Source organism: Streptomyces sp. A1136 (assembly GCF_004795055.1).
In the GTDB taxonomy this organism is placed as follows: domain Bacteria; phylum Actinomycetota; class Actinomycetes; order Streptomycetales; family Streptomycetaceae; genus Streptomyces.
This window is the reverse complement of sequence record NZ_SSBJ01000005.1, coordinates 228,922-286,067: the sequence shown is the minus strand read 5'-3', so window position 1 is coordinate 286,067 and position 57,146 is coordinate 228,922. Positions and strand designations below refer to the sequence as shown.

General features: G+C 72.6%; 50 protein-coding genes and 1 pseudogene (2 of these 51 only partly in view). 30 read left to right on the top strand and 21 right to left on the bottom strand.

Features of this window, described 5'->3' with window-relative positions; all coding sequences use genetic code 11:
* The 7 genes from E6R62_RS07365 to E6R62_RS07330 form a co-directional block, all read left to right on the top strand.
* Positions 1-2,813, top strand: the 3' portion of a protein-coding gene (locus E6R62_RS07365) for a helicase-related protein (RefSeq protein ID WP_136212473.1). It extends 307 nt beyond the left edge of the window; the window shows 2,813 of its 3,120 coding nt (coding positions 308-3,120); its start codon lies off the left edge, out of view; it ends in the stop codon at positions 2,811-2,813.
* Positions 2,810-4,654, top strand: a complete 1,845-nt coding sequence (gene drmB / locus E6R62_RS07360; RefSeq protein ID WP_136212472.1) for a DrmB family protein — start codon at positions 2,810-2,812, stop codon at positions 4,652-4,654. Before E6R62_RS07365 ends, drmB begins: the two co-directional genes overlap by 4 nt.
* An 8-nt stretch (positions 4,655-4,662) precedes the next feature.
* Entirely contained in the window at positions 4,663-5,751 is a 1,089-nt protein-coding gene (locus E6R62_RS07355; RefSeq protein ID WP_136212471.1) for a DNA helicase, read from the top strand.
* Between the two features lie 639 nt (positions 5,752-6,390).
* Positions 6,391-6,810 carry an aspartate 1-decarboxylase gene (gene panD, locus E6R62_RS07350; protein WP_136212470.1) on the top strand — a complete coding sequence of 140 codons (420 nt, stop codon included), beginning with the start codon at positions 6,391-6,393 and terminating at the stop codon, positions 6,808-6,810.
* A gap of 15 nt (positions 6,811-6,825) precedes the next feature.
* Positions 6,826-7,179 (top strand): GNAT family N-acetyltransferase, encoded by a 354-nt coding sequence (locus tag E6R62_RS07345; RefSeq protein WP_136212469.1) that lies wholly within the window; start codon positions 6,826-6,828, stop codon positions 7,177-7,179.
* Complete coding sequence (locus E6R62_RS07340) at positions 7,176-7,403, top strand: hypothetical protein (protein ID WP_136212468.1); 228 nt, start codon at positions 7,176-7,178, stop codon at positions 7,401-7,403. Before E6R62_RS07345 ends, E6R62_RS07340 begins: the two co-directional genes overlap by 4 nt.
* A gap of 776 nt (positions 7,404-8,179) precedes the next feature.
* Positions 8,180-9,409, top strand: a complete 1,230-nt coding sequence (locus E6R62_RS07330; protein WP_136212467.1) for a transglycosylase family protein — start codon at positions 8,180-8,182, stop codon at positions 9,407-9,409.
* Between the two features lie 21 nt (positions 9,410-9,430).
* On the opposite strand, the pseudogene E6R62_RS40720 reads toward E6R62_RS07330, so the two are convergent.
* Positions 9,431-10,246, bottom strand: a pseudogene (locus tag E6R62_RS40720) (DMT family transporter); the annotation flags it as partial.
* Between the two features lie 235 nt (positions 10,247-10,481).
* Here E6R62_RS40720 and E6R62_RS07320 point away from each other — a divergent pair.
* Complete coding sequence (locus E6R62_RS07320) at positions 10,482-11,963, top strand: SDR family oxidoreductase (protein WP_136212465.1); 1,482 nt, start codon at positions 10,482-10,484, stop codon at positions 11,961-11,963.
* Positions 11,964-12,058: 95 nt separating this feature from the next.
* Here E6R62_RS07320 and E6R62_RS42030 read toward each other — a convergent pair whose 3' ends face one another.
* A complete protein-coding gene (locus E6R62_RS42030; protein ID WP_306432410.1) occupies positions 12,059-12,361 on the bottom strand; it encodes a hypothetical protein in 303 nt (100 codons plus the stop codon).
* Positions 12,362-12,838: 477 nt separating this feature from the next.
* Between E6R62_RS42030 and E6R62_RS39430 the strand changes: the two genes are divergently transcribed.
* Complete coding sequence (locus tag E6R62_RS39430; RefSeq protein ID WP_168713994.1) at positions 12,839-13,012, top strand: hypothetical protein; 174 nt, start codon at positions 12,839-12,841, stop codon at positions 13,010-13,012.
* A 246-nt stretch (positions 13,013-13,258) separates the two neighbouring features.
* Positions 13,259-14,242 (top strand): NAD-dependent epimerase/dehydratase family protein, encoded by a 984-nt coding sequence (locus E6R62_RS07310; protein WP_136212464.1) that lies wholly within the window; start codon positions 13,259-13,261, stop codon positions 14,240-14,242.
* Here E6R62_RS07310 and E6R62_RS07305 read toward each other — a convergent pair.
* From E6R62_RS07305 to E6R62_RS07295, 3 genes are read right to left on the bottom strand one after another with little or no spacing between them, the layout of a single operon-like run.
* Positions 14,228-15,667 (bottom strand): lipase maturation factor family protein, encoded by a 1,440-nt coding sequence (locus E6R62_RS07305; RefSeq protein ID WP_136212463.1) that lies wholly within the window; start codon positions 15,665-15,667, stop codon positions 14,228-14,230. The two genes, E6R62_RS07310 and E6R62_RS07305, sit on opposite strands and share 15 nt — an antisense overlap.
* Positions 15,668-15,678: 11 nt before the next feature.
* On the bottom strand, positions 15,679-16,221 hold the full coding sequence (locus E6R62_RS07300) for a DUF1990 family protein (protein WP_136212462.1): 543 nt from the start codon (positions 16,219-16,221) through the stop codon (positions 15,679-15,681).
* The gene (locus tag E6R62_RS07295) at positions 16,218-17,093 is read right to left on the bottom strand and encodes a YndJ family protein (protein WP_136212461.1); all 876 of its coding nucleotides are present in this window, start codon (positions 17,091-17,093) and stop codon (positions 16,218-16,220) included. The genes E6R62_RS07300 and E6R62_RS07295 overlap by 4 nt, the downstream gene beginning before the upstream one ends.
* A gap of 185 nt (positions 17,094-17,278) precedes the next feature.
* Here E6R62_RS07295 and E6R62_RS07290 point away from each other — a divergent pair, with 185 nt between their 5' ends.
* From E6R62_RS07290 to E6R62_RS07280, 3 genes are all read left to right on the top strand, one after another.
* A complete protein-coding gene (locus E6R62_RS07290; protein ID WP_206308673.1) occupies positions 17,279-18,556 on the top strand; it encodes a DUF6777 domain-containing protein in 1,278 nt (425 codons plus the stop codon).
* 7 nt (positions 18,557-18,563) lie between these two features.
* Entirely contained in the window at positions 18,564-20,627 is a 2,064-nt protein-coding gene (locus tag E6R62_RS07285) for a SpoIIE family protein phosphatase (protein ID WP_240801526.1), read from the top strand.
* 90 nt (positions 20,628-20,717) lie between these two features.
* Positions 20,718-21,578: an Fpg/Nei family DNA glycosylase gene (locus tag E6R62_RS07280; RefSeq protein WP_136212460.1), complete on the top strand. Its 861-nt coding sequence runs from the start codon at positions 20,718-20,720 to the stop codon at positions 21,576-21,578.
* Here the strand turns inward: E6R62_RS07280 and E6R62_RS07275 are convergent.
* A complete protein-coding gene (locus tag E6R62_RS07275; RefSeq protein WP_136212503.1) occupies positions 21,571-21,870 on the bottom strand; it encodes a hypothetical protein in 300 nt (99 codons plus the stop codon). The genes E6R62_RS07280 and E6R62_RS07275 overlap by 8 nt on opposite strands.
* Before the next feature lie 148 nt (positions 21,871-22,018).
* Here E6R62_RS07275 and E6R62_RS07270 point away from each other — a divergent pair, with 148 nt between their 5' ends.
* A complete protein-coding gene (locus E6R62_RS07270; RefSeq protein ID WP_136212459.1) occupies positions 22,019-22,420 on the top strand; it encodes a hypothetical protein in 402 nt (133 codons plus the stop codon).
* Positions 22,421-22,435: 15 nt separating this feature from the next.
* On the opposite strand, the gene E6R62_RS07265 is transcribed toward E6R62_RS07270, so the two are convergent.
* A complete protein-coding gene (locus E6R62_RS07265) occupies positions 22,436-22,900 on the bottom strand; it encodes a hypothetical protein (RefSeq protein ID WP_168713999.1) in 465 nt (154 codons plus the stop codon).
* 270 nt (positions 22,901-23,170) lie between these two features.
* The gene (locus E6R62_RS07260; protein WP_136212457.1) at positions 23,171-23,704 is read right to left on the bottom strand and encodes a sigma-70 family RNA polymerase sigma factor; all 534 of its coding nucleotides are present in this window, start codon (positions 23,702-23,704) and stop codon (positions 23,171-23,173) included.
* A gap of 348 nt (positions 23,705-24,052) precedes the next feature.
* Here E6R62_RS07260 and E6R62_RS07255 point away from each other — a divergent pair, with 348 nt between their 5' ends.
* Positions 24,053-25,258, top strand: a complete 1,206-nt coding sequence (locus tag E6R62_RS07255; RefSeq protein ID WP_136212456.1) for a CapA family protein — start codon at positions 24,053-24,055, stop codon at positions 25,256-25,258.
* Positions 25,259-25,325: 67 nt separating this feature from the next.
* Here E6R62_RS07255 and E6R62_RS07250 read toward each other — a convergent pair whose 3' ends face one another.
* On the bottom strand, positions 25,326-25,787 hold the full coding sequence (locus E6R62_RS07250; RefSeq protein ID WP_136212455.1) for a universal stress protein: 462 nt from the start codon (positions 25,785-25,787) through the stop codon (positions 25,326-25,328).
* Between the two features lie 59 nt (positions 25,788-25,846).
* Between E6R62_RS07250 and lysX the strand changes: the two genes are divergently transcribed.
* Both lysX and E6R62_RS07240 read left to right on the top strand, forming a co-directional pair.
* On the top strand, positions 25,847-29,152 hold the full coding sequence (gene lysX / locus E6R62_RS07245; RefSeq protein ID WP_136212454.1) for a bifunctional lysylphosphatidylglycerol synthetase/lysine--tRNA ligase LysX: 3,306 nt from the start codon (positions 25,847-25,849) through the stop codon (positions 29,150-29,152).
* 110 nt (positions 29,153-29,262) lie between these two features.
* Complete coding sequence (locus E6R62_RS07240) at positions 29,263-30,219, top strand: polysaccharide deacetylase family protein (protein WP_136212453.1); 957 nt, start codon at positions 29,263-29,265, stop codon at positions 30,217-30,219.
* 76 nt (positions 30,220-30,295) lie between these two features.
* Here E6R62_RS07240 and E6R62_RS07235 read toward each other — a convergent pair whose 3' ends face one another.
* Entirely contained in the window at positions 30,296-30,961 is a 666-nt protein-coding gene (locus E6R62_RS07235) for a class F sortase (protein ID WP_136212452.1), read from the bottom strand.
* 352 nt (positions 30,962-31,313) lie between these two features.
* Here E6R62_RS07235 and E6R62_RS07230 point away from each other — a divergent pair, with 352 nt between their 5' ends.
* Positions 31,314-31,826: a hypothetical protein gene (locus E6R62_RS07230; protein WP_136212451.1), complete on the top strand. Its 513-nt coding sequence runs from the start codon at positions 31,314-31,316 to the stop codon at positions 31,824-31,826.
* Positions 31,827-31,965: 139 nt separating this feature from the next.
* Here E6R62_RS07230 and E6R62_RS07225 read toward each other — a convergent pair whose 3' ends face one another.
* From E6R62_RS07225 to E6R62_RS41695, 3 genes are all read right to left on the bottom strand, one after another.
* Entirely contained in the window at positions 31,966-32,589 is a 624-nt protein-coding gene (locus tag E6R62_RS07225; protein ID WP_136212450.1) for a hypothetical protein, read from the bottom strand.
* Between the two features lie 188 nt (positions 32,590-32,777).
* Positions 32,778-33,548 carry a DUF4239 domain-containing protein gene (locus E6R62_RS07220; protein WP_136212449.1) on the bottom strand — a complete coding sequence of 257 codons (771 nt, stop codon included), beginning with the start codon at positions 33,546-33,548 and terminating at the stop codon, positions 32,778-32,780.
* Between the two features lie 31 nt (positions 33,549-33,579).
* Entirely contained in the window at positions 33,580-34,302 is a 723-nt protein-coding gene (locus E6R62_RS41695) for a hypothetical protein (protein WP_136212448.1), read from the bottom strand.
* Positions 34,303-34,629: 327 nt separating this feature from the next.
* Here E6R62_RS41695 and E6R62_RS07210 point away from each other — a divergent pair, with 327 nt between their 5' ends.
* Together E6R62_RS07210 and E6R62_RS07205 are read left to right on the top strand one after the other, a co-directional pair.
* The gene (locus tag E6R62_RS07210; RefSeq protein WP_136212447.1) at positions 34,630-35,460 is read left to right on the top strand and encodes an SAM-dependent methyltransferase; all 831 of its coding nucleotides are present in this window, start codon (positions 34,630-34,632) and stop codon (positions 35,458-35,460) included.
* A gap of 152 nt (positions 35,461-35,612) precedes the next feature.
* Complete coding sequence (locus E6R62_RS07205; protein WP_136212502.1) at positions 35,613-37,745, top strand: bifunctional diguanylate cyclase/phosphodiesterase; 2,133 nt, start codon at positions 35,613-35,615, stop codon at positions 37,743-37,745.
* A gap of 174 nt (positions 37,746-37,919) precedes the next feature.
* Here E6R62_RS07205 and E6R62_RS07200 read toward each other — a convergent pair whose 3' ends face one another.
* A complete protein-coding gene (locus E6R62_RS07200) occupies positions 37,920-38,999 on the bottom strand; it encodes an FAD-dependent monooxygenase (RefSeq protein ID WP_136212446.1) in 1,080 nt (359 codons plus the stop codon).
* Positions 39,000-39,106: 107 nt separating this feature from the next.
* Here E6R62_RS07200 and E6R62_RS07195 point away from each other — a divergent pair, with 107 nt between their 5' ends.
* Positions 39,107-39,766: a TetR/AcrR family transcriptional regulator gene (locus E6R62_RS07195; protein ID WP_136212445.1), complete on the top strand. Its 660-nt coding sequence runs from the start codon at positions 39,107-39,109 to the stop codon at positions 39,764-39,766.
* 49 nt (positions 39,767-39,815) lie between these two features.
* Here the strand turns inward: E6R62_RS07195 and E6R62_RS07190 are convergent, their stop codons facing one another.
* The gene (locus E6R62_RS07190) at positions 39,816-40,694 is read right to left on the bottom strand and encodes a LysR family transcriptional regulator (RefSeq protein ID WP_136212444.1); all 879 of its coding nucleotides are present in this window, start codon (positions 40,692-40,694) and stop codon (positions 39,816-39,818) included.
* A 94-nt stretch (positions 40,695-40,788) separates the two neighbouring features.
* Between E6R62_RS07190 and E6R62_RS07185 the strand changes: the two genes are divergently transcribed.
* The 5 genes from E6R62_RS07185 (at position 40,789) to E6R62_RS07165 (ending at position 47,106) form a co-directional block, all read left to right on the top strand.
* Positions 40,789-41,493 carry a succinate dehydrogenase cytochrome b subunit gene (locus tag E6R62_RS07185; RefSeq protein ID WP_136212443.1) on the top strand — a complete coding sequence of 235 codons (705 nt, stop codon included), beginning with the start codon at positions 40,789-40,791 and terminating at the stop codon, positions 41,491-41,493.
* 1 nt (position 41,494) lies between these two features.
* Positions 41,495-43,459 (top strand): fumarate reductase/succinate dehydrogenase flavoprotein subunit, encoded by a 1,965-nt coding sequence (locus E6R62_RS07180; RefSeq protein ID WP_136212442.1) that lies wholly within the window; start codon positions 41,495-41,497, stop codon positions 43,457-43,459.
* Positions 43,456-44,196: a succinate dehydrogenase/fumarate reductase iron-sulfur subunit gene (locus E6R62_RS07175; protein WP_136212441.1), complete on the top strand. Its 741-nt coding sequence runs from the start codon at positions 43,456-43,458 to the stop codon at positions 44,194-44,196. The genes E6R62_RS07180 and E6R62_RS07175 overlap by 4 nt, the downstream gene beginning before the upstream one ends.
* 217 nt (positions 44,197-44,413) lie before the next feature.
* Entirely contained in the window at positions 44,414-45,058 is a 645-nt protein-coding gene (locus E6R62_RS07170) for a hypothetical protein (protein ID WP_240801525.1), read from the top strand.
* 146 nt (positions 45,059-45,204) lie between these two features.
* Positions 45,205-47,106, top strand: coding sequence for a family 20 glycosylhydrolase (locus E6R62_RS07165; RefSeq protein WP_136212440.1), 1,902 nt, complete (start codon positions 45,205-45,207; stop codon positions 47,104-47,106).
* Positions 47,107-47,150: 44 nt separating this feature from the next.
* On the opposite strand, the gene E6R62_RS07160 is transcribed toward E6R62_RS07165, so the two are convergent.
* Both E6R62_RS07160 and E6R62_RS07155 read right to left on the bottom strand, forming a co-directional pair.
* Positions 47,151-49,553, bottom strand: coding sequence for an excinuclease ABC subunit UvrA (locus E6R62_RS07160; protein ID WP_136212439.1), 2,403 nt, complete (start codon positions 49,551-49,553; stop codon positions 47,151-47,153).
* A 10-nt stretch (positions 49,554-49,563) separates the two neighbouring features.
* A complete protein-coding gene (locus E6R62_RS07155) occupies positions 49,564-50,604 on the bottom strand; it encodes an MsnO8 family LLM class oxidoreductase (protein WP_136212438.1) in 1,041 nt (346 codons plus the stop codon).
* Positions 50,605-50,669: 65 nt separating this feature from the next.
* On the opposite strand from E6R62_RS07155, the gene E6R62_RS07150 reads away from it, so the two are divergent.
* Positions 50,670-51,167 carry an HAD family acid phosphatase gene (locus E6R62_RS07150; RefSeq protein ID WP_136212437.1) on the top strand — a complete coding sequence of 166 codons (498 nt, stop codon included), beginning with the start codon at positions 50,670-50,672 and terminating at the stop codon, positions 51,165-51,167.
* Between the two features lie 93 nt (positions 51,168-51,260).
* On the opposite strand, the gene E6R62_RS07145 is transcribed toward E6R62_RS07150, so the two are convergent.
* Positions 51,261-51,476 (bottom strand): dodecin, encoded by a 216-nt coding sequence (locus E6R62_RS07145; RefSeq protein WP_136212436.1) that lies wholly within the window; start codon positions 51,474-51,476, stop codon positions 51,261-51,263.
* A gap of 172 nt (positions 51,477-51,648) precedes the next feature.
* Here E6R62_RS07145 and E6R62_RS07140 point away from each other — a divergent pair, with 172 nt between their 5' ends.
* From E6R62_RS07140 to E6R62_RS07130, 3 genes are all read left to right on the top strand, one after another.
* Entirely contained in the window at positions 51,649-52,923 is a 1,275-nt protein-coding gene (locus E6R62_RS07140) for an extracellular solute-binding protein (RefSeq protein ID WP_136212500.1), read from the top strand.
* Positions 52,924-53,073: 150 nt separating this feature from the next.
* Complete coding sequence (locus E6R62_RS07135; RefSeq protein ID WP_136212435.1) at positions 53,074-53,850, top strand: GNAT family N-acetyltransferase; 777 nt, start codon at positions 53,074-53,076, stop codon at positions 53,848-53,850.
* Complete coding sequence (locus tag E6R62_RS07130) at positions 53,847-54,788, top strand: 1-acyl-sn-glycerol-3-phosphate acyltransferase (RefSeq protein ID WP_136212434.1); 942 nt, start codon at positions 53,847-53,849, stop codon at positions 54,786-54,788. Before E6R62_RS07135 ends, E6R62_RS07130 begins: the two co-directional genes overlap by 4 nt.
* Here E6R62_RS07130 and egtD read toward each other — a convergent pair.
* The 3 genes in view from egtD to egtB are tightly spaced (each overlapping or abutting the next) and all read right to left on the bottom strand, a layout consistent with a single transcriptional unit that may run on beyond the window.
* Entirely contained in the window at positions 54,671-55,645 is a 975-nt protein-coding gene (egtD, locus tag E6R62_RS07125; RefSeq protein WP_136212433.1) for an L-histidine N(alpha)-methyltransferase, read from the bottom strand. The two genes, E6R62_RS07130 and egtD, sit on opposite strands and share 118 nt — an antisense overlap.
* Positions 55,642-56,400, bottom strand: coding sequence for an ergothioneine biosynthesis protein EgtC (egtC, locus tag E6R62_RS07120; RefSeq protein WP_136212432.1), 759 nt, complete (start codon positions 56,398-56,400; stop codon positions 55,642-55,644). The genes egtD and egtC overlap by 4 nt, the downstream gene beginning before the upstream one ends.
* Positions 56,400-57,146: the 3' portion of an ergothioneine biosynthesis protein EgtB gene (egtB, locus tag E6R62_RS07115; RefSeq protein ID WP_136212431.1), read on the bottom strand. Its footprint extends 570 nt past the window's final position; 747 of the gene's 1,317 nt are visible here — the last part of the coding sequence; the start codon falls outside the window, past its right edge; its stop codon occupies positions 56,400-56,402. The genes egtC and egtB overlap by 1 nt, the downstream gene beginning before the upstream one ends.

The window sequence follows — 57,146 nt, the reverse complement described above, 5'->3', positions numbered from 1 at the left end:
GCGGCGCCCACTACCGCACTCTGCGCGCCCACGGTGACCAGGGGCGCCGCTGGCAGCGGGTCGCACTGCCGCAGGAGACCCACCGGGTCGGGCTGGACCGCGATGCCGTCAGCGTTCTTGACGGACGGGCCGAACTCAGGATCCGTCGCCGCCCGCTCGGAGAAGGCCTGCTGGTCACGGTGGCGCTGGTGAACACGGCTCGCACCGAGGCGGCGCTGGGCCGCCCGGCCCAATGGGACCGGATGCTGTTCCAAGTGGCGCTCGACGTCCGTCCCTGCGAGGGCCGGGTACTGGAGTACCCCAGCATCCGGCTGGCCAGCCGGGACCCGGAAGAGCAGGAGCTGCGGCTCCAGTACCGGCACGTGCGGACCCATGCCGTCGGCCACGGCTGCGCCGTCGAGGAGGACCGCGACGGCGAGGCCGTGACCGGACTGCGCGCGGTGGTCCTGCCGGAGGCCGAAGTACCCGCGACCCGTGCGTCCGGCCTCAGCGGCACCCCCGTACTCAACGTGCTGCACCTCGCCGACCCGGACCTGCCCGTCGTGCAGCTGCGGCAGGAACTGACGGAGTTCACCTCCGACTACCGTCGCTGGTACGAGGAACAGCGACACAGTGAGGTACCCGCCTGGGGCCGGGATGCAGCCGACCGGATCCTGGAGCGCATCGGCGCTGCCGTCGCCCGGATGGAGTCCGGCGTCCGCACCTTGTGCGATCCCGGCTGCCCCGAAGTACTCGAGGCCTTCCGCGCCGCCAACCTCGCCATGGCTCTGCAGATGCGTCACTCCGCACGTGACCAGGCGGGCGAGCGGCGGTCCCGGCGCGACGCCGTGTCCGTCGACCCGGCACCTGACCCCGAGTCCGCCTGGCGCCCGTTCCAGCTGGCGTTCTTCCTGCTGGCCCTGGACGGCGTCGCCGACCCCCGCCACCCCGACCGGGGCATGACCGACCTGATCTGGTTCCCCACCGGCGGTGGCAAGACGGAGGCCTACCTGCTGCTCGCCGCCTTCGTTATGGTGCTGCGCCGCCGCGACCCCAAGGGGGGTGGCACCGCGGTCCTCAGCCGCTACACCCTCAGCCTGCTGACCACCCAGCAGTTCCAGCGGGCCGCGACCACCGTGTGCGCCCTGGAGACGATGCGCCGCGGCGATCCCGCCCGCTACGGTGACGAGCCGTTCTCGATCGGTCTGTGGGTCGGCGAGGCGACCTCGCCCAACACGTACGAGGCAGCGGTAGCGGCGGCTCAGGACGTGCGGTCCGCCGCCCGACCCGAGGACGTCTTCATCCTCGACCGCTGCCCCTGGTGCGGCACCCGCATCGTGCCCGCCCACCGCTCGGCCGACCACGCCGATTACGGCATCCGGGCGGGCGCCGACTCCTTCGCGTTCTTCTGCCCGCGCGACGCGTGCACCTTCCATGACGAGCTCCCAGTGGCCGTGGTCGACCAGCAGCTGTACGACCGGCCGCCCACCTTCGTTCTCGGTACCGTCGACAAGTTCGCGCGGCTCGCCTGGGAGCCACGAGCGGGAAGCCTGTTCGGGGCAGGGGGCAGCAGCCTCCCGCCTTCCCTGGTCATCCAGGACGAACTGCACCTGCTGACCGGTCCGCTCGGTACGACCGTCGGACTGTACGAGGCAGCGATCCTCGGCCTGTGCGCGACAGCCGACGGAACGGGCCCCAAGGTGGTCGCCTCCACCGCGACGATCCGCCGCTCCGGCGAACAGGTCCGCTCCCTCTACGGAACCGATGTACAGCTCTTCCCGCCCGCCGGGCTCGACGCTCGGCACTCCTACTTCGCCGAGCCCGACACCTCACGCCCCGGACGGCGCTACCTGGGCGTCATGGCCCAAGGACATACCGCCGGCCGTGCAGCGGTCGCCACCGCCGCGGCCATGCTCCAGGGAGCATGGGAACTACCTGAGGAGCACCGGGACTCCTACTGGACCCTCGTCGCCTACCATCACAGCCTTCGCGAACTCGGCCGAACCGTCACTGCAGCGGCGGACGACATCCCCGCCCAGCTCACCGGCCTGGACGCCGGATCCGGTGCCCGGCGACTCGCCGACCACCAGGTACAAGAGCTGACCAGCAACCTGGCAAAGGCCGAACAGCCCGTGCTGCTGGACCGGCTGGAGAAGCCCTGGACGGAACCGGAAGCCGTATCTTTCCTGCCCTGCACCAACATGCTGTCGGTCGGGGTGGACGTAAAGCGGCTCGCGCTGATGCTGATGCAGGGGCAGCCCAAGACCACGGCCGAGTACATCCAGGCCACGAGCCGGGTCGGCCGCCACGGAGTACCCGGACTTGTCCTGACCTTCTTCAATGCCACCCGCCCCAGGGACCGTTCACACTACGAGACATTCGACCCCTATCACCGGGCCCTCTACCGGAACGTCGAACCGACCAGCGTCACACCGTGGTCGGTGCCTGCGCGCCGGCGCGCCCTGCACGCAGCGCTCGTCATCCTCGTACGGCACCGGCTCGGCCTGAGCGCCGAGAACCAGGCAGGAGACCTGCCGGACCACATCGGTGCGGCGCGGGCGCTGGCCGAACTTCTCGCGCGGAAGGCAGGAGCCAGTGACCGCCGCGCGGCGCACGCGGTCCGTACCGAACTCGCGGAGTTGCTCACTGCCTGGGAGGAGGCGGCCCGCAACGCCAGGCAGGAGGGCAAGAAGCTCTACTACCGCAGTCAGGGCAAGGGGCAGCACAACCTGCTGAAGAACTTCGAACAGCACGGAGGGTTGTGGGAGACCCTCCACTCCATGCGCAGCGTGGATCGTGAATGCCAGGTGACGGTGAAGGGAGCCGACCAGTGAACCGCAAGCTTAGAGTCCGTCAGGCCCAGACGGTGCTCCCGTTCGGCGTCGGCGCGGTCTTCGACATCCAGGGCGAGTCGTTTGTCGCGACCGGTATCGGGGACTGGCCGCGGCTGCGCCAGGCGGTGGAATCCCCGCGATTGGCCTCGCGGCTCGGCGTGACCGGATTCTTCGCCGCGCCAGCAACCCTCAACGACCGTTTCGACCGCCTCGACGCGCCCGGAGCACCGTACATCCGCTTCCCGGCCTGGCTGTTCTGCGGGTCGTGTCGCCGCATGGTGCGCTGGCGGATCACCGACGAGAAGCCCGGGACACCTCCGAGCTGCCCGTCCTGCCCGCCCGTACGCCGACTCGCCCCCATGCGCTTCGTGCAGATCTGCGCCGGGGGGCACCTCGGCGACGTGGACTGGTGGTTCTGGGCGCATGCGCGGCTCGACGCCGCGCAGCGGCAGTCCTGCGGCTCGCGCGAGCAGCTGCGCTTCCGTGTCTCGGACCGGGCGACCGGTCTGGAGGCGCTCTCCGTCTCCTGCGCGGCCCCAGGGTGCGGCGCGTCCCGTGACTTGTTGGACGTCCTGGGCACTCACGGCATGCGGTGTTCCGGACGGAACCCCTGGCAGAGGGCGCGTGAAGCCACCGACTGCGCCAAGCCCGTCCAGGTCGTGCAGCGCACCGCGGGCAACCTCTACTACCCGGTGGTCCACTCGGCTCTCTCCCTCCCCGAAGCCGAGGCGCCGGTTCCGGATGGATCGGCTCTCGCCGACCGGGTCCGCGAGAGCGACTACTGGGTGCCACTGTGCAAGGCCGCCGGGACCCCCCGCGGTGAGATCCTCCGGGACATGGTCAAGGAGGACACGGGGGCGGGCGAAGAGCTGTTGGACGCGCTCATCGCCGAGGAGACCGGCATGGGCACGCCTGCCCATGCCGGTGGTGCCACCGCCGCTACGGCGTCTGCCGCGGGATCCGACCTGCGCCGCGAGGAATGGTCGGCGCTGACGGCCACCGAACCGCCGATGACGCGGGACTTCCTGGTCCGCGGCTCCGGGCTGGGGCTGGACGGGGAGACCGCTGAGCCCTGGGCCGCACTGCACCGGCGCGTCGGGCGCATCATCCTCGCCGACCGGCTCCGGGAGGTACGCGTCCTGTCCGGCTTCAGCCGGGTCTCCCCGGATGCCGCGATCGTCCCCGCCGACACCTCGCGCAGGCTACGCTGGCTGCCCGCAGTGGAAGTCTTCGGTGAAGGGGTTCTGATCACCCTGGACCCGGCTGCGCTGACCGCTTGGGAACAGCATGACGCCGTACGGGCCCGGGTGGCGGGCCTGCGAGCCGACTTGGACCGCTCGTTCCAGAAGGACCGGCTTCAGGCCCTGACGGGCTCGGAGCTCCCCCCTCGCTTCGTGCTCCTGCACACTCTCGGGCACTTGTTGGTGCGCCAGCTGTCCTTCGAGTCGGGCTACACCACGGCCAGCCTGCGCGAGCGTGTCTATGCGCGGCCCGAACACGACCAGTACGGGGTGCTCGTGTACACGGCGGCCGGGGATGCGGAGGGGACGCTCGGGGGCCTCGTACAGCAGGGAGAGCAGCCTCGGCTCGCCGAGACACTGCTGCGGATGGCCGAGGCCGCCGCCTGGTGTTCCGCGGACCCGCTGTGCTCGGAGCACACCGGTCAGGGCTTCGGCAATCTCAACCGCGCCGCCTGCCACGCCTGCGCGCTGCTTCCGGAGACCAGCTGCGAGACCGGAAACACCCTGCTGGACCGAGCCCTCGTCGTGGGCGGAGGCGGTGTCTCCGGCTTCTTCGAGCCGATCGTGGCGGCCGCCCGGACCGCGGCCACCCGGGAATGAGCGGAACCGTGACTCTGACCTACCTCGACCTCACACCCACGCAGCGCGCGCTGCTCGATGGGCTGCCCTTCGACGGGAACCACGTGATCGACGGGCCACCGGGGAGCGGGAAGAGCGTGCTGGCCGCCCAGCGGGCTATCATGCTGGCCCTCACCGGTACGCCGGCGGTCCTGTTGACCCGCTCCAACCTCCTGCGGCAGTCCCTGGCGCCGATGGTGTCGGCGCTGTGCTCCAGCAGTGCGGCCGTTACCGTGGCGACCGCCCACTCCTGGCTCGCCAGGTGGTACGGCCCGGACGCCCCCCGCTCCGACGACGGCTGGTACGACTGGCCGGCCTTCTACGAGCGAGCCGCGCTCGCGGAGCCCGGCGGTCCGTTGACGCTGGTGATCGACGAAGGGCAGGATCTGCCCCCTGCTTTCTACCGTTTGTGCCGGATACTCGAGGCCCGCACCACAGTCTTCGCCGACGAATGCCAGAGGCTGACCGAGTCGAGCTCAACCCTGGTGGAGATCGCACAGAGCCTGGGCAAGTGCTCCCCCCACGTACTCGACGCCAACTACCGCAACACCCGGCAGACAGCCGAGCTGGGGGCCAGGTTCCATTTGGGTCCCCGTCCGCCCGCACTTCCGGAGCGGGAGGGCCCCGTGCCCCGATTGCACTCGCTCTCGCACCAGGGAGCGGTCGCGGACCTGGTGATCGGTCTTGCCGAAAGACGGCCCGGCCGTAGCATCGGCGTGGTCATGCACTCCACCCAGTCCCAGTTCGAACTCCTCACCCGGCTGGAACGCAGAGCCCCGCAGCTCCGGCCACAGATGTACACGGCGCAAGCGACGGCTGGCCGGTATCGGACACTCGACCTATCGCGCCCTGGCATCGTCATCGTCCACCGCGCCAGTGCCAAGGGGCTCCAGTTCGACACGGTCGTGGTGCCTGACACGGAGACCGACGCAGGAACAGACCCCACTTCCGCGGAACTGCGGATGGCGTACTACGTACTGTCGACTCGGGCGTTTCATGATCTGCACTTTGGACATGCAGGGGAGCGAGAGCCGGGGCACCTTAAGGACATCCCTCACGCCGTGTTGGCGCGTGGATAGGCTGACTCAGCCAGGGCGAGGCGGACGCGGGACCAGTAGTCTCCTGCGCCCTCGCTCGATTGATCTGCGCCGGTATCCGGGGAGTTACGAAGTCGGCCCGGTTTGGCGCATATCCGGAGATCTGGGCTCGTGCCCGGGAATGAATTCCATGGATGGAGTGCATGCTGATGAAGAGGTCAAGACACTGGTGACGGTTCATGCCGGAGCTCAACGCAGAGAGCGTGGAGTTTTGCCGCCGTGGTGACCGGTCGGTTCCCGAGGTGATGGGACTTCGGTCACACGGAGATCGCTGTATGGTTGTGGGTGGCCCAGGCCAGGCTGGCAGGGTGAGACAGAGGACCGCGAAAGCGTCCTGGGCATGAATGGGCGGGCCGAGCGGCGGCGGGGGCACCTCCGCATGAGGGAAGTCATCGAGGTCCTCAAGCGCGGTGGCGGACCGGTGACCTCACGACCTTCCGGCATCCCCTGTGCGCGACTCGGAAAGTGAATGATGACGGGTCAGAAAAGTCAGCAAACGGTCAGCGTGAGTCCTGAAATACCTGCGGACAGCTGACCGAACATGCGAATCGTTGTAGGCTCGCGAAACCGCCCTTGACCTGCAGAAAGCAGGCAGGGAGCAGACGTTTCGGGAGTTACTTCATGTTTCGGACAATGTTCAAGTCCAAGATCCATCGGGCCACCGTCACGCAGGCCGACCTGCACTACGTCGGGTCCGTGACCATCGACGCCGATCTGTTGGACGCGGCCGATCTGTTGCCCGGGGAACTCGTCCACATCGTGGACATCACCAACGGGGCGCGGCTGGAGACGTACGTCATCGAGGGCGAGCGAGGGTCCGGGGTCATCGGGATCAACGGGGCCGCCGCGCACCTCGTGCACCCCGGCGACCTGGTCATCCTCATCAGCTACGCACAGGTCGAGGACGCCGAGGCCAGGGCGCTGAAGCCCCGCGTCGTACACGTCGACGCGGACAACCGCATCATCGAGCTCGGGGCGGACCCCTCCGCCCCGGTTCCCGGGACGGACCAGGAGCGCAGCCCCCACGCGGTGGCTGTCTGAGGAGAGCGGGGGAGCATGGCCGAGAACCAGGCGATCGAGTTCGAGGACGACCGGAAGGCCGGGCGGCTGCTGGCCGTCGAGGGCGGGGCGGTGGTCGGGCTCATCGCGTACTTCGTGCTCGACCGCGAGCCCGGTGCGCTGGTGGCCGTACACACCATCGTCGAGCCGGGCCACGAGGGCCGCGGCATCGGCGGGCGGCTCGTGAGGACGTTCTACGGGATCGCCGCGGCCGAGGGCGTTCCCGTGGTCCCCCTGTGCCCCTACGCGGCGAGCTGGGCGGCCAAGCACCCCGACGAGGCGCCCGAGGCGCCCGCCGAGGTGGTCGAGGCGGCGAAGGCGCAGTTGGACGTCGACGCCGACCTCTGGTGACCGACCGCCACCTGACGCTGCCGCACACCTCACCGGTCCAGGTGCCCGTCTTCGACGCGCTGCGGGACCGGGACCACCCCGGTGCGGTGCTGCGGCACCTCGTCCCGGATCCGCTGGAACGGGCCCGCGAGCACGGCGCCTCGGCGGTGGCCCCGGACCTGCGCGAGGCGCTCGCCGGAGCGCAGGGCCGGGTATGGGTCACCGCTCCACGATCGGGGCCGTAGCCGAGTCCCTCGCGCCCGCCCGCGGTCGGCGCGTGTTCCGTCCGCGTCGACCGGCCGATGGCGGCGGCTGCCGTGCCCCACGACCCCCGGATCGTCGTGATCGCCGCCGTCGAGTCGACGCTCGCTCCGACGGCGGAGCTGCTGGAGCAGGAGGCCGCCGATCGGGCCGTTCCCATCCGTCCGCACCCGGTCGCGGGGGCGGGGGAGCGCTTCGAGGCCGGGGACACCGCCGGTTGCCTCGACCGGGTTGGCCCGTGCGGCGGACGCGGTCGTCGACGCGGACGTCATCGTCCTCGCCCGGGCCTCGATGGCAGGGGCCGCGGAGCCGGCTGCGACGGCGGTGCCGCCCTGCCCGGCGCCGCCACCGGGCCGGCCGCGCCGCTCCGCCCGGAGGGGGGCGTCGTGGCCCGCCGACGGGCGTACCCGCCCGGTTCCGGGGAAGGTGGGGTGCATGGTGCTCAACCTCGTGGTGCTCGACGAAGACCAGACGCAGCCACCGGCCCCGGAGCCCGATCCGGTGCCCGCGCCCCCGCCGGGGCCCGGACCCTTCCCGGAGCCCGACCCCGTGCCGCGGCCCGCGCCGCCGGTTCCGGGTCCCGTCCCGGAGCCCGATCCGGTGCCGCCACCCCCCGGACCGGCCCCGATCCCGCAGCCCGGGCCGCTGGGTCGCGGGTAAAGCGTCAAATCCCCCTCGAAGACAGCCGGTTGTCGCTATTGTCAGCCTCCACCGGTGCCGTTGGCATGTGCGGTTCCGGCACGTCTTCAAGGGGGCTCCCATGGGTGTACGGGGCCGGCATCGCCGGTATCAGCCGAGCAGCATCAACCGCGCCTCCCTCGCCGTCACCGCCGGTGGCGCGGGGATCGCGCTACCGCTCATCGGTGCCGGGGCCGCCCACGCGGCCTCCGTGAGCACCTGGGACAAGGTCGCCACCTGCGAGTCGACCAACGACTGGCACATCAACACCGGCAACGGCTACTTCGGCGGCCTCCAGTTCAGCCAGAGCACCTGGCGCGCCTTCGGCGGCACCGCCTTCGCGGCCCGCGCCGACCTGGCCACCAAGGACCAGCAGATCGCGGTGGCCGAGAAGGTGCTCAAGGGACAGGGCCCCCGCGCCTGGCCCGCCTGCGGGCCGCAGGCCGGTCTCAGCCGCAGCGGCCCCGCGCCGGCCGTGATCCCGCGCCAACAGACGGCGACCCCCGCGGCCGTCAAAGCCCAGGCCCCGGTCCCCGCGCGGAACACGGGCCGCCCCACCGGTACCTCGGTGTTGCCGAACCCCTACGTCGTCGCCCCCGGGGACTCGCTCTCGGCGATCGCCACCGACCAGCACGTCGAAGGCGGCTGGCAGGCGCTGTACGAGACCAACCACGACACCATCGGCGGCAACCCGAACCTGATCTTCCCGGGCCAGCGGCTCACCCTGCGGGTCACCACCGCCCCTGTCGCGCCGCCCGCCCAGAACCCGGAGAAGCCACCGCGCGTCGCCGAGCCGGTCAAGCCCGTGCAGCCGGCCGCCCCCAAGCCGGAACAGACCAAGCCGGCGCCCAAGCCCGAGCGGACCGAACCGGCGAAGTCGGAGTCAGCGAAGCAGGAGACGGCGTCGTCGGGCTTCACCGCCCCCGTCGACGCCGCCATGGGCACGGCGTACCACGTCGCGGGCTCCTCCTGGTCCAGCGGGTACCACACCGGCGTCGACTTCCCGGTGCCGACCGGCACCAGCATCAAGGCCGTCGGCCCCGGCACGGTCCTCTCGGCCGGCTGGGCCGGGGCGTACGGCTACCAGGTGGTCATCCGGCACGCCGACGGTCGGTACTCCCAGTACGCCCACCTCTCCGCCCTCGGCGTGAAGGCCGGGCAGCAGGTCTCCGGGGGCCAGCGCATCGGCCGCTCCGGCTCCACCGGCAACACCACCGGGCCGCACCTCCACTTCGAGATGCGTACCGGGCCCGGGTACGGCACCGACATCGACCCCCTCAGGTACCTCCGCGGGCGCGGCGTCGACATCTGACCCGCCTGCGTGCGGCGGCGCGGTCGTGAGCAGCACCAGGCCGGCCGCCGCCGCGGCGGCGCTCACCAGCGCCGCCGCCGTCCCGGCGTACCCGTACCGGAAGCCCTCGTCGAAGAGGGAGAGGCCGACCGCCGCGGCCACCACCGGGTCCACCACCGTCACCGTGGCGAGCGGCGCCGCCAGCCCGGCGCCCCGGTAGGCCGCCTGCGACAGCAGCAGCCCGCCGGACGCCAGGACGGCGATGACCAGCAGATCGGGCCACCGGGCGGCGGGCGCGTCCAGGGAGAAACCGTCGGCGACCGACTTGGTGAACACCGAGGCCATGCCGAACGCCGTCCCCGCGGCCGCGGCCAGCAGCACACCGCGCAGCACCACCCGGCGCGTCCGGTGCGCCACCAGGAGAAGCGCCGCGACCAGGGCCACCGTCACCGGCAACAGCAGGCTCCGCTCGCCTGCCGCCAACGTCCGCCCGGCGTCCCGGTCGCCTCCCGTGAGCGCCAGCAGCCCCGCCAGGCCGACCGTCGCCAGTACCGCCCCGCGCCAGGCCGCCGCCCCTGCCCGGCGGCGTACGAACACCGCCGCCATCGGGAGCGCGAAGACGATGGTCAGCGCCCCGAGCGGCTGCACCAGGCTCAGCGGCCCGTACTTGAGGGCGAGCACGTGGAGGGCCGCGCCGAGGCCGTTGAGGACCACCGCCGCCCACCAGACGGGCCGGTGGAGCGGTGCGTACAGGCGGTCGGGCGAGCCGGCCGCGACCCGCTCCTGGACGATCGCGCCCCCGGCGTACGCGACTGCCGAAACCAGGCAGAGGAGGACCGACAGTGCCAGTGCACTCATGAAGTCCACAATGCCCCACCCGGCCGGCCTATTCCTGCCCCGCCGCCGCCCCCGGCCGACCCCCGCCCGCGGGCCTGGGCGGCCGGTTCCGGCCTTTCGCAGGGTGACGCGCGCTCGCGCTCCGTGAGCGGTGCGGGCACGGGTTTGGTACCGGGCGCGTGGCCTCCGTACAGTTGCGGTTTTGGGACTTCCGCAGCAGGCGGATGCGGACGAGTGAGCAAGGAACGCAGCGGCCATGACGGTGACCGAAGACAACCACGTGACCGGGGGCGACCCGGCGTACGGCCCGGGCATCGATCCCGACAGGCTCGCCCTCTGCCTCAGCGTCCTCGACGAGCTGGACAAGCTCGACGTCGACCACCCGGACGCCGTCACCGTGCGCCGCGCCACCGCCGGCCTCTACCGCACGGTCAAGCAGCGCCGCCGCCAGGAGCGCCGCGCCGCGAAGACCGCCAACGACAAGGCCGTCACCGAGGCGACCGCGACCGGCTCCGCCGAGCGCATCGACGACGAGACCCAGGGCAACGCCCTGACCGCCGCCACCAAGGGCCCCATCGCCGGGATACTCCAGCGCCCGCGCTCCTGCTACGTCTGCAAGACGCGCTACGTCGAGGTCGACGCGTTCTACCACCAGCTGTGCCAGGACTGCGCCGCCTTCAACCGCGCCCGACGCGACGCCCGCACCGACCTGACCGGCCGCCGCGCCCTCCTCACCGGCGGCCGCGCCAAGATCGGCATGTACATCGCGCTGCGGCTGCTGCGCGACGGCGCCCACACCACCATCACCACCCGCTTCCCCAATGACGCGATCCGCCGCTTCAAGGCGATGCCCGACAGCTCCGAGTGGCTGCACCGCCTGAAGATCGTCGGCATCGACCTCCGCGACCCGGCGCAGGTCGTCGCGCTCGCCGACTCGGTCGCCGCCGAGGGGCCGCTCGACATCCTGATCAACAACGCCGCCCAGACCGTACGCCGGTCCCCGGGCGCCTACAGCGAGCTGGTCGCCGCCGAGAGCGCCCCGCTCCCCGCCGGTGAGCTGCCCTCCGCCGAGGTGATCGGCACCTTCGGCAGCGGCACCGTCGACCGGGTGGCGGCCCTGCCCACCGGCAAGGGCGAGAAGCTCAGCGCCCAGGACGTCACGGAGTTGGCGCTGGTCTCCGGCTCCGCCTCCCTGGAGCGGATCGCGGCCGGTACCGCCATCGACGCGGGCGGTCTGGTCCCGGACCTGCACGACACCAACAGCTGGATCCAGACGGTGTCGGAGGTGGACCCCATCGAGCTGCTCGAAGTGCAGCTGTGCAACTCCACCGCGCCGTTCATCCTGATCAGCAGACTGCGTCCGGCGATGGCCGCCGCCGAGGCCGGCCGCCGCTACGTCGTCAACGTGTCGGCGATGGAGGGCGTGTTCAGCCGCGGCTACAAGGGCGCCGGGCACCCGCACACCAACATGGCGAAGGCAGCCCTGAACATGCTGACGCGCACCAGCGCCCAGGAGATGTTCCAGAAGGACCAGATCCTGATGACCGCCGTGGACACCGGCTGGATCACCGATGAGCGCCCGCACCCGGACAAGGTCCGGCTCGCCGAGGAGGGCTTCCACGCCCCGCTCGACCTGGTGGACGGCGCGGCCCGCGTCTACGACCCGATCGTCCGCGGCGAGGCCGGCGAGGACCTGTACGGCGTCTTCCTCAAGGACTACGCGCCCGCCAACTGGTAGGCCGTCTCCCGCGGTCGGCATCCACCGCCCGTCGCTCCGCCCGTCGCCCCGGCCCTTCCGAGAGGGGGCCGGGGCGCCGCCGTCCCGGCCGGGTCTCAGCCGGTCCGGTGGGCGCCGGCGGCCGCGAGCGCCCCGGCCGCCACCAGCTCCAGGACAGGCCGCCGGTCCTCCATCACGCCCGCGTCGAGCCCGACCACCTTGCCGGCGTCGTCGGCCCGGCGCAGGACCACCGCCGCCGCCGCGTCGGGGTCCGCGATGAAGGCCCGCACCTCCGCCCCGTCCGTCGGACCACCCTGCTCGCGCAAGGTCAGCGCGCTCTGCGGCGACAGCGGCCGCCCGGGCTCGACCCCGGCCAGGTAGCGCTTCGCCGGCACGTGCAGCCGTACCAGCCGCGCCACCCGGTCCCCGAGCAGCGGTCGGACCGCGTCCGCCGCGTGAGCGGCGTGTCCGCCGTCTGGAGCCCGTGGTCGTGCAGGTCCACCGGGTCGCCGCCGCGGCCCGGCGCGTCCCACGCCCCGCGGCAGGCGTGCAGCAGATCCGTCAGTCCCTCGACACTGTCCAGTACCGGCACCTTTCGGACCTCGTCACCGTCACCGTTCCTCCGCTCGCCACCGCACGTGTGCGCCGAGCAGAGCATTCGCCGACGGCGTGGCGGGCCACGATCGGCTTAACCCCGGGCGAAGACAAGAGGGCAAGAGTGAATTTTGCCTTTCCATCGAGCGGGGTTCCGCTCATATGTGTACTCTGGAGCGCACGAAGGGCCCCACCACGGCCCTTCCTCGTTCCATCACGGCGCCACCGCGTCCGGTATCCCTTTCATTCCTGCCCGACGCGGGGTCTCGCCCGCCGGGTTGCGCGACACAAAGGAGTGCGCGGTGACAGAACCGACGAAGTCCGACCAGGTCCTGCTGGAACGGTCGGGGTGGCAGGCCAAGAGCCGCTCCGACGCGCTCGGCAGCCTCGAAGTGTGGGCCCGGTCCGCGCCGATCCGACTGGCGGGCTACGAAGACGACCTGGCGGAGCCTCACATCCTGCCCGGCATCGACTAGATACGGCCGTGGACCGATCGTGGCGCTGATGCGCCACGCGGGTCCCGGAAGACCGGCCTGACAGGCCCTGGCGCCGCCCGCCCGGACAGGGCGCGGGCGGCGCCGGCGACACAGCGCCCCCGCGCCGAACCGGCGGCGGGGGCGCCGCGCGTCCCGGCGGGTTCCCGCGCGGTGTACGCCCTGGGCGTCATCGCTGAGGGCGATCAAGGGTTCCGGGCACCGGCCCGGGCGGGCAGGCTGACCGGCATGAGACTGCTGATGCTGGGCGGCACCGAATTCGTCGGACGCGCGATCACCGAAGAAGCCGTGGACCTGGGCTGGGACGTCACCGTCTTCCACCGGGGACACCACCCGCCCCCGCCAGGCACCTCCGCCGTCCACGGAGACCGCACCGCGCCGGACGGCCTGGCCGCGCTCGCCGAGGGGGAGTGGGACCTCGTCGTCGACACCTGGGGCGGTGCCCCCACCGTCGTGCGCGACAGCGCCCGACTGCTCGCGGACCGGGCCGGACGGTACGCGTACGTCTCCAGTCGCTCGGTGTACGCCTACCCGGGCCCGGTGGGCCTGGGCGAGGACGCCCCGCTCGTCGCGGGCTCGCCCGACGCGGACGCCACCGCCTACGCCGAGGACAAGCGGGGCGGTGAGCTCGCCGTCGTCGACGCGTTCGGCGAGCGCGCCCTGCTGGTGCGCGCCGGGCTGATCCTCGGCCCGTACGAGAATGTCGGCCGATTGCCCTATTGGTTGAACCGTGCGGCCCGGGGCGGCCCGATGGCAGCCCCGGGCCCGCGTGACCTCCCGATCCAGTACATCGACGTCCGCGACCTCGCGCGTTGGACCCTGACGGCCGCACGCGCCGGGCACGGCGGCGCGTTCGACCTGGTCTCGCCGTCCGGGCACGCCACGACGGCCCGTCTCCTGGAGGCCTGCACGGCCGTCACCGGAGGCGGGGCGGACCTCCGCTGGATCGACCCCGCGGCGATCGAGGCCGCAGGCGTCCGGCCGTGGACCGAGTTGCCCGTCTGGCTCCCGCCCGGCGAACTGCACGACCACATGTTCAAGGCCGATGTCACCAAGGCCCTGGCCGCGGGCCTGGAGTGCCGGCCCGTCGAGGAGACCGTGGCGGACACCTGGGCCTGGCTCCGGACCCTCGGCGGCGTCGCCCCGCAGCGCCCCGACAGGCCGTCGAACGGGGTCTCGCCCGAACAGGAGGCGGCGCTACTCGGGCTCTGACCAGGCCGCTTCGGCCAGACGCGTGGGCGGCAGGTACTCGCGGAGCAGCCTGCGGTGCCACCAGGCGCCGGTCTCCCGCAGCTCGCGCCAGGTCGTGAACCGGTAGCGGTACAGCCTCGCCCGCACGTACACCGGTGGTGCGTCCGGGAAGGGGTTGTGGCGCAGCAGGCGCAGCGTGTCCCGGTCGTTCGCCAGCAGCCGCTCCACGAACGGGCCGAACCAGTCCCGCGCGTAGGCCGGGGAGAGCGCCGCGAACCACATCAGCCAGTCCAGCCGCAGATGGTAGGGGGCGAACTGGCGGGGGAGCCGGCGCGGATCACCCGGTTTGCCCTTGAAACCGTACTCGCGCCAGTCGCCGTCCGACCGGGGTACCCGCTCGGCGGTTCCCTCCACCACCACCTCGTCGCGTATCCGGCCCACCGTGCCGAACGCCCCGTAGGTGTTGACCAGGTGCAGGGAGTCGAAGGAGCGGTTCATCACCTGGCGCCGCGAGAGCATGTTCGCCACCGGGTGCCGGCTGAGGACGAGCACCAGCGCGGTCACCGCGCACACCAGGACCACGTACCAGAGGGGCGCCGGGCGGAAGGCCGCGGCCGGGGGCGGCCCCGTGAGTCCCGTGAAGTCGACGGCGGACAGGGCGGGTGCGATCGTGACCCAGTTCAGCCAGGCGAAGTTCCCCGACAGCACCAGCCACAGCTGCGTCGCGACGATGATCCCGGCGGCGTACGAGGCCACCGGCTGAGGGGTGAACAGCAGTACCGGGACGACCAGTTGGGTCACGTGGTTCGCGGCGCACTCCACCCGGTGCAGCGGCTTCGGCAGGTGGTGGAAGAACCAACTCAGCGGCCCCGGCATCGGCTGGGTCTCGTGGTGGTGGTAGAGGCAGGTCAGCTTGCGCCAGCAGGCGTCGCCCCGCATCTTGATCAGCCCGGCGCCGAACTCCACGCGGAACACGACCCAGCGCAGCAGCCACAGCACCAGCACCGGTGGTCCCGTCCGGGCGTTGCCGAGGAAGACCGCGAGGAACCCCACTTCCAGCAGGAGCGACTCCCAGCCGAAGGAGTACCAGGTCTGCCCCACGTTCACGATCGACAGGTAGAGCAGCCACAGCACGGCCCACATCGCCATCGCCGCGCCCAGCGGCACGACGTCCCCGGCCCCCGCCGCCAGCGCCGCGGCCAGCGCCGCGCCGGCCCAGGCGCAGCAGGCGAAGAGCCGGTCGTCGTAGCGCCATTGGAACAGGCTCGGGGCGCGGCGGAACGGGACGTAGCGTACGTATCGCGGCACGGGGAGCATGCCCTGCTCCCCGATCAGGGCGCGGAACTGGAGGGCCGCGGCGGTGAAGGCGCAGAGGTAGACGCCGGCCAGGGTCCGCTGGAAGACCAGCCGACCCAACCAGTAGCCGGGCGCCGTGAACCAGTCCATCCCCTCCAGTATCAGGCGCCGGGTGCCGCGGTTGCCAGCCTGCGCAGGGTGCGGCCGAGCAGGCGGGCGTAAGCGAGCTGGAGGAAGGGGACCAGGGGGCCGCCCAGGCGGGTGTACCAGCGTGCGGGGCGGCTGAAGGCGGTCACCTCGAACCACACGGTGCCGTCGGGCTCCATGAGCACCATGAAGGACTCCTCGCCGGATTCCGGGTGGCCCGCCAGGGTCCCGTACGCGAAGCCGATGCGGGTGGTCTCGTAGGCGGTCCGCACGACCAGGCAGCGGGCGTCGACGCGCAGGGGGCCGAAGCCGATCCCGACCGTCACCCGCGCGCCGGGCCGGACGGCGCCCGTCTCCGCGCCCACGCGCATGCCCGAGGCGCGGTGGGCGTCGAAGGTCGTCAGCGCCGTCCCGGCGGCCTCGAAGACGTCCCTGCCGTGTCCGATCCGGGTCCGGTGGTGGAGGTGGTTGTATCCGGCGGGGAGCGGGCGGTGCTCCGTCGCGCCCCTCTCGGGGTAGCTGAGGGTGTCGCGGCCGGTGCTGAGGAGTCGGGTCATCGGGTCATCTCCTGTCGGTCCATGGTGAGCCGGCGCCATGCGCACAGCGAGCAGAGGGCGAAGCCGAGCGCGTTCCCGAGGCCGTGCGTCGCGGCCGTCCAGGTCAGGGTGGGGTGGGTGATCCCGGTGGCCTCGCCGGTCGCCCACCACAGGGCGAGCAGCATCGTGACCACCAGGACGCCGGCCGAGGTGGCGAGGAGCGCGCGGGTGGCGCGGTCGCGGGCGCCCGGGCGGATCGCGCGCCAGGTGGTCAAGGCCACCGCCCACATCCCGGTGGTCGGTACCACGGCCCCCACCAGCTCGGCCGGATCGCCGATGAAGTAGCCGACGAGGACGAGCAGCGTCCGGGTGGGGACGCTGTACGCGGCCCGGCGGGCCGACGCGCCCGTCCCGGGCCCGCTCCCCCCGTCGGACCCGGCCGCCCGGCACACCAGGCCGGCGACCAGGGCGGCGGTGAAGCCGGCGAAGTGGAAGTGCGGGACGGTCAGTGCGAGGACGTCGAGGTCGAAGCCGAAGAGCCGGTACCCGGCGCGCTCCGCGACGAGGGCGGTACCGGCGACGGCCGGGGACACCAGCGCGGTGAGCACGGCGACCTCGACGGGGGCGGGCAACGGGCCGCCGGTCCGCCGCGTGCCCCGCGGCCGCAGGGGCACGGCCCCGGCGGCCAGGGCCCAGGTGGCGGTCGCGTAGAGCACCGCGAGCGCCGTGGCCGGCGCGCCGCGGGGCAGCCACAGGCACAGTGCCCCGGGGGTGGCGAGCAGGGGCCAGAGCCGGGCGGTGCGGCGGTACCGGGTCGGGTCGATCAGGCGCAGGCCGGTGGTGACGACGTGGAGCATGCCCAGGGTGACGATCAGGTTCACGAGTACCGTCACTGCCACTCCCGCGGTCCGATGCGCCGAACGGTCTTGAACGCGTTCAAGTCGTGGTCGTGACCCTACGCGGTTCCTTGAACATGTTCAAGAAGTGGCGGGTGCTCCGGTCGCGGGCCTCCGGTTGCGGGCCGGGCGGGGATACGGCAGACAAGGAGGAAGCAACCGGGGCGAACAGGGAGATTCTCTTGAGCGACGAGCACGCACCGACATCCCGTCAGGCGCCGCGCCGTCACGCACCGGTCCGGACGCCGCTCTTCACGGCCATCGGCCTGCTCGGGTTGCTCGCGACCGCCTGCGGGGGTTCCGAGAAGCCCGTGAGCACCCCCGGCCCGGAGGTCCAGGAGATCCACCTCCAACCCGTGGGCTCCGCGGGACCCGACCCCTTCACCACATCCACCGCCACCGGTGAATCGGCCCCCGCCCAGCCCCCGCTTCCCAACCAGAGCGGCCAGGGCATCCGCACCGTCAACGCCGCGACGCCCGGTCTGTATGGCGGCATCCAGCGGCTCGGAAGCTGCGACGTGGAACACCAGTCGAGCCTCCTGACCGCCGACAACGCCAAGGCGAACGCCTTCGCCGAGGCCTCCGGCGTCGCCCAGGACAAGATCGGGGACTTCCTGCGCGACCTCACGCCGGTGGTCCTGCGCGCCGACACCCGGGTCACCGGCCACGGCTTCCAAGACGGCCGGGCCGGCGCCTTCCAGGCCGTGCTCCAGGCCGGGACGGCCGTCCTCGTCGACGGCCACGGCATGCCGCGCGTGCGCTGCGGCTCCGGCCACCCCCTCTCCCCGCCGCGCGCCCCCAAGGGGAACCCGGTGATCAAGGGCGATCCGTGGAACGGCTACCAGGCCAACCAGGTCATCGTCATCGAGCCCACCGTCCAGCAACTGGACCACCTCGTGCTCGTCAACCTCGCCGACAACACCTGGCTGGAGCGCAAGACCGGCGACGACGGCGCCCAGGACACGACGCCGAAGGGGATGCCGCCCTACGACCCGGCCGAAACCATCCCGAGCGGCCCCCTCACCTCCGACGGCCCGGCCGCCCCGACCGGCCCGGGCGATCCCGCCGAGCCGGCAGGGCCGAAGCCACCGTCCGGGCAGAACCGGCCGGTCGAACCGGCCCAACCCGCCCGGCCCCAGCCCAAGCGGCCGTCGGCGCCGCCCTCCGACGCCCCCACCCCGATCCCCCCGGACCTGCCCAACGGACCCGCGCAGGACGTCCCCCGGGACCTCCCGCAGGACCTGCCGCAGGACCTGCCGCCGGACGGCACCTTCGACCTCCCGCCCGACCGGTACCCCGCCGCGCCGCCCGGGGACCCCGGACTGCCGACGGGACCCGACGGAGCGACGCCGGAGCAGGCGGACCCGTACGGATACGACCCCTCCGCGCCCTACGACCCGTACCCCCTGCCGGACACCCCGCAGTCCGTCGGCCCCGCCCCCTCCATGGAGAGCGCCTGACCCGCCGGTGTGTCATGGTGGACCGGTGCCGACCGCCGTATCGCTGCCGGACGACTGGCCCGCGCACCCGGACCGGTCGCTCTCGCTGAACCGGATGGGCAGTTTTGACTGGGACCTGCTCACCGGTCTCATGCACATGGACGTCGCGGCCCTCGAAGTGTTCGACACGAGCGCCGCCGAGTACGACGGCCGCCCCGAGTCCCTCGCCTCCCGCGTACCGCCCGCCGAGGCGACCCGGCTCGACGCGCTCGTCTCCAGCGCCCTCAAGAGCGGCGTGGACAGCTACGGCGCCTACTTCCGCATCCGCTGCCGGGACGGCACGCTCCGCTGGACCCACACCCAGGGCCGGGTGATGCGCGACCCGGACGGGCGCCCGTACCGGATCATCGGGATCGTCCGGGACGCGACCGAGGAGCTCGGCCACTCGGCGGAACGCCTCGGTCTGGACGAGGAACGTCGTCGTCAGACCTCCGTGGTCGAAAGCACCACCGCCGCCCTCGCGCACGCCCGTACCGTCAAGGACGTCATCGACGCGCTCGGGGACGCGCACGGCCTGGAGCGGCTCGGCTCGATGGGCATGGTCATGGGACTGGTCGAGGCCGGCCGCATCCACCTGGTGGCCGAAGGCCCGGAAGGCAGTTTCGTCCCCGGCACCCGATACACCCGCATCGACGAGCAGTACCCGATGAGCGAGGTCGTCCGCTCGCTCCAGCCCCGCTTCCTGGACTCCGCGAAGGAGTTCGCCGAGGGCTACCCCGACCTCTGGGCGAAGATCTCCGAGATGGACATCTCGGCCGCCGCCTACCTGCCCCTGATCGCCCAGGCCCGCCCGATCGGCGCCATCGGCCTGCTCTACCAGGACAAGGACGGCTTCACGCAGGAGGAACGCAACCTGCTCGTCGCCCTCGGCAGCAGCATCGCGCAGAGCCTGCAACGGGCCATGCTGCTGGAACAGGAACACGACCTCGCCGAAGGCCTCCAGCAGGCGATGCTGCCGCGCCGCATCCCGTCCGTCCCCGGCGCGGACATCGCGGTCCGCTACCGGTCGGCGCGCATGGGCCGGGACATCGGCGGCGACTGGTACGACGTCATCCCGCTGCCGGGCGGTCGCGTCGGGGCCGTCATCGGCGACGTCCAGGGCCACGACACGCACGCCGCCGCCGTGATGGGCCAGCTGCGCATCGTGCTGCGCGCGTACGCCACCGAAGGGCACTCGCCCGCCACCGTCATGGCGCGGGCGTCGGTGTTCCTGCACGAGCTCGACACCGACCGCTTCGCGACCTGCGCCTACGTGGAGGCCGACCTCGCGACCGGCGTGCTGCAACTGGTACGGGCCGGGCACATCGACCCGCTGCTGCGCACCCGCGACGGGGACTGCCGCCGGCTCACGACGGAGGGCGGCATGCCGCTGGGGCTCTCGGCGGAGTTCGGCCGGCTGGAGTACGCGGTCACCACGATGGAACTGGGCCCCGGGGAAACGCTTCTGCTCTGCACGGACGGACTGGTCGAGCAGCCCGGCACCGACCTCGACCAGGGGATCGGGCACCTGACGGAACTGATCCGAAGCGGCCCGGCGGACCTCCAAAAGCTCGCGGACCAACTGTGCGGGGTCATCGACGAGCGCGGCGGCGACGACGACATGGCGCTGCTGTTGCTGCGCCGCCAGGTGCCCGACGCGCCACAGGGCGGCGGCCGGCTCCAACTGCACGTCGCCCCGGCGGACCCGGAAGCCCTGGTCGCGGCCCGGCACATGATCGGCGCGGCCGTGCGCGCCTGGGGGGCGCGGGAGCGGGCCGACGAGATCGAGCTGGTCGCCGACGAACTGATCGTCAACGCCCTCATGCACACGGACGGCCCGGCCATCGTGACGCTCCGGGTCCTACCCGGACCCCGGGGCCGGCTCCGCGTGGAGGTCGAGGACCGCTCCAGCGCCCTGCCCCGCCGCCGCGAGGCGGGGGAATCGGGCGTCTCGGGCCGCGGCCTGATGCTGGTGGACCGGCTGGCGGACGTCTGGGGCGTGGCCCCCAGGGGCGGTGGCAAGTGCGTGTGGTGCGAGTTCGCGCTGACCTGAGCCCGCGCGGGACGGGGCGAAGGCCCCGGCAGGTCCGGCCCTGCCGTCCCACGGCTCGCGTCACGCCCGGCGCTCCGGCACGCTGGGAGCATGCCGGAGCTGCCCGAAGTCGAGGCCCTGAGGGAGTTCCTCGACGAGCACCTGACCGGGCGGGTGGTCGAGCGCGTCCTCCCGCTCGCGGTCAGCGTGCTCAAGACGTACGAGCCGCCGCTCACCGCCCTCGAAGGGCAGGTGGCGGGGCCCACCACCCGGTACGGGAAGTTCCTCGCCCTGCGGATCGGCGAACTCCACCTCGTGACCCACCTGGCGCGGGCCGGCTGGCTGCGCTGGCAGGACACTCTCCCGGCGGCACCGCCGCGCCCCGGCAAGGGGCCGCTGGCGCTGCGCGTCGCTCTGGAGGGCGGCGGGGGCTTCGATCTCACGGAGGCGGGCACCCAGAAGCGGCTCGCGGTGTACGTCGTCCGCGACCCCCAAGAGGTCCCCGGCATCGCCCGGCTCGGGCCCGACCCGCTCGCCGACGGCTTCGACCGTGCCGCCTTCGCCGCCCTGCTGGCGGGGGAGCGGCGGCAGATCAAGGGCGTGCTGCGCGACCAGAGCGTCATCGCCGGCATCGGGAACGCCTACAGCGACGAGATCCTGCACGCCGCGAAGGTGTCGCCGTTCAAGCTGGCCGCCTCCTTCGACGACGACCAGGTGACGCACCTCTACGACGCCGTCCGGGACACCCTGCGCTCGGCCGTCGAGCGGGCCCACGGGGTGGCGGCGGGGCGGCTCAAGGCGGAGAAGAAGAGCGGGCTTCGGGTCCACGGCCGGGCGGGGGAGCCGTGCCCGGTCTGCGGGGACACCGTCCGTTCGGTGTCCTTCGCCGACTCCTCCCTGGAGTACTGCCCGACCTGCCAGACCGGCGGCAAACCGCTCGCGGACCGACGGCTCTCCCGCCTCCTCAAGTAGGCCCGGGCCGGGCGGGCGAAAGCTCCCGCCGGGCCCTGTCCCAGACCCGCTCGAACTCCGCCGCCGTCAGCGGTTGCGGCGCGTGGCCCTCCCATTGGGAGACCGGCGACTCGGCGGTGAACCCGTACCGCGCGTCGTCGTCGGTGTCCCGCGCGGCGGCGAGGGGCCGGAGCCCGGGGCCTTGGAGCTCGACCTGCCGGACCACCCACCCGTCGGAGTCGACCTCGAAGTAGAACCAGGTGTCTTCCTCGTCCCAATGGCAGCGGAACCACGGGCCGCACCCCTGCGTCACCTCGCGGCCGCCCTCGCCGCAGGTGGGGGCGATCCCTCGTGGCTCGGTGTTCACGGGCCCCAAGCTACAGGCGGCGGGCGTTTCGGGCCGGGTCCGCGGCGGTGGTGTGCCTGCTCCGAGTGGCGGTGGGCGCGTAGACTGCGGCGCCATGGCCGAGGAGCAGCGGGGGGTGCGGCGGGAGGTCGTCACCGGCGAGCCCCGGGGGTCGCGGCGCAGGGCGCCCGCGCACACCCCAGCCCGGTCGGAGATCTCCGAGCAGACCAGCGTCGGCGCCACCTACGTCCGGGCCCTGATGCGCAGTCAGCTCCGGGCGGCGCTGTGGGCGCTGGCCGTGCTCGCCCTGGTGGTCGGCGCGCTGCCGTTGGCGTTCCTGGTGCCCGGGGTCGTGTCCGGCCCGCTGGTGTGGCTGGCGCTGGGCCTGCTCGTGTACCCGGTGATGTGGCTCATCGCCCGCTGGTACGTGACCCGGGCCGAGCGCAACGAGGCGGACTTCACCGGTCTGGTCACGGACCCGGCCGAGGCGCCCGGGTCCCGCGTCGCGGACGCCTGAGCCCTGTCACCGCCGTCAGAACAGATGCATCGCCAAATGACCGAGCGGCAGCCCGAGTTGCCACGCCGGCGTCCAGACGCGGACGTTCTCGTCCAGGCCTGTCGGCGTGCCCGCGTGGCCGTGCCGTCCCGGGTCGAGGTTCGTCGCGAACAGCTCCGTGCGGTCCAGCCAGCGCCAGGCGGCCCGCGCCAGTTCGAGGTCGGGGTCCTCCTCGCGCCCCTCTTCCCGGGCCTCTTCACCGAGTTGGAGGAAGCGTGTCTCCACCCAGTCGCGCCAGGGGTGCCCGTAGGCCGTGAGCGACAGCCACTCGTCGAGCTGGGAGACCACCCGGATCCCGGAGAGCTCACCCGCCGCGTCCGAGAGGTAGATCGTCAGCGCGAGCGTGTCCCGGCCGGCCCGGAACTCCAGTGTGCCGACGGGGATCAGCCGACCCGTACGCAGCAGTTCGTCGGCGATGTACTCCGCGTAGAGCCACGCCATGGGCACCGCCAGCCCACCGCCGCCACCGTCACTGGTGCCGTTCGTACCCTCGGGCCGCACCGTTCCACCTTCTCCCGCGTGTCGAGCTTCCCGTCGTCAGCCCCGAGCCTTCACCGACGGCCTCGCGGAGCGGAGGATGTTTACTCAACTTGACCGTTCCGATACCGGTTTTGACACGGATCGTGTCCGGTCCGTATCACTTCGAGGCGTTTCCGGGGCCGGGTGGCGGTGGGCCGCCCCGGCTCTTCCCCGCTCCGACTTGACGGTACCTCAGGCGCCGAGTCCGTACCCCTGGAGGCCTTTGCGCAGGGCGCGCAGGGCGTAGTGCGTACGGGACTTGACGGTCCCGGCCGGAATGCCGAGTTCTGCTGCGGCCTCGGCCACCGAGCGGTCCCGGAAGTAGACCTGCATCAGCACCTCGCGGTGCTCCTGCCCCAGGCTGCCCACGGCCCGTCTGACGTCGATCGCGGTCACCGAGCCGGCCACCGCGTCCTCCGGCGAGGGCGCCTGTTCCAGGCCGTCCGGGTCCACCTCCTGGGGTCGGGACAGGCGCGCCCGGCGGGCGTCGATCGCGAGGCGGCGGGCGACGGTGAACAACCACGGCCGCATGGACTCGTGCCCGCTGTCGAGCACCTCCGGATGCTGCCAGACCCGTACGAGGGTCTCCTGGACGAGGTCTTCGGCCCGCTGCGCGTCCCCCGCCGTCAGGCCGATCAGGAAACCGAACAGCGCCCGTCCGTGCTCGCGCTGCAGTTCGGCCAGTGCCTCGGGGTCCGTGCGCAGGAGGGTGGAGGAGGGCGGCACGAGTGGCTCCTTCCGCTGTTCGCCGGGTCTGCCGCGGACCACAAGGGTCCGATGCACTCACCCTGACCTGCACGGGGCCGTCCGGGAACCGTCCGGTGCACCCGTTGCGCCCAAGCACCCCGGTCCTCCGGTGGGCGGCCGCGCCGCACGGTGAACGGTCGAACGGCGCGGCGAACGGCCGTGGGGGTGAACCGCGGCGGTTGGGGCGGCGCCGGTCCTTGACTTGCGACTCCTTCTTCTGTGAATTCAGCTCATCGGATAGTCGTATAAATCATCCTGAATCTGGGCACCGGCACGCCCCAGGCGTCCCGGGTATCCCGGATGTCCCTCCGAGCGGAGCCGGTACAGATGACCCAGCGCACCCGCCAGGCCCTCGCCCTCGTGTCGGCCCTCCTTCTGTCCGCCTCGGCCGCCGCCTGTTCCGCCACCGGGAAGTCCGCCCCCGGGCGCATGGCGGGCGGTCACGGCACCGGGACCTCCATCGGCGGCTCCCCGGCCGCCCCGGGCGGCGCCAAGGGCTTCACCCTGGTCGCGAGCGGCGACGTACTGCCGCACACCTCGATCATCCGGCAGGGCGCCACCGACGCCGGGGGCGAAGGCTACGACTTCCGGCCCATGTTCGCCGGGGTCAAAGCGGTGGTCTCCGCGGCCGACCTCGCCCTGTGCCACATGGAGACCGTCTACGGCGAGGAGGGCGGCCCCTTCACCGGCTACCCCGCCTTCAAGTCCCCGCCCGAGATCGCCGACGCGCTGAAGGCGACCGGCTACGACGGCTGCTCCACCGCCTCCAACCACACCCTGGACGACGGCGCCGACGGGGTGCGGCGCACCCTCGACGCCTTCGACAAGGCCGGCCTCAAGCACGCCGGTTCCGCCCGCACGGCGGCCGAGGCGGCCACCGTCACCTCCTACCGGGCGGGCTCCGCCAAGGTCGCGCACCTCGCGTACACGTACGACACGAACGGCTACCCGATGCCCGAGGGGCAGCCCTGGGCCGTCAACCTGATGAAGCGGGAGAAGATCGTCGCGGACGCGCGGGCCGCCCGGAAAGCGGGCGCGGACGTGGTCCTCGTCAGCGTGCACTGGGGCACCGAGTGGCAGACGGAGCCGGACGAGACCCAGCTGTCGCTGGGCAAGGCCCTGACCGCCTCGCGGACGGCGGGGCGCCCCGACATCGATCTCGTCCTCGGCACACACGCCCACATCCCCCAGGCATACGAGAAGGTCAACGGGACCTGGGTCGTCTACGGCATGGGCGACCAGGTGGCGGGCGAGATGTTCAACGACAGCGGCGAGCGGGACGCGCGCGGCAACTACGGGTCCATCGGCCGTTTCACCTTCGCCCCGCCGGCCGCCGCGGGACAGCGCTGGCGGGTCACCAAGGCCGAATTCATCCCGCAGATGACGGACGAGTCGCCCTGGAGGGTCGTCAACCTCCCCGACGCCCTCGCCAAGCACCCCGACCACGACGACTGGGAAACCGCCAAGGACGCCATCGGCGAAGCGGTCCTCGGCCGCGGCGCGGCGAAGGACGGCCTCACGATGGGCAGGTAGCCCGCGCCCGCGCCGCATCGCCCGCCCTCGGCGCGTTACGGCACCGCCCCGTCGGGGCTCGCGCCCGTTACGGCACCACCGTGACGGGCCACCGGCCCGCCTTGACCAGCCTGACCGCCACCGAGCCGACGATGCGGTGCCCGGCCCGCTCGGACGTCCCGACCACCACCGCGTCCGCCTTCAGCTCCTCCGCCGCGCTCACCAGACCCGCGTAGGGGTCGCCCCGGAAGGTGTGGAACTCCCAGCGGACCTCGAAGATGCCCCTCAGGCGCTCGGCCGCCGCGTGGATCTCCGCGACGAGACCCTCCGCGATCTCCCCCGTCGTGTCCGCCACCGGCGCCCCGAGCGAAGCCCCGGCCGTCATCAACGGCTGTACGTACACCAGTGCCAGCAGCGCGTTCTGCCGCCTCGCCAGCCCCGCCGCGTAAGCCGCGGCCCGCAGCGAGGAGTCCGAACCGTCGACCCCGGCCACGATCACCTTCGGACCGTCCGTACCACGTTCGAATCCCGTACCCACGTGCTCCGTCACGCCCCCGACAGTATCCCGTCGGCGCGCGGACCGGCCCGGCCCTCCCTACAGTGCGAACCATGAGTGCCACCGCGGAGCAGACCCGCGGGACCCGCAGCCGCTTCCTGCACCGGGTCCCCGACGCGTTCGGAGCGTTCTTCGCAGCGCTCGGACTGCTGTGCGCCCTCCTGTCCTTCTCCCCGGGGCTGCGCCGCCTGCTGCGCCACATCGTGCGCTTCCTCGACGACTTCGTCATCCCCGTCAGCGCGAACCTCGCCTACGCCGTCTTCCTCTTCCTCCTCGCCGCCGCCCTCGGTGCCCGCAAGAAGGTCGCCTGGTGGATCGTCGTCACCTATCTGGCCTTGCTGATCCTCGTCGACGTCCTGTTCATCGCGGACGACGAGTACTGGATCGGTGGCGTGTCCCTGGCCATCGCGGCCGCCGCCCTCGCCCTCCTGATCGCCGGCCGCCGGGAGTTCTACGCCGCCTCCCGGCCCGGCGCGTTCTGGCGCGCCCTGCTCGTCCTCGGCCTGGGCCTGCTCCTCGCCGTGCTCGCCGGATGGGGCCTGGTCGCACTGTTCCCCGGGACGCTGCCCAAGGGCCAGTGGCTCGACTGGGCCGCCAAGGAGGTCTTCGGCGGCCTCTTCTCCGACCGCCGGTTCGACGGCCGTCCGCCCCGCCCGCTGTCCTTCCTGCTCGGCCTCTTCGGCGCGATCGCACTGCTGAACGCGGCCGCGGCCCTCTTCCGGTCCCAGCGGCTGACCGCCGCCCTGCACGGGGACGAGGAACCCCGCATCCGCGCCCTCCTCGGCGCCTACGGGCGCTCCGACTCCCTCGGCTACTTCGCGACCCGGCGCGACAAGGCCGTCGTCTTCGCCCCCAACGGCAAGGCCGCCGTCACCTACCGCGTCGAGGCGGGCGTCTGCCTGGCCAGCGGCGACCCGGTCGGCGACCCCGCCGCCTGGACCCCCGCCATCAACGCCTGGCTGGCCGTGGCCCGCCGCTACGGCTGGCAGCCCGCCGTCATGGGCGCCTCCGAGGACGGCGCGACCGCGTACGCCCGCTCCGGGCTCGGCGCCCTCCAGCTCGGCGACGAGGCGATCTTGCACGTCGCGCAGTTCGACCTCGACGGCCGCGACATGCGCGTCACCCGGCAGGCCGTCAACCGGGTCCGGCGCACGGGCGCCACCACGGTCATCCGCCGCCACTCCGCCCTCTCGGAGGAGGAGATGCACACCATCGTCGACCGGGCCGACACCTGGCGCGACACGGAGACCGAACGCGGCTTCTCCATGGCCCTGGACCGGCTCGGCGACCCCGCCGACGGTGACTGCCTCCTCGTCGAGGCCTTCGACGCCGAGCGCCGGCTGATCGCCCTGCTGTCCTTCGTCCCCTGGGGCAATGACGGCATCTCCCTCGATCTGATGCGCCGCGACCGCACCGCCCCCAACGGCGTCATGGAGTTCATGGTCGCCCAGCTCTGCGCCGCGGCGCCCGGTCTGGGCGTGCGCCGGATCTCCCTCAACTTCGCCGTCTTCCGCTCCGCCTTCGAGGAGGGCGGCCGGATCGGCGCCGGGCCGGTCCTGCGACTGTGGCGCAGGCTGCTGCTGTTCTTCTCCCGCTGGTGGCAGCTCGAGGCGCTGTACCGCTCGAACGTCAAGTACGGCCCCGAGTGGTACCCGAGGTTCCTCTGCTACCAGGACGCCGGCTCCCTCGCCCGGGTCAGCCTCGCCTCCGGAATCGCCGAGGGCTTCGTCTCCGTACCGAGCATGCGCAAACTGTGGGGCAACGCCCACCCCAAGGGCCTGACCGCGCCCGCCACCACCGAGGGCCTGCCCTCCATCGACTCCCTCGGCCTGGACCTCGTCGGGGAGGTCGGCGGCCGTGCGGCGACCGAGCGGCTGCCCGAGCAGGTCCGGGTGCGGCACGCCAAACTGGACCGCATCCGGGCGTCCGGCACCGACCCGTACCCGGTCGGCATCCCGCAGCGCACCCACACCGTCGCCCGCCTGGAGGAGGAGGCCCACCCGGGCCACCCGCCCGGCACCCGTACCGGCGAACAGGTGACCCTCGCCGGCCGGGTGATGCTCGTGCGCGACCTCGGGGGCGTCGTCTTCGCGGTCCTGCGGGACTGGACGGGCGACACCCAGCTGATGCTCACCCGCGACGAGACGGGCCCCGCCGTACTGGACTCCTTCACCTCACAAGTCGACTTCGGCGACCACGTCGTGGCCACCGGCGAGGTCGGCACCAGCAGGTCCGGCCGGCTGTCCGTCGTCGTCCACACCTGGCAGCTCACCGGCAAGTGCCTGCGCCCCCTGCCCGACAAGCGCAAGGGCCTGGCCGATCCCGAGGCCCGCGTCCGGCGCCGCTACCTCGACCTCGTCGCCAGCCCCGGCGCGCGCGACGTCGTCCGGGCCCGCTCCACCGCCGTGCAGGCCCTGCGGCAGGGGCTGCTGGAGCGCGGCTACCTGGAGGTCGAGACCCCGATGCTCCAGCAGATCCACGGCGGGGCCAACGCCAGGCCCTTCCGCACCCACATCAACGCCTACGACCTCGACCTGTACCTGCGCATCGCCCCCGAGCTGTACCTGAAGAGGCTGTGCGTCGGCGGCATGGAGAAGGTCTTCGAGATGGGCCGCACCTTCCGCAACGAAGGCGTCTCCTACAAGCACAACCCCGAGTTCACGATGCTGGAGGCCTACCAGGCCTTCGCCGACTACGACGTGATGCTCGACCTGACGCGCGAACTGATCCAGGGCGCCGCCACCGCGGCCTTCGGCTCGCCCATCGCCCACCACGCCGAGGCCGACGGCACACTCGTCGTGCACGACATCTCCGGACACTGGCCGGTCAAGACGATGTACGGGGCCATCAGCGAGGCGCTGGGCGAGGAGGTCGACGCCGACACCGACGAGCGGGCGCTGCGCCGCCTGTGCGACCGGGTCGGGGTCCCCCACTCGCCCGACGACACCAGGGGCGACGTGGCGCTGGAGATGTACGAGCGGCTGGTGGAGGAGAAGACCAAGCTGCCCACCTTCTACAAGGACTTCCCCACCGACGTCTCCCCGTTGACCCGGCAGCACCGCGTGGACCCCCGGCTGGCCGAACGCTGGGACCTGGTGGCCTTCGGCACCGAGCTCGGGACCGCCTACTCGGAACTCACCGACCCCGTCGAGCAGCGTCGTCGGCTGACCGAGCAGTCACTGCTGGCGGCCGGCGGAGACCTTGAGGCGATGGAACTCGACAACGACTTCCTGGACGCGCTGGAGTACGCGATGCCGCCGACCGGGGGGCTCGGCATCGGTGTCGACCGGCTCGTCATGTTCCTCACCGGTCTGACGATCCGAGAGACGCTCCCGTTCCCGCTCGTACGGCGCGGCTGACCGGACCACGACGCGGCCGGCCGGCCCCCGGCTGGTCCGCGCGGGTGACGGGCGGCGGGCGCCTTCGCGCCTCCAGGCCTCTTCGCGGCAGTCGTTGATACCCAGTAAGAATGAAAAATGACGAACCGACAGTAGGGCGACGCGTGCTCCTGCGCACCGCCGTCTTCCTCGGAGTCGCGGCGGCCGCCTCGCTGATCACCCACGGCGAAAGCGACACCCCGACCGCCGACACCCCGACCGCCGACACCCCGACCGCCGGCGGCCCGCCCCCCGGACGCCCGGCCGGTTCCGGCCCGGCGCCCGGACCCGGCGGCGCGGGCGCCACCGGTCGCGGAGCGGCGGGAGCCCCGGCCCTGCGCGCCAACGGACTCCCGCCGAACAGCTACCGGCTGACGCCGATGACGGCCGAGGCCCCGGCCCGGCCGGCCGCCGTGAAGCCGGCCGTCCGCACCCGGCCCATCCTGGAACTGCCCGCCGAGGCGAGCCGGGCGGGCCAGATGGTCCTCACCTTCGACGACGGCCCCGACCCCCGCTACACCCCCGGCATCCTGGACACCCTCGCCCGGTACGGGGTCCGCGCCGTGTTCTTCGTCTGCGGCGAGATGGCCACCGACAACCGCGACCTGCTGCGCCGGATGGCCGCCGAGGGCCACGTCATCGGCAACCACACCTGGACCCACCCGCTCATCCCCACCCTCACCCGCCCCGACCTGACCGGCGAGATCGGGCGCACCAGCGAGGTCGTGGAGGCGGCGGTCGGCGCCCCGCCCCAGTGGTTCCGGGCGCCCTACGGGGCCTGGAACCGGGCCGCCTTCGAGATCGGCGCCGAACTGGGGATGGAGCCCCTCGCCTGGACGGTCGACAGCCTCGACTGGACGGAACCGGGGACCTCCACCATCGTCTCCCGCGTGCTGGGAGGAGCCGCACCGGGCGTGATCGTGCTGTCCCACGACGCCGGAGGCAACCGCTCCCAGAGCGTCGAGGCGCTCGGCACGTACCTGCCCCGACTGCTCTCCAGGGGCTATCGGATGACGCTGCCCACCCTGCCGACCGCCCGGGCGCACTGAGGGCCCGCGCCTGGCGGGCCGACGCCCGGGCCCCGGTCGGCGTGCGCCGACTCGCCCCGCCGACCTTCGTCGGGGGTCAGCGGGCCTCCACCATCCGGGCGAAGACGACCACGTTGCCGTCGTAACCCCGCCCCTTGGAGTAGCCGCCGCCGCAGGTGATCACGCGGAGTTCCGGGTGACCGGTGTCCCCGTACACCCGGGCTCCGGGGAAGGTCTCCTTGGAGAACACCTCCACGCCGTACACCTCGAACACCGCCGTGCGTCCGTCGTACCGCTCCACCTCGATGTGCTGGCCCTTGTTGAGCGAGCCCAGGCCGTAGAAGACCGCCGGGCCCTGCGCGTTGTCCACGTGGCCCACGATGACCGCCGACCCCTGCTGGCCGGGGGAGATCCCGTTCAGGTACCACCCGGCAAGGTTCGGGTCCTGCGGCGGCGGCGCGTCGATGAAGCCCTGCGCGTCCAGCCCGACCGTCATCACCGGCGCGTCCACCTTGATCGCCGGGATCCGGATGCGCTGCACCGACGAGTGCTCCAGCACCTCCAGGTCCGGCGGCGGAGCCGGCGGCGCCACCGCCGCCTGGTCGGGCCGCACGGCGACGGCCGCGGCGGCGGCGGGCTGCGGCGGACCGTCGTTGAGGTTCACCCCGTTGCGCATCATGGCGAGGCCGGTGAGCAGGACCAGTGCGAGTGGTCCCCACGGGGAGCGCCTCCTCGGCCGCTGCTCACCCTCGTCCTCGGTCATGGCTCTCCCTTCCCGACGCGGGGGTCCCGACCCGCGTTCCAGTCCCTCCCCGGTACGCCCTTCCCCACGCACGCTAAGGGTGCACGGGCGGGACGGCGATCGGGGGCGGGCGAACGGGTGGTGCGGCCGGAAGGGGTGCGCCCATCCAGGTAATCGTCACATAAATGCCTGACGGGTCGTGACCTGCGGATCCGTCAGAAACGTTTCGCGCTGTTCGGCGTGTCGGTCAACCGGGCGGCCCAAAGTCGGAAATGCGCTGGTTGCGGGCCGCCCCGAGGGTTCGTGGTGGGAGGCGTTCTCGTCGATCATCCCGGGCGACCGCTCCGGGGCGCTTTCCGCTGGAGGTTCCACCATGCGTGTTTTGCGCGCACTCACCGTGACCGCGGCGGCCTGCGCCGTCGTCGTCCTCGGCGCACCCCTCGCCTCGGCGAACCCGGCGGGCGGCCCGCCGCTGGGCGGCGGCACCGGGCCCAGCAACGTCACGGTCAACCCGTACTCCGTGCACCAGGGCTCCACGATGCAGGTCAGCGCGGCCGGATGCACCCACGGCGGCACGGTCTGGTCGCACGGCAACTTTCCCGAGACGAGACTGTCGGCCGGCTCCATCGGATTCGCGACCGTCCGCATCTTCAACCACGCCTCTCCCGGCCACCAGACGCTGTCCGTCAGGTGCAACGACAGCAGCCTCGTCGCCACCCACCGCTTCACGATCCTCGACGGGAACGGCGCCCAGGGTGGTCTCGGCGGCTCCTTCGGCCCGTCCACCACCGAGACCGCCATCGGCTCCGGCCTCGTCGCCACGGCGGCACTCGGCGCGGGCATCCACGTGATGCGCCGTCGCCGCCCGATCGGTAGCCGGGCCTGACCGGCCGACCTCCCCGGTGCGCCCGGCACCGCGGTCGCCCCGAGTCCTGACGAGGGCTCGGGGCGCGTGCGGTTCCCGTCCGGGCCCGGGCGGGGCGGCCGCCGCCGTCAAGGTGCCGGCCTCCGTCGGCGCGCCCGCGTCAGTGGCCGCGGGTGTAGCGGCGGCGCAGCACGTATCCCGTGGCGCCAACGGCGGCCAGCACGAAGCCGGCGCCGATGCCCAGTTCCAGCAGGTTCGCCCCGGCGACGCTGCCGCCCAGGCCGCCCCGCACCCCGAGGGTGGCGCCGCGCGAGGTCGGCGCGACGGGCACGGCGGGCACGGCGGGCACGGCGGCCGCGGTGGGCGGCGACGGGAGCCGGCGCGGCGGGCCGACGGTGGAGCTCGTGGTGGGCCTGCTCGTGGCGCCGGCGATGGTCAGGTCGGCCGAACCGGTCTCCCCGTTGCAGGTGAAGGTGACGGAGTACAGCGCCCCGGGCCGGGCGTCACGGTCGACGGTGACCCGGGCGGTCTGGCCGCGCGCGATGCTCACGGTGTCGAAGACGCCGGAGGACGAGGTGGCGAACGCGGCATTGCACCCGCTGACGGAGAGCACCACCTGGCCGCCGGGGGCGACCGTCGAGGGGGTGATGGCGAAGGCGAACGAGGTGACGGGCTGGGCTTCGGCCGCGACGGCGGCGCTGGTGCCCGCCGCGCCGAGCGCGAGAACGACGCCCGTGGCGCCGGCGCTCAGCAGGGCGGTGGCGGAGCTGCGTATCGCACCCATGAGTGTTTCTCCGGATCCCCGAGGAGCAGCCGCGGAATGGTTTCCGCACGTGGAGGGACGTGCGCCTCGATGTCCGTCACGCTAGGCGCGGGCCCGGGGGCCCGCGATCAGGAACGGGCGAACGGGTCATATCGCTGGGCCGAACCGGGGACGGGGGCCCCGTCCCCGGTTTGCCGGGCCGCCCGCGCTCAGCCCTTGAGCCCGAGGTGCGGGAACTGGGCGAAGAAGGGCTCGGCGGTGGCCGCGATGCCCCTTCCGAAGGGTGCGTCGAAGTCCCAGATCAGGAACAGCAGGAAGGCGATCAGCGCGCTGAACAGCCCGGCCAGCAGCAGTTCGCGGAACGAGCGCCGGATCTGGAGCGTGAAGATCAGACCGACCGTCACGAGCGCCCCCACGACGAGGCCGAACCACACCACCCCGGGCATCGTGGCCTGGGCGCTCTGGCCGCGGGCGTCGCGGGCGTCGTCCACCGCCGCGACCTGGTCGACCAGCGGCTGGTACGCCTGCCCCTCGTGGTCGGTCTTCGGCTCGTAGTCCGTGACGTCCCGGCGGATGCGTTCCAGCAGTTGGCCGCTGCGGTCGGTGATCCGGCCGTGGTCGGCCATCTCCTTCCACTCCGTGTCCACCACGTACGTCACGTACGCGTCGACGTCGGAGCGGATGGTCTTGCGGACCTCGGGGGGATAGACCTCGGAGCGGACGCTGACCTCGTGCAGGGCCTGGGACTCCTGGCGCACGTACTCCTGGGCGGCGCCGCGGCCCTCCCAGACGCCCGCGATCGCGAGGCCCAGGACGATCGCGTAGATCACCCCGATCATCATCGTCATGTACTCGATGACGTCCGGGGTCTCGTTGGGATCGTCGTCCTCGCCGATCCGGCGCTGATTGAAGAAGGCGATGCCCAGTACCACGGCGCAGGCCGCGGCCATCGCCAGGGACAGGACGAGCCATTCCGACACGATGACTCCTAACAAGGGGCGGGGGCCGGGCCTAGCGCGGGCGCAGCGCGACGATCGCGAGCACCGCGGGCGCCGCGGTCATGAGGGTGAAGGTGACCGGCGAGATGTGGTGTTCGGCCGGCTTGCGGGACGGCGAGTGGTAGGTGGGGCGGGCCACCGGCTTGGGGGCGGGCCGGGGGGTCGCCGTCGGCGTGGGGGTGGGCGTGGGTTCCGGCTCCGGGGCCGGTCTCGGCGGGGGAGGGGCGGGTGCCGGGGCGGCCACGGGCGGCGGTGGCGCGGGCCTCGGCGGGGCCGGCTTCGGGGGCGCGGGGGGCGGGGCGGGCTTGGGCGGCGGGGGCGGCGTGGGCTTGGGGGAGGGGGGAGGTGGTGTGGGGCTCGGTGGGGGCGTCGGCGTCGGCGCGGGGGTCGGCTTCGGAGGACAGGGGGGCGGGGGCGGCGGCGGGCAGTGGTGGCCGTGGTGATGGCCCCAGCCGTGGCCCCAGCCGTGGCCGGGGCCGTCGTCCCGTCCGCCCGCCCGACCGTTTCCGAGGTCGTACCCCCGACCGTCTTCGCGGGCGCCGTCGTGATGTCCGCCACCCTCGCCGGCCACCGCCCGGACGCCGTTGGCGGCCGTGGAGATCCCGACGGGGTCCGTGCCGTCGCCCGGGGAGATCGACGTGGAGGCGCGGCTATCGGCCACGGCCGGCGTGACGGACATCGCCGCCCACACCAGGACCGGTACCGCCAGCAGGCGCCGGGCACATGCTCTGTTCACCCGGGGAGCATGGGCCCGCTCGCACCCGGGCACGCGGAGGTCGGCCGTGGTTCGCCTGAACGGGCGGAGTTCGGACCGTAGTGGTTTGAGCCACCTTTTGACCGACTTCCAAGGTGACCCGCTCAATTCCCAAAAGGTATTTGTCGGTTTCTGTCACGGGGTGCAGTGGCACCCGTGCTCGCGTTGGGTGTGTGACCAAGAACGGATCGCCAATTTCCGCTTTTGCTCGCTCCGTTGGCCAATGATCAGTACATTCGGCTCGGACAGGAGTCCGGTTTTCCGAACGACCCCACCGGACCACGACACGACGACGGCTTGGAGACCCCGATGGAGCGCCCCGCCTGGGCCCCGCCAGGCATCGACATATCGGTGCCGAGCGTGTCCCGCATCTACGATTACTACCTGGGCGGCTCGCACAACTTCGAAGTCGACCGCCAGGCGGCCCGCAGGGCCATGGAATTCCTGCCGGGGATGCCCAAGATCATGCAGGCCAACCGGGCCTTCATGCGCCGTGCCGTGCGCCACGCCGTCTCCGAGGGCATCACCCAGTTCCTCGACATCGGCTCCGGCATCCCGACCTTCGGCAATGTCCACGAGGTCGCCCGCCAGGCCACCCCCGAGGCGCGCGTGGTCTACGTCGACCACGATCCGGTGGCCGTGGCGCACAGCCAGGCGGTCCTCGCCGGTGACGACCGCACCGACGTCGTCTCCGCCGACCTGCGCAAACCGCAGGACATCCTGGGCGCCCCCGAGGTCACCCGGCTGCTGGACCTGAGCCGGCCCGTCGCCCTGCTGCTCGTCGCCGTCCTGCACTTCCTGGAGGACGGCGACGACCCGTACGCGTCCGTCGCCCGACTGCGCGACGCGCTCGCCCCCGGCAGCATGCTGATCCTCACCCACGCCTCCTACGAGGGCATCCCGCTCGCCGAGGAGGTCGCGGTCGGGGCCGTCGGCGTCTACCGGGACATCCGCAACCCCCTCGTGATGCGTACCCGCGAGGAGGTCACGCGCTTCTTCGACGGGTTCGAGCTGCTGGAACCGGGCCTGGTGTCGATGCCCGACTGGCGCCCGGAGCTCACCGATTCCCCGGCGGACGGGGACACGCCGGAGGACCCGTTCGCCTTCTCGGGCTTCGCGGGAGTGGGACGCAAGGCGTGAGACTCCCGGCCCCGACCCCACCGCCCGTCAGCCCGAGCCCGGCCCGTCCACCGGAGGCCGGGGTCGTGACGCCGCCGAAGAGCCCTTCGGTCCACGACGCGCCGCCCGGCCCGCAAGCGGGCCGGGCGGACCTGCGGGAGCACCACAGCGGGTTGGAGGACCGGATCGCGCGTTTCGCGACCATCTGGGGCCGGGCCATCTTCCCCGTCACGGCGACCTCGCTGACCCGCCCCGAGTTCGAACGGCACCTGGTCCCGCTGACCCGCACGCTCACCGAGGCCCTGCACGCCCGGCCCTTCGACGCCTCGCCCGCCCAGCGGGTGGGCGCCGAACTCGTCGCCGTGCACTGCACCGACCCCGAGGCCCTCGCCGGAACCCTGGGGGTCGTCGAGTCGTACCTGGTGCTGTACTGCGGTCCCGACGGGGTCGGGGCGGAGAGCACGGAGGAGTACAGGTCCCGCTGTGCGCGGCTCCAGCACGGCATCGCGGCCGGGTTCGCCCGCGCGCTGCGGGAGCGCACGCTCAAGGAGCAGGAGGCCATCGCCCGCTCCGCGCTGACCGCCCGCGCCGACGCGCAACAGGCCCTGCACGCGAGCGAGGAACGCTTCCGGGCCGTCTTCGAGGGGGCCGCCATCGGCATCGGCATCGCCGACCTGGAAGGCAACGTGCTGGAGGTCAACGACACGCTGCTCCAGATGTTCGGCGGCCTCGAAGGGCACGTCCGCAGCCGCAACGTCAGCGAGTGGGGCCACCCCGACGACACCCCGCACGTCTGGCGGATGTACGGCGAACTGGTCCGTGGCGAACGCGAGCACTACCGGGTGGAGAAGCCCTACTACCGCAACGACGGGACCGTCTTGTGGACCAACCTGACGGTGTCGCTGCTGCGCGACCCCGAAGGGCGCCCGCAGTACCAGCTGGCCCTGATGGAGGACACCACCGAACGCCGGCTGCTGAACCTGCGGCTGCGCTACGAGGCCACCCACGACGCCCTGACCGGCCTGCCCAACCGCACGCTCTTCTTCGAGCGGCTGGAGAAGGCCCTCAGCGGGGCCGGCGGCCCCCGCTTCGGCCTCTGCTACCTGGACCTGGACGGGTTCAAGGCGGTCAACGACAGCCTGGGCCACTCCGCGGGCGACCGGCTGCTGGTGGAGGTGGCCGATCGGCTCCAGAGCTGCGCGACGGGACCGGGCGAGGTCGTCGCGCGGCTCGGCGGTGACGAGTTCGTGGCACTGACCACCGGCTCCGACACCGAGGAGAAGGCCACCGAAATGGCGGTCCGGGTCCTGTCCGCGCTGTCGACCCCGATCCGGCTGGAGGGCCGGGAGCTGACGGTCCGGGGCAGCATCGGCATCGTCGAGGGACCGGCGGGCGAACGGACCCCGGCGGAGGTGCTGCGCAGCGCCGACATCACGATGTACCGGGCCAAGGCGGCGGGCGGCAACCGGTTCGAGTTCGCCGACGAGGAGGCCGACGCCCGCGCCATCACCCGGCACGGCCTGACCAACGCGCTGCCCGCGGCCCTGGAACGCGGCGAGTTCTTCATCGAGTACCAACCGCTGGTGCACATGCACGACGGCAGCGTGCACGGCGCGGAGGCGCTGGTGCGCTGGTCGCACCCGCAGTACGGGGTGCTGGGCCCGGACCGCTTCATCCCGCTCGCCGAGCGCACGGGACTGATCGTCCCGCTCGGCCGCTGGGTCCTGGAGGAGTCCGTGCGCCAGGCCTGCACCTGGCAGAGCCGACACGGCGGCTCCGCGCTGCGCGTCAACGTCAACCTCTCGCCGACGCAACTGCACCACCCCGGGCTGGTCGCCGACACCGTCCGCGTCCTGGAGGCCTCCGGTCTCGCCCCGGGCGCGCTGTGCCTTGAGGTCACCGAGTCGGCGCTGATCGGCGCCGACGACGAACTCCTCGAACCGCTGCGCCGACTCGCGGCCCTGGGCGTGGACATCGCCCTGGACGACTTCGGCACCGGCTATTCCAACCTGGCCAACTTGCGTCGCCTGCCGGTCAGCGTCCTCAAGCTGGACCGCTCGTTCACACAGGGGATGCAGCAGCAGCCGGCCAACCCCGTCGACGTCAAGATCGTGCAGGGCATCGTCGCGCTGGCCCACAGCCTCGAACTCGCCGTCACCGTCGAGGGCGTGGAGACCGGTGTCCAGGCGGCCCAGCTTCGCGAGCTCGGCTGCGACACCGCCCAGGGCTGGTACTACGCCCGCCCCGGCTCCCCCGACCGGATCCACGCGTTGTCCCTCTCGGACGCCGTCCCCACACCTTCCTGACGGCCGGTTCCGATCCACCCTGACCCGACCCGACCCGACCCGACCCGGCCCGACCCGCCCCGGCCCGGTTCGGACCCCGACCCGAGCCGGACCCGGCCGGTCCGGTTCAGTCGGGCCGGTCCAGGTCCGGGACCGCGTCACCGGCCGGACCCGGGCCCTCGCGCGGGACCGCGATCACTCCCGGACCAGGCCCGCCTCCGTCCCCCGGCCGGGCGTACGGACGGCGTCCACGACCCGGTCGTACCGCCTCGCCGTGTCGGCCACGACGTCCAGGGCCACCGGCAGCCGCTCCGCCTCGTACCCGTCGAGCACGTCCTCCCGACGGTCCGGGTCCCCGAGGGCGGCGGCCAGCGTCAGGGCGAGCGCGGCCGCGTCCTCTATGCCGGTGTTCATGCCAAGGCCGCCGGCTATCGGGTGGACGTGCGCGGCGTCCCCGACGAGGAACGCGCGCCCCTCACGCATACGGGCGGCGACGCGGACGTTGATCCGCCAGCTGGAGAGCCAGGTGGCGTCGGCGAGCCGGATGCCCGGCATCCGCGCGCACCGGTCGAAGATCCGCTGGAAGCTCTCCAGCGAGGGGGGCACGTGCCCGCCCCGCTCGTCCGCCTCCGGCGCGGCCTGGAGCTGGAAGCTGTCCGTCCCGGGCATGGGGCACAGCAGTATCCCGCCTCCCTCGGAGGTGAACCACTGGTGCCAGAAGTCCCGGCTGAGCCCCGGCGCCCGCACGTCCCCGAGGACCATCGCGGGTTCGCCCCGCGTACTGCCCTCGAAGGGGATGCCGAGGAGGCCGCGGGTGGTGCTGCGCCCGCCGTCGCATCCGGCCAGGTAGCCGGCGGTCACCTCGCTGCCGTCCGCCAACCCCGCCCGCACCCCGGTGGCGTCCTGGTCGACGGCGACGATACGGGAGTCGTATTCGACGCGGACGCCGAGCTCGGCGAGCCGGTCGCGCAGGATCTGCTCGGTCTGCCACTGCCCGAGCAGCACTCCGCCGTCGTCGACGGTGGTGTCCGCGATCTGCTTCCCGTCGAAGTACTTGCGCAGGGTCACACCCTGGCTGCCGATGGCGCGTACGGCCGAGGCCACCCCGAGGGTCTCGAAGACTTCCAGGCTGCTCGGCCGGAGCCCTTTGCCCCGCGACTCGCGGTGCGGCGCGGGGCGTTGTTCCAGGACCCGCACGGCGGCGCCGCGCAGCGCCAGGGCGCAGGCAAGGGTCAGCCCGGTGGGGCCGGAGCCCGCGATCAGTACGTCGGTCATCAGGAGGTCCTCTCCTCGTCGTTGATCCAAGGAAAACCCCTCCCGCCGAAAAAAGCAACCGGGTCACAAAAATAACCCGGTCATGAATTTTGTGGTACGCTCGACGCATGGACGAAACGACGGAACCGCGCACCACGGGTCTGCGCGAGAGCAAGAAGCTGCGCACGCGCCACCATCTGGCGGCCACGGCGATCGAACTGTTCCTGGAGCGCGGCTTCGACGCCGTGTCGGTGGCCGACGTCGCCGCCGCGGCGGAGGTCTCCAAGCCCACGCTGTTCCGCTACTTCCCGACCAAGGAGGACCTGGTGCTCGACCGGTTCGCCGACCACCAGGACGAGGCCGCGCGCGTCGTGCGTGACCGTGAGGCGGGAGCCGGCCCGGTCGGGGCCCTGCGGGCACACTTCCTGGCCGCGCTCGCCGACCGTGATCCCATTACGGGCCTCTGCGACCACCCGAACGTGCTGGCCTTCCAGGGCCTGCTGTACGCCACCCGGAGCCTGGAGTCCCGGATCGGCCACTACACCGCCCGCGAGGTGGAGTTGCTCGCCGCGGTGTTGCGGGAGGAGGGGGTCGCCCCGCTCGCCGCCCGACTGGCGGCGCAGCACCTCGTGACCGTCCGCCGCGAGCTGGGTCGGGAGAACTACCACCGCCTCGCCGCCGGGCAGAGCGCCGACGAGGCCTACCCCACGGCCCGCGCCGAGGCCGAACAGGCCTTCGCGATGCTGGCGGACGGTCTCGACCGAGGCCTGCCCATACGCCCGTCCTGACCGGACCCGCGCCCTCGGACCGGGAGTCGGCCGGGCGGTGCCCACCGGGTCAGGACAGGAGCATGCGCCTGAGTTCACGGGCCGCGCGCGGGGGAGCGACGTCCGTACGGTGGGCCAAGGCGATCGTGCGGCGCAGGGGGGAGCCGGCGAGCGGGGTGGCGCGCAGGCCCGGTCCGCCGTGGTCGACGACCATCGCAGGGACCACCGCGATGCCGAGCCCCGCCCGGACGAAGCCGAGGACGGCGTCCATCTCGCCGCCCTCCACCGTGAACACCGGCTCGAAGCCCGCCGACCGGCAGGCCGCCACCGTCAGGTCCCGCAGGTCGTAGCCGTGCCGGAACATCACCATCGGCTCGTCGCGCAGCGCCGCGATGGTCAGCGGCCCGCCCCCGCCGGGCGCCGGTCGGTCCGCGGCCGAGACCACCACCAAGTCCTCGGTCAGCAGCTCCACCGTCGTCAGCGCCGGCGCCGACGGCGGCAGCGGCAGCGCGATCAGCGCCAAGTCCAGTACGCCGCGCGCGAGTTCGCGTACGAGGTCCAGCGAACCGCTCTCCTCGATCAGCAGCTCGATCCCCGGGTGCGCGGTGTGGAAGGCGCGCAGGACGTCCGGCAGCAACCCCGTGCACACGCTCGGCGTGGCCCCCAGCCGGACCCGACCGCGCCGCAACTGCGCCAGCTCCTGCACCTCCAGGCGCGCCGTGTCCGCGTCCGCCAGGATGCGCCGGGCCAGCGGCAGCAGCGCCTCACCCGCGTCCGTGAGGGCGATGTTGCCCCGCGCCCGGCTGAACAGCTCCGCCCCCAGCTCCCGCTCCAGAGCCCTGATCTGCTGGGAGAGCGACGGCTGGGCGACATGGACCCGCTCCGCCGCCCGGGTGAAGTGCCGGGTCTCGGCGACCGCCACGAAGTAGAGGAGCTGCTGGAACTGCATCACCCCAGGATAGGGCCACGCATAGGCAAATCCTATCGAGTGGAGCTCCATCATGTCTTGGACCTTTCGGGACCCTCCTCCCTACCGTCGTCCCATGGCTTTGGCACCGCGGACGGATCGACGGCCGTCCACCACGCGCACGCTCTGGGGCTCCACCGTCGGCAAGAAGACCGTGATGGCCGTCTCCGGCCTGATCATGCTCGGCTACCTCGTCGTCCACATGCTCGGCAACCTGAAGATCTTCTTCGGGTCGCAGGAGTTCAACGGCTACGCGCACTGGCTGCGCACCCTCGGAGCCCCCTTCCTCCACCACGAGTGGGCCCTGTGGATCGTCCGCGTCGTGCTCGTCGCCGCCGTCGTCGCGCACGCCGTCTGCGCCTACCAGCTCAGCCGCCGCGACCTCAAGGCGCGCCCCGTCGCGTACGCCCACAAGCGCCGCCGCGCGAGCTACGCCACCCGCACGATGCGCTGGGGCGGCGTCATCCTCGCCCTGTTCATCGTCTGGCACCTGCTCGACCTCACCACCCTCACCGTCAACCGGAGGGCGTGGGCCGGCCACCCCTACGAGAACGTCCTCGCCACCTTCTCCACCTGGTACGGCAACACGATCTACATCGTGGCCATGGCCGCCCTCGGCCTGCACGTACGCCACGGCTTCTGGAGCGCCGCCCAGACCCTCGGGGCCGGCAACGCCCGGCGCGAGCGGTCCCTCAGGTTCCTGGCCGACGCCCTGGCCCTCGTCCTCTTCGCGGGCTTCGTGTCCGTGCCCGTCGCCGTCATGACCGGAGTGGTGAGCTGAGATGAGCAGCACCGACAACAGCGACTACGCCGCCTACACCACCGGCGAGCCCCTCGCAGACACCAAGGCCCCGGCCGGCCCCATCGCCGACCGCTGGGACCGCCGCCGCTTCGAGGCCAAGCTGGTCAACCCCGCCAACCGCCGCAAGCACACCGTCATCGTCGTCGGCACCGGTCTGGCCGGCGGCGCGGCCGGTGCGACCCTCGCCGAACAGGGCTACCACGTCGTCCAGTTCTGCTACTCCGACTCCCCGCGCCGCGCCCACTCCATCGCCGCCCAAGGCGGCATCAACGCCGCCAAGAACTACCGCAACGACGGCGACTCCGTACACCGCCTCTTCTACGACACCGTCAAGGGCGGCGACTTCCGCGCCCGCGAGTCCAACGTCCACCGCCTCGCCCAGATCTCCGTCGAGATCATCGACCAGTGCGTGGCCCAGGGCGTCCCCTTCGCCCGCGAGTACGGCGGTCTCCTCGACACCCGCTCCTTCGGCGGTGTCCAGGTCTCGCGCACCTTCTACGCCCGCGGCCAGACGGGCCAGCAACTGCTCCTCGGCGCCTACCAGGCGTTGTCCCGGCAGATCGCCGCCGGCAACGTCGAGATGCACGCCCGCACCGAGATGCTCGACCTGATCACGGTCGACGGAGTGGCGCGCGGCATCGTCGCCCGCGACCTGATCACCGGGAAGATCAGCACGTACTACGCCGACGCCGTCGTGCTGGCGAGCGGCGGCTACGGCAACGTCTTCTACCTCTCCACCAACGCCATGAACTCCAACGCGACCGCCATCTGGCGGGCGCACCGGCGCGGCGCCTACTTCGCGAACCCGTGCTTCACCCAGATCCACCCCACCTGCATCCCGCGCACCGGCGACCACCAGTCGAAGCTGACGCTGATGAGCGAGTCGCTGCGCAACGACGGCCGCATCTGGGTCCCCAAGGCCAAGGGCGACACCCGCCCCGCGGCCGAGATCCCCGAAGCGGAACGGGACTACTACCTGGAGCGGATCTACCCCTCCTTCGGCAACCTCGTGCCCCGTGACATCGCCTCGCGCGCCGCGAAGAACGTCTGCGACGAGGGGCGCGGCGTCGGACCCGGCGGCCAGGGCGTCTACCTGGACTTCGCGGAGGCCATCCGCCGCATGGGCAAGGACAAGGTCGCCGAGAAGTACGGCAACCTCTTCGACATGTACGAGCGGATCACCGCCGAGAACCCGTACGAGGTCCCCATGCGGATCTACCCGGCCGTCCACTACACCATGGGCGGACTCTGGGTCGACTACGACCTCCAGACCACCGTCCCCGGCCTGTTCGCGATCGGCGAGGCGAACTTCTCCGACCACGGCGCCAACCGTCTGGGTGCCTCCGCGCTCATGCAGGGCCTCGCCGACGGCTACTTCGTACTGCCCTCCACCATCAACGACTACCTGGCCCGCAACCCGCACCACGACACCGTGGACGACGCGCACCCCGAGGCGGCGGCCGCCGTCCGCGAGACCCGCGACACCCTCGCGAAGCTGCTCGCCGTGGACGGCGATCGCACCCCCGACTCCTTCCACCGCGAGATCGGCGAACTGATGTGGGAGTACTGCGGAATGGCGCGCACCGACGCCGGTCTGCGCAAGGCCCTCGCCCGCATCCCGGAGATCCGCGACGAGTTCTGGAGGCGGATCAAGGTCCCGGGCAGCGGCCAGGAGTTCAACCAGTCGTTGGAGAAGGCCAACCGCGTCGTCGACTACCTGGAGCTCGCCGAGCTGATGTGCCTCGACGCGCTCCACCGCGCCGAATCCTGCGGCGGACACTTCCGCGAGGAGTCCCAGACCCCCGACGGCGAAGCCGCCCGCCGGGACGAGGAGTTCGGCTACGCGGCGGCCTGGCAGTACCAGGGCACCGGCACCGCGCCCGTCCTGCACAAGGAAGACCTCGTCTTCGAGTACGTCCACCCCACCCAGCGGAGCTACGCATGAAGCTCACCCTGCGCGTCTGGCGCCAGCGAAACGCCGACGCCCCCGGCGCCATGGCCTCCTACGAGGTCGACGGCATCTCGAGGGACATGTCCTTCCTGGAGATGCTCGACACCCTCAACGAGGACCTCATCCTGCGAGGCGAGGACCCCGTCGCCTTCGACCACGACTGCCGCGAAGGCATCTGCGGCGCCTGCAGCCTCGTCATCAACGGCGACGCCCACGGCCCCGAGCGGACCACCACCTGCCAGCTCCACATGCGGGCGTTCGCCGACGGCGACACCATCGACATCGAACCGTGGCGGGCCTCGGCCTTCCCGGTGGTCAAGGACCTCGTCGTCGACCGGAGCGCCTTCGACAGGATCATCCAGGCCGGCGGATACATCACCGCCCCCACCGGCTCCGCGCCCGAGGCGCACGCCAACGCCGTGCCCAAGGCCGACGCCGACTACGCCTTCGAGCACGCCGAGTGCATAGGCTGCGGCGCCTGCGTGGCGGCCTGCCCCAACGGCTCCGCGATGCTCTTCACGTCCGCCAAGGTCAACCACCTGAACGTGCTGCCGCAGGGTTCGCCGGAGCGGGAGACGCGCGTGCTGGACATGGTGGCCCGGATGGACGACGAAGGCTTCGGCGGCTGCACCCTCACCGGCGAATGCGCCACGGCCTGCCCCAAGGGCATCCCGCTGCCGTCGATCGCCGCGATGAACAAGGAGTGGCTCAGGGCGGTCCGCAAGGCGTAGCCCCCAGCGGGCGCCGGCAGCGGACGATCGGGACGGACCGCACGGGACGGGCCCGCACGAGGGGGTTCGCACGAGGGGGCCGCCCGCATGAGGCGCCCGCACGAGGAGCCGGGCAAGGGACCCGAACGAGCGATCCGATGCGCCGACCGGGGGCTCGTGGGGGCCGTACGTCGCGCCGCGACCGGACCGGATCCCGGCCGTGGGGGACAGTGGCCCCATGGCACAAGCCCCCGCCGGGTCCGGACCGCGCCGCCGAGCCGTGCTGGCCGCCGCCCTCGCACCGCTCGCGGCGGCGGGCTGCACCACGCGGCCCCCGCACCCGGCCCCCGGCCCGAAGTCCGTCCCCAAGGACGCCCTCGTCATGATCATCCGGCACGGGGAGCAGCCACCCCCCGGGGACACCGGCGAGGACGACGAGGGCAACGAACACCCGGGTTCGCTGGCCGGCCGGGGCGAGCGCCGTGCCGAGGAGCTCCCGCGGCTGTTCCCCCCGGCGGCCCGGGCCCCGCTGCCCCGTCCGGCGGTGGTCTTCGCGACCGGCGGCGGCCCGTCGGCGCCCGCCCGCTGCAAGCAGACCGTCGAGCCGCTGGCGACGGCCCTGCACCTGCCCGTCCGCGCCGAGTTCGCCGTCGGCGCGGAGCCGGCCCTGGCACGGGCGGTACTGGCCGCGGGGATGCCCGTACTCGTCTGCTGGGAGCCCGCCGGCATCCCCCGCCTGATCCGCGCCCTCGGCGCCCACCAGGTCCTCGGGGTCCCCGCCGCCTGGCCCGACCGCCACGACCTGGTCTGGATGTTCACCCGCGACCAGGGCCGGTGGGGCTTCGGCGAATTCCCGCAGCACCTGCTGCCGGGCGACGCCTGAGCCTGCCCGCGCCGTGGGACCGGCGACCCCCGCGTTGCGCGGGAGTGCTCGATCCGGTCGGGTTTCGAGCATCTATTGACATGTACGCGGCATTGGGCTGCACTGGCACCCTTCCGCACCGCGGCCACCGCCCGCTGGAGGCAGCCATGCGTCTGCTCAGGTTCCTGATCGCCGCCGCCTGCGCGGTCTTCGCGCTGACCGTCCCCGGCGCCCCCGCCCACGCCGCCCGGGCGGCCGCCGCGCCGCCCCAGACCGTGCCGGCCCTGCGGCAGTGGACGGCCGGCGCCGGCGCGTACACCTTCACCGCCGCCACCCGCGTCGCGGTCGACCCCGCCTACGCCGACCGGCTCTCCGACGAGGCGGCCACCTTGGCGGAAGACCTGGGCGCGCAAGCCGGCCGCGGCGTGGCCGTGGTCACCGCCGCCCCGGCCCCCGGGGACATCGGGCTCACCCTCGGGGACCCCGCCCTGCCCGCCGAGGGCTACCGGCTGACCGTCGCGGACACCCTCACCGTCTCCGCCGCAACCGACACCGGCGCCTTCAACGGCACCCGCAGCGTCCTGCAACTCCTCCACCGGTCCGCCTCGGTGCCGGGCGGAACGGCGGTCGACTGGCCCACCAAGGCCGAGCGCGGGCTGATGGTCGACCAAGGGCGGAAGTTCTTCACCGTCGACTGGCTGAAGCGGCACATCAAGGAACTGGCCTACCTCAAGCTCAACACCTTCCACTTCCACCTCTCCGACACCTTCGGCTTCCGGTTGGAGAGCGCCACGCACCCGGAGATCGTCTCCGCCGACCACTACACCAAGCAGGACATCGCCGACCTCGTCTCCCTCGGCCGCAAATACCACGTCACCATCGTCCCGGAGATCGACACGCCCGGACACATGAACGCGGTGCTGGCCGCGCACCCCGAACTCCGCCTCAAGAGCAACTCCGGCGCCCTCAGCCCCGACTTCATCGACCTCTCGCTGCCCGCCTCGTACGCGCTGGTCAAGGACCTGGTCGGCGAGTACCTGCCCCTGTTCCCGGGGCCGTACTGGCACATCGGCGCGGACGAGTACGTCACCGACTACACCAAGTACCCGCAACTCCTCGACTACGCCCGCGCCCACTACGGCGCGAACGCCACCGCCAAGGACACCTACTACGGGTTCGTCAACTGGGCCGACGCCCTGGTCCGCGCGGGCGGCAAGACCACCCGCATGTGGAACGACGGAATCAAGTCCGGCGACGGAACGCTCGGCCCGAACGCCGCCATCGTCGTCGAGTACTGGTACACCTACGGCCTCACCCCGCAGCAGTTGGCCGCCGCCGGCCACATCGTGGCCAACGAGTCCTGGACGCCCACCTATTACGTGCTCGGCGGCGCCAAACCGGACACCAAGTGGATGTACGAGACCTGGACCGCGGACCGCTTCGAGGGCGGCGGCGCCCTCTCGGACCCGGAGAAGAACCCCGGCTCGCTCCTGCACGTCTGGTGCGACAACCCCACCGCCGAGAGCGAGGACCAGATCGCCGCGGGCATCATGTACCCGCTGCGCGCACTGGCGCAGCAGACCTGGGGGACCCCGAAGCCGGTGGCGACGTACGCGGCCTTCACCCCGATCGTGGCCGCCGTGGGCCACAACCCCGCCTGGCCGGGCCTCGCCCAGCCGGGCAACCTGGCCCTGGGCCGCCCGACGACCGCCTCCAGCACCGAGACGGCGGACTTCCCCGCGGCCTCCGCGACCGACGGCGACGGCGCCACCCGCTGGTCCAGCGCGTACGCCGACCCGCAGTGGCTCCAGGTCGACCTCGGTGCCGTCCGTCGCGTCGACCGCGTGGTCCTGCGCTGGGAGGCGGCGTACGGGAAGTCCTTCCGCGTCCAGCTCTCCGACGACGCCACCACCTGGCGCACCGTCTACTCCACGACCGCCGGCTCGGGCGCCGTCCAGGACCTGACCGGCCTGACCGGCTCGGGCCGCCACATCCGCGTGTACGGCACCCGGCGCGGTACGACGTACGGCTACTCGCTCTACGAGTTCGAGGTGTACGGGTCCCCTTGAGCGGCGCCCGTACCCCCCGGTGAGGAGGCGCCTCCTCCCGCCGGCTACCCGCCGGCTCGTCCCAGGGCCCGCGCCAGATAGCGCGCCGTGACGCTGCCCGGTGTGCGGGCCACCTCCGCGGGCGTGCCGGCCGCGACCACGCGACCGCCGTCCGCCCCGCCGCCCGGCCCCAAGTCGATCACCCAGTCCGCGCCCGCGACCGCCTCCATGTCGTGCTCCACGACCACCACCGAATGCCCGGCGTCCACCAGGCCGTGCAACTGCCGCAACAGCACCCGCACATCGGCCGGATGCAGTCCCGTCGTCGGCTCGTCCAGCAGGTACAGCGTGTGGTCGCGGCGCAGCCTCTGCAGTTCCGTCGCCAGCTTGATCCGCTGTGCCTCACCCCCCGACAGCTCCGTCGCGGGCTGTCCCAGCCGCAGATAGCCCAGCCCGATGTCCCCCAGTGCCCGCAGGCTGCGCGCCGCCGCCGGTACCCGTGCGAAGAACGCCGACGCCGACTCCACCGTCAGGTCCAGCACCTCCGCGATGGTCAGCCCCTCGTACCGGATCTCCAGGGTCTCGGCGTTGTACCGCGCGCCGCCGCACTCCGGGCAGGGGGCGTACGTGCTGGGCAGGAACAGCAGCTCCACCGAGACGAAGCCCTCGCCCTGGCAGGTCTCGCAGCGGCCGCCAGGCACGTTGAAGGAGAACCGTCCCGCCTTCCAGCCGCGCTCGCGCGCCTGCGGCGACGCGGTGAAGAGCCGGCGCACCACGTCGAACAACCCCGTGTAGGTGGCCAGGTTGGAGCGCGGGGTGCGACCGATCGGCCTCTGGTCCACCTCCACCAGCCGCCGCACCGGGAACCGGTCGTCCGCGAGCCGCTCCCGGACCTCCCCGGCCAGCGCCTGACCCACCAGCGTCGACTTCCCGGACCCGGACACCCCGGTGACGGCCGTGAACACGCCGAGCGGGAACTCCGCGTCCACCCCCCGCAGGTTGTGCCGCTCGACCCCGCTCAGCCGCACCGCCCCCGTCGCGGTTCGCGCCGCGCGGGTCGGGGCCGGCCCGCCCGTCCCGAACAGGTGGCGGGCGGTCGCCGACCGGTCGACCGCGGCCAGCGCCGCCGGCGGCCCGCTGTGCAGCACCCGCCCGCCGTGCTCCCCCGCCAGCGGCCCCACGTCCACCAGCCAGTCCGCGTGCCGCACCACGTCCAAGTCGTGCTCCACCACGAACACCGTGTTCCCGGACGCCTTGAGCCGGTCCAGTACGCCGAGCAGCGCCTCCGTGTCGGCCGGGTGCAGCCCCGCCGACGGCTCGTCCAGTACGTACACCACCCCGAACAGGCCCGACCGCAGCTGCGTCGCCAGCCGCAGACGCTGCAACTCGCCCGCCGACAGGGACGGCGCGGCGCGGTCCAGGCTCAGATAACCGAGCCCCAACTCGGTGATCGGTCCGATCCGCGCCCGCAGGTCCTCGATGAGCACCCGCGCCGCCTCACCGTCCGCGGGCGTGGCGGCCAGTACGTCGTCCAGGGCGGTCAGCGCCAGCGACGCCGACTCGGCGATCGACCGCCCGGCGAAGGTCACGGCGAGGGCCTCGGGCCGCAGTCTGCGGCCCTCGCAGCGCGGGCACGGCGAGTCGGTGAGGAACTTCTCGGCGCGGGCGCGCAGGGTGGGGCTCTTGCTGTCGGCGAAGGTCCGCATCACATAACGGTGGGCGCTCATGTACGTGCCCTGATAGGGGCGTTGGATACGGTCCGCGTCCCGCACCGGATGCACGGTGACCACCGGCTGTTCCTCGGTGAACAGCATCCATGCGCGGTCCTTCGCCGGCAGTTCCCGCCAGGGCGCGTCCACGTCGTGGCCGAGCGCCTCCAGGATGTCGCGCAGGTTCTTGCCCTGCCAGGCGCCGGGCCATGCCGCGATGGCCCCCTGACGGATCGACAGGTCGGGGTCCGGAACGAGGAGTTCCTCGCTGGTGCGGTGGACGCGGCCGATCCCGTGACAGGAGGGACAGGCTCCGGCGGCGGTGTTGGGGGAGAAGGCGTCGGAGTCCAGCCGTTCGGCTCCGGGGGGATAGACGCCGGCCCTGGAGTACAGCATCCGCAGCGAGTTGGACAGCATCGTCACCGTCCCGACCGAGGACCGGGAGCCGGGCGATGACCGCCGCTGTTCCAGGGAGACCGCGGGTGGCAGCCCCGTGACGGAGTCCACCTTCGGGGCGCCGATCTGGTGGATCAGCCGCCGGGCGTACGGGGCCACGGACTCGAAGTACCGGCGCTGTGCCTCGGCGTAGAGAGTGCCGAAGGCGAGGGAGCTCTTGCCGGAGCCCGAGACGCCGGTGAAGACGGTGAGCGCGTCGCGCGGGATGTCCACGTCGACGCCGCGCAGGTTGTGCTCCCGGGCCCCCCGCACTCGTACGTACGGGTCGTGGGCTTCGGTCTCGGGTGCGGTGTGCCGGTGCATTCATCCCATTTTAGGGGGTGCCCCCGTGGGCACCCGGGCCCGCCCTTCCCGCCCGCGCCCCTTCGAGGCCCGCGGCGCGGGCCAGCCCGGCGAACGAGTCCAGCAGGGCCGCGCGGTCGTGGGTGGACGTCGTCACCAACAGCTCGTCGGCGCCCAGCGCGCCGATGACCTCGGCCAGCTCCGCCGCGACCTGCTCCTCGGTGCCGTGGACGTGGCCCAGGAGGGCGCCCTCGTACAGCTCGCGCTCCTTCGGGGTCATCTCCAGGGCCTCGATCTCCTCGGCCGGACGCAGGGGCGGGAAGGACCCCCGGGTGCGGGAGTAGGCGAGGGACCACGCCTCCGGGAGCAGGATTCGCCGGGCGGCCTCCTCGGTGGCCGCGACCGCCACCGTCCCGGAGACCACCACGTAAGGCCGCTCGCCCCAGGCGGAGGGCCGGAATTCCGCGCGGTACGTCTCCACGGCCTTCGCGACCCGGTCGCGGGCCCGCAGGTCGCCCACGACCACCGGCAGCCCGGCCCGGGCCGCGATCCGCGCGCCCTCGCCGGTGGCCAGTACGTACGCCGGGACCCGGGACCCCTCCGCCGGGCGGGCGTGCACCTCGGGGTGGGCCCGCTGGGTGCCGTCGAACCAGCCCAGCAGCTCGGCGAGCTGTTCCTCGAACCGGTCCGCGTCCTCGGTGTCACGGCCCAGGGCCCGGCGGATCCCGTCGGTGAAGCCGACCGAGCGCCCCAGGCCCATGTCGACGCGCCCGGGGAACAGGGCCTCCAACACCCCGAACTGCTCCGCGACGACGATCGGCCGGTGGTTGGGCAGCATCACCCCACCGGTGCCGACGCGTATCCGCCGGGTGGCCGCGGCCACGGCGGCCGCGAGCACGGTGGGCGCGGAGCCCGCGACGCCCGGCACGCTGTGGTGCTCGGACACCCAGAAGCGGTGGTAGCCGAGCCGCTCCGCCTCGCGGGCGAGTTCCACGGTGTCCCGCAGGGCCTGTGGGGCGGGGTGCCCCAGGCGCGTACGGGACCGGTCGAGTATCGAGATTCTCGGGATCACACACCTCTCAACGCCCGGGGACCGATGGGATTCCCGAAGCCGCGAGGGCCATCTACGCTTCCCCCATGTCCCGTGAGAGCGCCGATCGCCGGCCCCTGGCCGTCTTCGACATCGACAACACCCTGTCCGACACCGACCACCGCCAGCACTTCCTGGAGCGCCGGCCGCGCGATTGGGACGGCTTCTTCGGCGCCGCCCCGGCCGATCCGCCGCTCGCGCGCGGGGTGGCCCTGGCGGTGGAGAGCGCGGCCGACTGCGAGGTGGTCTACCTGACCGGGCGGCCGGAGCGCTGCCGGGCGGACACCGTGGAATGGCTGGCGCGGCACGGGCTGCCGCAGGGCCGGTTGTGGATGCGCGGCGACCGGGACCGGCGCCCCGCCCGGGCGACCAAGCTGGAGGTGCTCGGCCGGATCGCCCGGGGCCGGGAGGTGCGGATGCTCGTGGACGACGACGAACTCGTCTGCCAGGCCGCCCGGGAGGCCGGCTTCCGCGTGGTGCTCGCCGACTGGGCGGCGGACGCGCCGGAACTCACCACCGCCCAGGAGACCGAGGGCCGCACCTGACGTAGCGCGGTGAATGCCCCTGACGTACCGCCGGCCGGGCGTACCGCTGTCCGTGGGCGCCCGGCCGGACGACCGGCGGCGTGCGGCGGCCCGTCAGTCCTCGTCGTCGAGCCGGAAGCCCACCTTCAGGCCCACCTGGTAGTGGGCGACCTCGCCGTTCTCGATGTGCCCGCGCACCTGCGTGACCTCGAACCAGTCCAGGTTGCGCAGCTTCGCGCCCGCTCGCGCGATCCCGTTGCGGATGGCGTGATCGATGCCCTCGGGCGAGGTGCCGACGATTTCGGTCACCCGGTACGTGTGGTGGGACATGGGCGTCTCCCGACAGTGGTCGCTGTTGCCTGGTTCCACGGTGCCCCAGTAAGTCCGCTCCCGCGAACTTTGCGCGAACAGTCCCGAGGCGGAAGGTCTTGACCAGCCCATTGGTCCATGCCAATTTTCAAGCCATCTGAGATCCGTCCCCAGAAGGTGACTTTCCGTGAAGATGCGCTTCCTCGCCCTGTGCACCGCCCTCGCGGCCGCGACCGCCCTCTCCGGATGCGCCGGGCCGGCGGGACCGGGGGCGGGACCCGAGAAGGTGACGCTGTGGCTGATGAAGGGAAGCGCCTCGGACGCCTTCATCGACAAGTTCACCGCCGACTTCGAGAAGGAACACCCCGACATCGACCTCGTCGTCAAGATCCAGGAATGGACGGGCATCGTCGACAAGGTCAACGCCGTCCTCAAGGGCAAGAGCAAGGAGAACGCCGATGTCATCGAGGTCGGCAACACCCAGGTCGCCCAGTACGTGGAGACCGGGGGCCTGAGCGAACTGACCCTGGAGGGGCTGCGCGCCTGGGGCAGCAACGACTGGCTCCGGGGCCTGTCCGACCCGGGCAGCGTCGACGGGGCCCAGTACGGGGTCCCCTGGTACGCGGCCAACCGCGTGGTCATCTACAACAAGGACCTCTTCGCCGCAGCCGGCGTCAAGAGCGCGCCCAAGAGCCGTCAGGAGTGGCTCGCGGCCACCCAGAGGCTCGACAAGGGGGACCCGACCGACAAGGGCGCCCGGCAGGGCATCTACCTGCCCGGCCAGAACTGGTACGTCCTGGCGGGGTTCATCTGGGACGAGGGCGGCGACCTCGCCGTGGAGAACAGCGGCGAATGGTCCGGCGCCCTCGACGACGAGAAGGCCCTGTCGGCCATGGAGTTCTACAAGCAGCTCCAAAGCCTCGGCGACGGCCCCAAGGACGCCGACGAGGAAACACCCCCGCAGTCCCAGGTCTTCGCCCGGGGGCAGGTCGCCCAGATCATCGCCCCGCCCGGTCAGGCCCGGGAGATCGAGGCGGCCAACCCGGCGCTCAAGGGCAAGCTCGGCTTCTTCCCCATCCCCGGCAAGACCGCCGAGAAGCCCGGAGCCGTCTTCACGGGCGGCTCAGACCTGATCATCCCGGAGAAGACGGGGCGGCGCTCCCAGGCCGTCGACGTGATCACCGCCCTGGTCAGCGAGAAGTGGCAGACCGAACTCGCCACCACCATGAGCTACGTGCCCAACAAGACCACCCTCGCCCACGTCGTCGAGGGCGATGAGGGAGCCGCCGCGATGGCCACCGGCGCCGCTCAGGGCCGGGCCACCCCGAACTCCGCGCACTGGGCCGACGTCGAGGCGAAGAACCCGATCAAGCCGTTCATGACGGCCGTCCTCACCGGCCAGGACCCCAAGCGGGCGGCGGCGACCGCGTCCGACGCGATCGGCAAGATCCTGGGCGGCCGACGCTGAGGTCGCCACACCGTCCGGACACCGAGTTCAGCGTCCGCACATCCCGCCGCCGCTGAGCGGTCATGTCGAATCCAGCCGGTCACGGAAGAAGTAAGGAAGCCAGGCCGCAGACCTGCCGGCCCGGCCACCGTGCCCGGATCAGGAGCAGCCATGACCATCGCACCCCTGTCCCCGTCCCCCCTCGCATCCCCCACCGGCACCCCCCGGTACGCCGTGCGGCTCGCCCGCGACGAGGACGAGGTGCGCGCCGCCCAGCGGCTGCGCCACCTCGTCTTCGCCGGGGAGTTCGGCGCCCGCCTGGAGGGGCCCGAGCCCGGTCTCGACGCCGACGCCTTCGACGCCTACTGCGACCACCTCCTGGTGGTGGACGAGAACACCGAACAGGTCGTCGGCACCTACCGGCTGCTCCCCCCGGAACGCGCCGCGATCGCCGGCCGCCTCTACTCCGAGGGCGAGTTCGACCTCACCGCGCTGGACCCCATCCGGCCCGACCTCGTCGAAGTGGGCCGCTCCTGCGTCCACCCCGACCACCGTAACGGCGCGGTCATCGCCCTCATCTGGGCCGGACTCGCCCGCTACATGGACCGCTGCGGCCACAACTGGCTCGCCGGATGCTGCTCGATCCCGCTCGCCGACGGCGGGCTACTGGCCGCCGCCACCCGCGCGAGCGTCCTGACCCGCGACCTGGCGCCCGAGGAGTACCGGGTCACCCCGCACCTCCCTTGGCGCCCCGAAGGCATCACCGTCCCCGACCGCACGGAACTGCCCCCGCTGCTGCGCGGCTACCTGCGCCTGGGCGCCTGGGTGTGCGGCGAGCCCGCCCTCGACGCCGGTTTCGGCTGCGCCGACCTGTACGTCCTGCTCTCCCTGCGCCGGACCAACCCGCGCTACCTCAACCACTTCCTCTCGCTCGCCCCGGGCGCATGAGCGTCTGGCTGCCCACCGCGCCCTGCACCCCCGAGGCCTGCGCGGCCCACCAGGGGCGGCCGGCGGGCGTCCCGCGCGCGGTGGCGCGGCTCGCCTGCGCCGCCGCCCTGCTGCTCCTCGCGGTCCTGGCCGCCCCGCCGCTCCGGCTCCTGCCTGGGCGCCCGCGCCACGCCCTGGTCCGGGCCTGGGCGACGGCACTGCTGGGGGCCCTGGGGATACGGATCACCGTGCACGGCAGCCCCGGGCCGGCCGGCGGTCGCCTGGTCGTCGCCAACCACATCTCGTGGGTGGACATCCCGCTCGTCGCCGCCGTCCTGCCCTGCCGGATGCTCGCCAAGAGCGAGGTCGGCGCCTGGCCCGTACTGGGCCGGCTCGCCGCCCGGGCCGGCACCCTGTTCATCGAACGCGACCGGATAAGGGCCTTGCCCCACACCGTCGACACGCTCACCCGGTCGCTGCTCGCCGGGGACCGCGTCACCGTCTTCCCGGAAGGCTCGACCTGGTGCGGGCGCGCCCAAGGGCCCTTCCGGCGGGCCGCGTTCCAGGCGGCCCTCGACGCGGGGGTGCCCGTACAACCGGTGCGGCTCGCCTACCGGCTCGCGGCCGACGGGAGCCTGGCCGCGGCGCCCGCCTTCGTCGGGGACGACCCGCTGACCACCTCACTGTGGCGGATCGCCCGGGCCCGGGGGATACGGGCCGAGGTGCGGCTGATGCCGCGCATCCCGCCGGGCAGACACCCCGACCGGCGGGACCTCGCGCGGGCCGCTCAGGCAGCCGTCCGCGGCGACACCGGGGAGCCGGCATTCCCCGGCATCCCGACTCAGCCCTCCAAGCCGTCGGCCACCGACAAGGACAGCGCGAACCGGCCCTCCGCATCCGTCCACCACTGGGCCAGCTCCAGTCCGGCGGCCGCCAGCTCGCGCCGCACGCCCTCCTGACGGAACTTCGCGGAGATCTCCGTGAGGATCTCCTCACCCGACTCGAAGGGCACCACCAGATCCAGGGCCCGGATCTTCACCAGCACCTCCGACCGGGCCCGCAACCGCATCTCGATCCACTCCTCCTCCCGGTTCCACACCGCCAGGTGCTCGAAGTCGGCGGTGTGGAAATCGGCGCCCAACTCCCGGTCGATGACGTCCAGTACGTTCTTGTTGAACTCCGCCGTCACCCCCTGGGCGTCGTCGTACGCGGCCACCAGGACCTCTTCGTCCTTCACGAGGTCCGTTCCCATCAGCAGCGCGTCACCCGGCGACAGCATCGCCCGTACGGAGGCCAGGAACGCGGCGCGCTCCGGCGGGCGCAGGTTCCCGATCGTGCCGCCCAGGAACACCACCAACCGCGGACCGGCCGATTCCGGCAGGCGCAGCGGCTGCGTGAAGTCCGCCAGCAGGGCGTGCACCCGCAGCGCCGGATGCGCGGCCAGCAGGGTCTGCGCGGCGCCGCGCAGGGCGCTTTCGCTGACGTCCACCGGGACGTACGTCTCCAGCGCGGGCAACGCCTCGATCAGGTGCCGCGTCTTCTCCGAGGAGCCGGAACCCAGCTCCACGAGCGTGCGCGCGCCCGTCTCCGCGGCGATCTCCCGGGCCCGGTCCAGCAGGATCTCCCGCTCGGCGCGCGTCGGGTAGTACTCGGGCAGCCGGGTGATCTCCTCGAAGAGCTCACTGCCCCGGGCGTCGTAGAACCACTTGGGCGGCAGCTCCTTGGGCGAGCGCGTCAGGCCGCTCCGCACGTCCGCCCGCAGCGCGGTGTCCGCGGAGTGCTCATCGAGGGTCCGGGTCAACTGGAAGTCACTCACGACAGGCTCTCCTTGAGCGGGGTCAGGTCGACCCGGGTACGGGTGGCGGTCAACAGGGTGCGGTCGGCTACCTCGGTCCAGCGGTCGTCGTCGTCGTACGGCTCGGAGGCCACGACCGTGCGCCCAGACTCCGGATCGGACAGGTACCACAGGGAGTCGCCCCACGCGGTCGCGGCGATCACCGCCCCGTCCGTCAGCAGCAGGTTCAGCCGGGAGCCCGGCGAAGCGGTCGCCAGCTCCCGTACCGGCCCCGCGAGGGCCTCGCCGAGGTCGTCCCCCTCCCGTAGGCGGCGCAGTACCAGCGCCCAGATCAGCGCCGAATCGGTGCGCGCGGACAACTGGAGCAGCTCGTGCGGCGGCAGCTCCGCCGCCAGCGGACCCACCGCGTCCGGCCAGTCGCGTATCGCCCCGTTGTGGCTGAACAACCAGGGCCCCGAGGCGAACGGCGAGGCGGCGGCCTCCCCGTCCGCCCCGGCCAGCGTGGCATCCCGTACGGCGGCCAACACCGCGGCGCTGCGCACCACCCTGGCCAGGTCCGCGAAGGTGAGATCGCCCCAGACCGGACCGGAGCGCCGGTAGCGGGCCGGGACCGGATCGGCCTGCGCGTACCAACCGACGCCGAAGCCGTCGGCGTTGATCGTGCCGTACCGCTGGCGGCGGGGCGCGTAGGACTGTCGGACCAGGGAGTGCTCGGGTTCGCTGAGCAGCCGGCCCAGGCACACCGGCGGCCCCAGATAGGCGATATGACGACACATCAGGCGTCACCGCCGCGCGCGGTACGGAAGCCGGCGAAGATCTGCCGGCGCACCGGCAGGTCCCAGTTGCGGAACGTGCCCCGGCAGGCCACCGGGGCCACGGCGAAGGACCCGCCGCGCAGCACCTTGTGCTCCGGGCCGAAGAACACCTGCGAGTACTCCCGGTAGGGGAACGGTCTGAACCCCGGGTAGGGGAGGAAGTCCGACGCGGTCCATTCCCACACGTCCCCGATCAACTGGCGCACCCCGAGCGGGGAGGCGCCGGCCGGGTAGCTGCCCGCCGGGGCGGGGCGCAGATGGCGCTGGCCCAGGTTGGCGTGGGCCGGCGTCGGATCGGAGTCGCCCCACGGGTAGCGGGTGGAGCGCCCCGAGCGGGGATCGTGGCGGGCCGCCTTCTCCCACTCCGCCTCCGTGGGCAACCGGCGTCCGGCCCAGCGGGCGTAGGCGTCGGCCTCGTACCAACTGACGTGCAGCACGGGCTCGTCGTCCGGCACGGGTTCGGTGACGCCGAAGCGGCGGCGCAGCCAGATCCCGCCCTCCCGGTGCCAGAACAAGGGCGCCTCGATCGCGTGCGCGCGGATCTGCTCCCAGCCCTCGGGGGCCCACCAGCGGGCGTCCCGGTAGCCGCCGTCGGCCATGAAGGCCAGGTAGGCGGCGTTGGTGACAGGGGCCGTGTCGATCCAGAACGGCGCGACGTCCCGGACGTGCGCGGGGCGTTCGTTGTCCAAGGACCAGGGTTCGGCGGA

Excerpts from the sequence above, each read along its gene's own strand:
- E6R62_RS07330 (WP_136212467.1), top strand. The coding sequence starts at position 8,180 with ATGGGTGTACGGGGCCGGCATCGCCGGTATCAGCCGAGCAGCATCAAC.
- E6R62_RS07195 (WP_136212445.1), top strand. The coding sequence starts at position 39,107 with ATGGACGAAACGACGGAACCGCGCACCACGGGTCTGCGCGAGAGCAAG.
- E6R62_RS07305 (WP_136212463.1), bottom strand. The coding sequence starts at position 15,667 with ATGGACTGGTTCACGGCGCCCGGCTACTGGTTGGGTCGGCTGGTCTTC.
- E6R62_RS07165 (WP_136212440.1), top strand. The coding sequence starts at position 45,205 with ATGCGTCTGCTCAGGTTCCTGATCGCCGCCGCCTGCGCGGTCTTCGCG.
- E6R62_RS07280 (WP_136212460.1), top strand. The coding sequence starts at position 20,718 with ATGCCGGAGCTGCCCGAAGTCGAGGCCCTGAGGGAGTTCCTCGACGAG.
- E6R62_RS07345 (WP_136212469.1), top strand. The coding sequence starts at position 6,826 with ATGGCCGAGAACCAGGCGATCGAGTTCGAGGACGACCGGAAGGCCGGG.
- E6R62_RS07150 (WP_136212437.1), top strand. The coding sequence starts at position 50,670 with ATGTCCCGTGAGAGCGCCGATCGCCGGCCCCTGGCCGTCTTCGACATC.
- E6R62_RS07135 (WP_136212435.1), top strand. The coding sequence starts at position 53,074 with ATGACCATCGCACCCCTGTCCCCGTCCCCCCTCGCATCCCCCACCGGC.
- E6R62_RS07240 (WP_136212453.1), top strand. The coding sequence starts at position 29,263 with ATGAAAAATGACGAACCGACAGTAGGGCGACGCGTGCTCCTGCGCACC.
- E6R62_RS07145 (WP_136212436.1), bottom strand. The coding sequence starts at position 51,476 with ATGTCCCACCACACGTACCGGGTGACCGAAATCGTCGGCACCTCGCCC.
- E6R62_RS07255 (WP_136212456.1), top strand. The coding sequence starts at position 24,053 with ATGACCCAGCGCACCCGCCAGGCCCTCGCCCTCGTGTCGGCCCTCCTT.
- E6R62_RS07270 (WP_136212459.1), top strand. The coding sequence starts at position 22,019 with ATGGCCGAGGAGCAGCGGGGGGTGCGGCGGGAGGTCGTCACCGGCGAG.
- E6R62_RS07200 (WP_136212446.1), bottom strand. The coding sequence starts at position 38,999 with ATGACCGACGTACTGATCGCGGGCTCCGGCCCCACCGGGCTGACCCTT.
- E6R62_RS07180 (WP_136212442.1), top strand. The coding sequence starts at position 41,495 with ATGAGCAGCACCGACAACAGCGACTACGCCGCCTACACCACCGGCGAG.
- E6R62_RS07210 (WP_136212447.1), top strand. The coding sequence starts at position 34,630 with ATGGAGCGCCCCGCCTGGGCCCCGCCAGGCATCGACATATCGGTGCCG.
- E6R62_RS07170 (WP_240801525.1), top strand. The coding sequence starts at position 44,414 with ATGGCACAAGCCCCCGCCGGGTCCGGACCGCGCCGCCGAGCCGTGCTG.
- E6R62_RS07225 (WP_136212450.1), bottom strand. The coding sequence starts at position 32,589 with ATGGGTGCGATACGCAGCTCCGCCACCGCCCTGCTGAGCGCCGGCGCC.
- E6R62_RS07140 (WP_136212500.1), top strand. The coding sequence starts at position 51,649 with ATGCGCTTCCTCGCCCTGTGCACCGCCCTCGCGGCCGCGACCGCCCTC.
- E6R62_RS07190 (WP_136212444.1), bottom strand. The coding sequence starts at position 40,694 with ATGCAGTTCCAGCAGCTCCTCTACTTCGTGGCGGTCGCCGAGACCCGG.
- E6R62_RS07265 (WP_168713999.1), bottom strand. The coding sequence starts at position 22,900 with ATGGCGTGGCTCTACGCGGAGTACATCGCCGACGAACTGCTGCGTACG.
- E6R62_RS07320 (WP_136212465.1), top strand. The coding sequence starts at position 10,482 with ATGACGGTGACCGAAGACAACCACGTGACCGGGGGCGACCCGGCGTAC.
- E6R62_RS07130 (WP_136212434.1), top strand. The coding sequence starts at position 53,847 with ATGAGCGTCTGGCTGCCCACCGCGCCCTGCACCCCCGAGGCCTGCGCG.
- egtC (WP_136212432.1), bottom strand. The coding sequence starts at position 56,400 with ATGTGTCGTCATATCGCCTATCTGGGGCCGCCGGTGTGCCTGGGCCGG.
- E6R62_RS07300 (WP_136212462.1), bottom strand. The coding sequence starts at position 16,221 with ATGACCCGACTCCTCAGCACCGGCCGCGACACCCTCAGCTACCCCGAG.
- E6R62_RS07230 (WP_136212451.1), top strand. The coding sequence starts at position 31,314 with ATGCGTGTTTTGCGCGCACTCACCGTGACCGCGGCGGCCTGCGCCGTC.
- E6R62_RS07185 (WP_136212443.1), top strand. The coding sequence starts at position 40,789 with ATGGCTTTGGCACCGCGGACGGATCGACGGCCGTCCACCACGCGCACG.
- panD (WP_136212470.1), top strand. The coding sequence starts at position 6,391 with ATGTTTCGGACAATGTTCAAGTCCAAGATCCATCGGGCCACCGTCACG.
- E6R62_RS07310 (WP_136212464.1), top strand. The coding sequence starts at position 13,259 with ATGAGACTGCTGATGCTGGGCGGCACCGAATTCGTCGGACGCGCGATC.
- E6R62_RS07160 (WP_136212439.1), bottom strand. The coding sequence starts at position 49,553 with ATGCACCGGCACACCGCACCCGAGACCGAAGCCCACGACCCGTACGTA.
- E6R62_RS07235 (WP_136212452.1), bottom strand. The coding sequence starts at position 30,961 with ATGACCGAGGACGAGGGTGAGCAGCGGCCGAGGAGGCGCTCCCCGTGG.
- lysX (WP_136212454.1), top strand. The coding sequence starts at position 25,847 with ATGAGTGCCACCGCGGAGCAGACCCGCGGGACCCGCAGCCGCTTCCTG.
- E6R62_RS07175 (WP_136212441.1), top strand. The coding sequence starts at position 43,456 with ATGAAGCTCACCCTGCGCGTCTGGCGCCAGCGAAACGCCGACGCCCCC.